This window comes from uncultured Acinetobacter sp., from assembly GCF_947626835.1.
Lineage (GTDB): Bacteria > Pseudomonadota > Gammaproteobacteria > Pseudomonadales > Moraxellaceae > Acinetobacter.
This window is the reverse complement of record NZ_CANQTS010000011.1, coordinates 1-57,671: the sequence shown is the minus strand read 5'-3', so window position 1 is coordinate 57,671 and position 57,671 is coordinate 1. Positions and strand designations below refer to the sequence as shown.

Genomic DNA, 57,671 nt, shown 5'->3' with positions numbered 1-57,671 from the left:
ACCGCAACTGCGTACAGTGGCCGGTGTGGGATCGGTCAATTTATTAGGCGATGCCCAACGCCAAATTCGTATTGCGGTTGACCCTGTAAAGATGCAGGCCTTTGGGGTGGGTATTGATCAGGTGATGAATACCTTAAAATCTGAAAATATTGATTTACCCGGTGGTAATTTAAAACAAGGCTCGCGTGAATTGGTGGTTGAGATTCAGTCTAAAGTGCTGTATCCACAAGGCTTTGGCGATTTAATTGTGGCCAACAAAAATGGTGCACCCATTTACTTAAAGCAAGTGGCAGACATTAGCGATGGCCAAGCCGAAACCGATTCAGGGGCTTTTTTAAATGGTCAAGCTGCCGTGGCAGTTGATATTTTACGTAGTTCAGACTCCAATATTATTGAAGTGGTGGACAACACCTATAAAGTTCTAGACAAAATTCAAAACCAATTACCGCAAGGCACCACTGCCAAAGTGGTGGTCGATTCCTCAAAAAGTATTCGCGGTAGTATTGATAACGTGGTGCGTACCATCATTGAAGGTGCAATCTTAGCGGTCTTAATTGTCTTACTATTTTTAGGCTCATGGCGTTCGACCTTGATTACCGGTTTGACCTTACCGATTGCTTTATTGGGCACACTGACCTTTGTATGGATGTTTGGTTTTACCATCAATATGATGACCCTACTGGCTTTGTCATTAAGTATTGGTCTGTTGATTGATGATGCCATTGTAGTGCGTGAAAATATTGTGCGCCATGCCGACATGGGCAAAGACCATGTCACCGCCGCACTTGATGGCACGCAAGAAATTGGTTTGGCTGTACTTGCCACCACCTTAACCATTGTGGCGGTGTTTTTGCCAGTTGCCTTTATGGGCGGTATTATTGGGCGCTTCTTTTACCAATTTGGCGTCACGGTGAGTATTGCGGTACTCATTTCTATGTTTGTCAGTTTTACCCTTGACCCAATGCTCTCGGCGCACTGGGCTGAAAAACCTAAAACTCAGCAACACCCCAATGTCATACAACATTTTTTAGATGCAATTTCCAAACGTTTGGATGATTTAAGTTTAGTCTATGAAAAGCTGCTTAAACTTGCCTTACAGTTTCGTCTAATGACCGTGGTAGTTGCGATCGCCTCTTTATTTGGGGCTTTGGCACTGTCTAACATGATTGGTTCAGAATTTGTGCCAGTACCTGATAAAGGCGAAATTCGGATTAAATTTGAAACACCGGTGGATGCAGCGATTGAATATTCAGAAGCTAAACTTAAACAAGTGGATGCCATTATTCGTGCACATCCTCAAGTGCTTAGCACCTACGGCGTGATCAATAGCGTAACCGATCGTGGTAAAAACCATGTCAGCTTGCGGGTACGTGTCACACCACGCCAAGAGCGCAGCCAAAGTTTGACCGACTTAACCAACGAGTTCCGTCAGCGTTTGCAATCTGTGGCAGGGATTACCGTCACTTCTGTGGCCTCTGCCGATGAAACCGTGTCGGGTGGGCAAAAACCTGTCATGATTTCAATTCAAGGCCCTGAATTGGATGAATTACAAAAAATTTCTGATCGTTTTATGGCACAAATTGCACAAGTTGAAGGCATTGTTGACTTAGAGTCTTCCTTAAAAGAACCTAAACCGACTTTAAGCGTGCATATTCATCGTGTGCTTGCCAGTGATTTAGGTTTATCGGTCAATCAAATTGGTCATGCCTTACGTCCATTATTGGCCGGTGATAACGTCACCACATGGGAAGATGCCCAAGGCGAAACCTATGATGTCAATGTGCGTTTAGCCGACAGCGAACGTCGTTTGCCGCAAGATTTGCAAAACTTGTATCTCGGCTCCACCAAAACTGATGCCAATGGGCAGCCGATCTTAATTCCACTGGCAACCGTGGCCAGCATGCAAAAAGATTTGGGTGCCTCGCAAATTAACCGACGTTATTTATCACGTGAAGTCTTGGTTGAAGCCAATACCTCAGGGCGTCCTGCGGGTGATATTGGTGCGGATATTCAAGCCATTCAAGATCAATTTGATTTACCAAGCGGTTATAGCTTTGTCACTCAAGGCTCCAATGCCGATATGGCAGAATCGGCAGGCTACGCAGTCACGGCAATTGTGCTGTCGATTGTGTTTATTTATATTGTGTTAGGGTCACAGTTTAATAGTTTTATTCATCCGGCTGCGATTATGGCTTCCTTGCCATTGTCGTTAATTGGGGTGTTTTTAGCGCTGTATTTGCTTAATTCCACCCTAAATTTATTCTCGATTATTGGCATTATTATGCTGATGGGCTTGGTCACTAAAAATGCCATTTTACTGATCGACTTTATTAAAAAAGCTATGGATCGCGGCGTGGATCGTTACACTGCGATTGTAGATGCTGGTAAAACCCGTTTACGCCCTATTTTAATGACCACCTGTGCCATGGTCATGGGTATGGTACCTTTAGCTTTAGGTTTAGGTGAAGGTGGCGAACAAAGTGCACCAATGGCACATGCTGTGATTGGTGGCTTAATTACCTCGACTTTACTGACCCTTGTGGTGGTGCCGGTCATCTTTACGTATTTAGATGATTTTAAAAATTTGATGCAGCGTTTGAGCAGAAAAATTTTCTCCTAATACAAAAGCGCCGACATTCAACATGCCGGCGCTGTTTTTATTGTATAATTTTGTACTTATTATCCATCTTTGCTTAGGACATTTTCCATGCGCGCCAGTCGCTTTTTATTTGCAACGTTAAGAGAAACCCCAAATGATGCAGAAGTGATCTCGCATCAGTTAATGCTTCGTGCTGGTATGATCCGTAAATTGGCTTCTGGTTTATACAGCTGGTTACCTATGGGTGTTCGCGTCTTAAATAAAGTAGAAGCGATTGTCCGTGAAGAGATGGATCGTGCCGGTTCTCTTCAAGTGCTGATGCCTGTGACTCAACCAGCAGCTTTATGGGAAGAATCAGGTCGTTATGTACAATACGGTCCAGAGTTGTTACGTTTTAAAGACCGTCACAACAATGACTTTGTGCTTGGTCCAACGCATGAAGAAGTGATTACAGATCTTGCGCGCAATGAGCTCAAAAGTTACAAGCAATTGCCAGCCAATTTCTACCAAGTACAAACCAAATTCCGTGATGAAATTCGTCCACGTTTTGGCGTAATGCGTTCGCGTGAATTTATCATGAAAGATGCCTATTCTTTCCATGCCGACCAAGCATCATTACAAGAAACTTACGACATTATGTATGACGCATACTGCCGTATCTTTACCCGTTTAGGCTTAGATTTCCGTCCGGTACAAGCCGACACAGGTTCAATTGGTGGTTCAGGTTCACACGAATTCCACGTCTTGGCCTCTAGTGGTGAAGACGATATCGCATTTTCTACCGAATCTGATTATGCTGCGAACGTGGAAATGGCCGAAGCAATTTTAGTGGGCGAACGTGCTGCACCCACCCAACAACTTGAATTGGTCGATACCCCAAATCAAAAAACCATCGCTGATGTATCCAACTTCTTAGGCACTGAGCCTAAAAATTCAGTTAAAGCATTATTGGTACAAGGGGTCGCGAATGAAGCAGGTGAAACACCTGTGGTGGCTTTATTCTTACGTGGTGACCACGAACTCAATGAAATTAAAGCCGAAAAACATCCTTTAATTGCCGCGCCAATTACTTTTGCAACAGAAGAGCAAATTGCAGCACTCGGTTTAACAGCAGGTTTTGTCGGTCCGCAAGGTTTAGTTGAAAAAGGCTTAACTGTAATTGTTGACCGTGCTGCGTCGGTATTGTCTGACTTTGTCGCAGGCGCGAACATTGCTGAGCAACATGCCACTGGTGTGAACTGGGAACGTGATGCACAATTTACTGAAGTCTATGACTTACGTAATGTGGTAGAAGGCGATCCATCTCCAGATGGTAAAGGCACAATTCAAATCAAACGTGGTATTGAAGTCGGTCATATCTTCCAATTGGGTCAAAAATACTCAGAAGCCTTAGGCTGTAAAGTCTTAGGTAAAGACGGTAAGCCATTTGTCGTGACCATGGGTTGCTACGGTATTGGTGTGACCCGTGTAGTGGCTTCTGCCATTGAGCAAAATTTTGACGAAAAAGGCATTATTTGGCCAGCGGCAATTGCGCCATTTGATGTTGCAATTGTGCCAATGAACGCGCATAAATCACCACGTACTTTGCAAGCAGCCGAAAGCCTATATGCTGAATTACAAGCGGCTGGTTTTGATGTGTTGTTAGATGACCGTGATGAACGTCCGGGGGTTAAATTCTCTGACTTAGAAATTAATGGTATTCCTCACCGTATTGTGATTGGTGAAAAAGGTTTAGATGCTGGTACTTTTGAATATAAAGGTCGCCGTGATGCTGAATCGGTAAACTTAAGCAAAGAAGAATTATTGGCTAAAATTGCCAAATAATTTTTAAGCTTGAGATTAAAAAATCCTGTGCTGGTCGCAGGATTTTTTTCTACATTAGGCTATAAAAAAGCCCAAAGTTAGCTTTGGGCTTTTTTTATGACTTAAAAAATACGATTTTGGTTTTTCTCAGCTTTTGGCAATGCTTGAGCAATTTTTTCAGCAATTGCGATATAGCTTGCTGCTGCGGCATCTTCTGCCAAGACAGAAGGTTTACCGGCATCGGCATTTTCACGAATTTGTACATTGAGCGGTAAACGACCTAACAATGGAATATCATATTGTTCAGAGAGTTTATCACCACCACCTGTACCAAAAATTTGTTCTTCATAACCGCAATTTGAGCAAACATGCGTCGACATATTTTCAATCACGCCCATAATTGGAATCTGTACGCGGTTAAACAATTCAATCCCTTTGGTGGCATCCATAAGTGCTACGTTTTGTGGTGTGGTGACAATCACCGCACTTGTTACCGGAATGCGCTGCGCAAGGGTCAATTGAATGTCGCCTGTACCCGGTGGCATATCAATCATCAATACATCTAAATCTGGCCACAAGGTTTGATTAAACAGTTGCATCAGTGCACCTGTGGCTTTTGGACCACGCCATGCCACAGGAGTATTATGATCCCCAGTTAAATGACCAATTGAGAGTACTGCCATACCATAAGCATCAATCGGTACAAACTGCTCTGCTTCAATCATGGGCGTACGACCCGCATTGCCCAACATAGTTGGAATACTTGGACCATAAATATCGGCATCTAACACGCCTACTTTTAAACCTAATTTTTGTAAAGCTAAAGCCAGATTCACTGTAGTGGTCGATTTACCGACCCCACCTTTGCCTGAAGACACCAAGATCACATGTTGAATACGTGGATGTTTAGGCACATCGCGTTGTTGTGGCGCGGCTTTTTGAATCGGTGCTTCAGTTTGCTGCGGCTGATAGTTGGCATTGGCTTGAGCCACTACATCGGGTGCTGAGGCATCCACTACAGGCGGTAAAGTGCTTTTTGCTACTTCAGGCTTTTTGCTTGAACAGCTCTCGCCATCACTATGCTTATGCCCACAACCACCTTGGGTGTGACCTGTTTTTTGCTGCACCACATGCATATTTAATTCTTTAATGCCACATTTTTCTAAAGCATCTGCTAATTCATCATGAATTTGTTGCAATTGCTCAGCTTCATTTACAAAAGTATTGATGCTGATTTGTAGCACTTGGCCTTGCACATTAATTTGAGTAATACGGTCTTTTAAAGCGTGATTCGAGTTAGGTAACACATAACTTTGTAACACGCGTTGGACTTCTTCTTCCTTCACCTCTAAAGCGGGTGAAAATACTGATTTAAGCGAAGAAAGCCACGACATATATCTACTCCAAAATGCATTTCTCGATCGAATGGCGTAGTTTAGCGGTTATTTAAGCAGAGGTTAAGCCGCTTTAATTTAATTGCGCACTTTTGTTTGCGATAATAAAAAAAGATTGCCAATTGGCAATCTTTTTTGGCTTTAACGCTGCGATTTCTCGTCATCCTTTTGCGATGTGTTTTTGTCATGCTTGACATCATGTAGCTTATGTTCAGCTTTGAGCTTGGCATCTTGAGCTTTATGCTTTAAATCATCGGCCAACTGTTCACCTTTAACTAAGGCTTCTTTGGCTTTGAGTTTTAAACCATCGGCCAATTCATGTGCTTTATGTTTAAGATCGTCAATTTTACTCATTTTTACACCTTTTTATACGTGGGCTTTAAATAAGTTATAACGCTTTTTTTAGATGCTCCATATCAAAAACTGCAATTTGCAACACAGCCCATACATAAAACAGCATGTTATTTGCTGATTTATTATGTTCTGCATCATGGCTTAGGTTTTAGCATAACCAAGACTGCCTGAAATGACGTGCTTGTGTATTTTTAAAAAAATTCAGCATTTAAATTAAGCTTAAATGCTGAAAGATATTTAGCGAATACTGCGCATAAAACTGGTCACACTAAACAACCATAATAACAAGATAAAGCTACGTGCTTGGGTGAAATGTGCTACATCTGTGCCATGTAAAATATTATGACGGGTCATGGTCACGTTCGAGCTTGAATCCATTTTATAAGCGGCAAGCTCGCTAAAATAAGCATTCATTTCTGTAGCAATTTTAGCTTTATGCCACAAGCTTTTAATTTCGTTACCTTTTAAGCCCGGTACAATTTTATACACATCTAAAAATTTGGTATCTTTTTGGGTTAAAAAGCCTTGCGCCAATAACACATCGGTCAGTAGACCTTCTAACTGTGCATATAACAGCGGCACGCAACCTGCATAAAAACCGAGTTTGTACATCTCTAAGGCTTGTTCAATCACCGCACGGCGTGCCTGGCTATTGGCATTTTGACTTAAATCATCAAAGGCTTTAAATAACTCATCTTTAAAAAATTGGTCATTCACCACATCTAATAAATTAAAGTCATTTACATCTTTAGCTTGATTAATTAACTGCCAAAAATGCACTAAATTTAAAGCATCATTGGCAATTTTGGCATCTGCAGCTTGATTGAGCTCATCTGCCAACACTTGGAAATAGGCATCTTGCTGCGCTAATTTCATTAAATGCTGCTGTAAAAATTCATGTTCTTTTTTAGACATGCTGGCCAAGTAATCTTGTGCGTCGGTTAAAATCTGTTTACCGGCAAGGAGTTGCACGCTGTGATTGGCGGCAATTTTGGTCACAGGACCGTCAAAATCAAAATCGTCATCATGCATGACTTGAACACTCAAGGTATCTATATAAAGACTATTATCACGTTTATCTGACGAAACAGATAGCTTTTATCTTGCTTTAAAGCCTGAGTATTTACACATTCCTTTACCACAAACATAGCTAGTTTTAAGCAGCTTAAGAAATGCCTTGTTTTCGCAACAATTGCGCGAAAGCTTTATGCAAGTTTGCCTTAACTCAGGTAAAATCACGTCCATTGCATATAAATACGAATGAGAGAGTTAATCCGTGCGTAATATTTTAGTCACCAATGCCCTTCCATACGCCAATGGTCCAATCCATATGGGTCACTTACTTGGCTATATCCAAGCTGATATTTGGGTTCGTGCGATGCGTGCAATGGGTCATCACGTGACTTATGTATGTGCAGACGACGCTCACGGTACAGCAATTATGCTGCGCGCTGAAGCCAACGGTATTAGCCCAGAACAACAAATTGCCAATGTACAAGCCGAACACGAACGCGATTTTTCCGGCTTTAAAGTAGATTTTGACCACTACGACTCAACCAACAGCGCCGAAAACCAAGCGCGTGCTTCAGAAATTTATATTAAAAACCGTGAAGCAGGCAATATTGCCGTGCGTCCTGTGAAACAATTGTTTGACCCTGAAAAAGGCATGTTCTTATCAGATCGTTTTATTAAAGGTACTTGCCCAAAATGTAAAGCCGAAGATCAATACGGCGACTCATGCGAAGTGTGTGGTACAACGTATAATGCAACCGAACTGCTTGATGCGAAATCAACCTTAAGCGGTGCCACACCGATTGAAAAATCATCCGATCATTACTTCTTTAAACTGCCAAATTTCTCACAATACCTACAAAAATGGACACGTGATGAAGGTCGTTTACCGGTATCGATTGCCAATAAACTCGATGAATGGTTTGAAGCAGGTTTATCCGATTGGGATATTTCACGTGATGCGCCATATTTTGGCTTTGAAATTCCAGATGCACCTAACAAGTACTTTTATGTATGGGTCGATGCGCCAATTGGCTATATGTCGAGTTTTGAAAACTATATTAAAACCAAACGTCCAGATTTAAGCTTTGATGATTATTGGAAAAAAGACTCTGAAAATGAGGTGTATCACTTCATTGGTAAAGACATTGTATATTTCCATGCCTTGTTCTGGCCTGCCATGCTTGAAGGCGCAAACTACCGTACGCCATCAGGTTTATTCGTAAACGGTTTCTTGACTGTAAATGGTCAGAAAATGTCGAAATCTCGTGGTACGTTTATTAAAGCAGAAACGTATTTACAGCATTTAAATCCTGAATATTTACGTTATTACTTCGCATCTAAACTTTCTGACAAAGTTGAAGATTCTGACTTAAATCTTGATGATTTTGTACAAAAAGTAAACTCAGACCTAGTTGGTAAAGTGGTGAATATTGCCAGCCGCTGTGCCAAATTCATTAATACCAAGTTTGATAACAAGTTAAGCGAAACCTGTGCAGAACCAGAATTGGTTCAAAGTTTTATTGATGCAGGTGCGTCTATCGCTGCACAATACGAAGCACGTGAATTCTCGGCTGCGATTCGTGAAATCATGGCACTTGCAGACCGTGCCAACCAATATATTGATGAGAAAAAGCCTTGGGCACTGGCTAAAATTGAAGGTCAAGAACAACAAGTGCATGATGTGTGTTCTGTAGGCATTAACTTATTCCGTCAATTGGCGGTTTACTTAGCACCTGTACTGCCTACATTGGCCGAGCAAGTGCAAGCGTTCTTACAGTTAGATGCCTTTGACTTTGCTTCGCGTGAAACCATTCTTGTGGGTCATGAAATTGCATTATTCCAACCACTTATGCAACGTGTAGACCCAAAAGCTGTGGCTGCCATGGTCGATGCGTCTAAAGACTCTTTAGCAGCTCCTACTGAAGCACCAAAAGCGGAAAAGAAAAAAGACAAGAAGGTTGAAAAGAAACCTGAGCCTAAAGTCGGTGAAGCTGAAATTATTGGCATCGAAGACTTTATGAGAGTTGATTTGCGTGTAGCGGAAGTCGTCGACGCAGCTACGGTTGAGGGTTCAGACAAACTTCTTCAATTGACATTAAATGTCGGTGAAGCTGAGCCACGTAACGTATTTAGCGGTATCCGTGAGTTTTACCAACCTGAAGATTTAAAAGGCAAATTGGTGGTAATGGTTGCAAACCTTGCACCACGTAAAATGCGTTTTGGTATTTCTAACGGTATGGTACTTGCGGCTGGTAATGGCGACGGTGTTTGGGTGATTTCACCTGAAACGGGTGCTAAACCGGGTGATAAAGTGTCTTAAGATTTAGACACTTATAAGAAGCCCTGCTATCAACACTTTGCACAATATGCAAAAGAGGGTCAACTCATTGCGGCGCCGCATTTGCCATTTCCGGGTTTAGGTTATATTTATAAAAATGGCCCGAGCTATCAATGGATCCCGATTCATTTTAAAGATTAAGAGCAGTAAAAAACCCTCTGTATAAGAGGGTTTTTATTATTTCATACCAAATAATAATTTTAAGCCCAACACCGTCATTACCATGCCAGCACCACGGTCAAATAACGCTTTAAAGCGTAAGTAAATACGGCGTGGTTTATCTGCCGATAATGCCACTGCAACTAAAGAACACCAACCTGCATCAATAAAAAAGCACAGCATCGGCAATACAACATAGTAGTAAGTTGGAATATCTTTAGGTAAAAGTGCAGTAAAAATACTGGCTAAAACAATGGCAATTTTAGGATTGCTCATTTGAGTGATTAAACCTGATAGATAAGCACGGCGATAACTCATCATATGTGCCGTGCCGTCCACACTGGCAACTGGTTCTTTGGCATGTTTAATAATTTTATACGCCAACCATAGTAAATACAGACCACCGCAAATTTTTAGCATTAAATATGCCGATGGCACCGCCAATAACAATGCCTGTAAGCCTAAGACTGCCAATAAACCAAAGATGGCCGCACCGGTACCTGTACCTAAAGCAGTAAATAAACCATGTTTACGCGAAATCGCAATTGAGTTTTTAGCCACATAAATAAATGTTGGCCCGGGGCTCATGGCACCTAACATCAATGCTAAGGCAATTGAGCCTAAAATCATTAAGGATTCCATTGCGATTCCTAAAAGGTTTGGGAGAAAAAATAAGGCGTAATTTTACGCTGTTCGAGTTCTTTTTACTGCCTGTTTTTTAACTATTTGGTAAAAAAAATATTTAAACAGCCCGGTCGGCTCACGTTTATAATAGGAGTATTGCAAAAAAAATTACCAATGCTTTTGCATGAGCGCATGCTTTACCAATAAAATTTGCCGCTTTATAACGACCTATTTACAGCAATTTTTTGGCTCAAGTAATTGAAACATTGATGCTGCAATCAAGCGTATGATCGCGCACATACGCTAGCCCTTTAATGCTTTATAAAACTCACTTCCAAATGCAAAAAACTATAATCAACCTATTTTTTAACAGGTTGGGTGTCTTTTGGTAGTAGATAATCACGCTCAGCCACAGGCACGCCACCAATAATCATAGTACGCGCTGGCTCAGGTATTGGGGTCGGCTCGCAACCCAGTAAAATCCAACACAGCGTTAAATACACAGAATAGCATCTCATGGTGCCTCCCATTTTATTGTTGTTTTCGCTTTTATCATGATATAAGAAATTGCCTTTTAAATCTTTAGCAGCATTGTCATGAGCCCATCTGTTTTTACTGATCTTGCACAGAACGCCCCCACCCAAGTGATTGATTATTTAGGGGTAAGTATCAGTATTAAGCGGCTAGATTTAATTCATCCTCATATTTCTGGCAATAAGTTTTTTAAACTTAAATATAATATTGAATATGCGATGCAGCATGGTGATCAGCAGATTCTCACTTTTGGTGGAGCATATTCCAATCATATTGCTGCAACAGCCTTTGCAGCGCATGAGTTTGGTTTAAACAGCGTGGGGATAATTCGGGGATTAGAACTTCAATCTAAACCGCTTAATCCGACCTTACAAACCGCACACAATTTTGGGATGCAATTTGAGTTTATTTCACGCGAGCAATATCGTCATAAAGAGGATATTGAGTATTTAAATGAATTAAAACAACGCTATCTGCAGGCTTATATCGTGCCTGAAGGCGGTACAAATGCACTTGCCATTCAGGGTTGTAGTGAAATCTTAACTCCACAAGATCAAGATTTTGATCTCATTTGCTGTGCTGTGGGTACCGGTGGCACCATCACAGGTTTAATTGAAGCCAGCCATAGTCAGCAACATATTTTGGGCTTTTCTGCCTTAAAAGGTGATTTTTTAAAGCGTGATGTGGCACGACTTACCCTCAAGCACAATTGGTCAATCACCGATGAATTTTGTTGTGGTGGTTATGCCAAAACTACACCTGAGTTACTTGATTTTATGCAAAATTTTGAAGCGAAGTATTTTATTCCATTAGAGCAGGTCTATACCGCAAAAATGTTGTATGGCCTCTTTAAGATGATTGAGCGTGGCGAGATTAACACTCAGCAAAAATTGTTGGTGATTCATAGTGGTGGTTTACAAGGCAGGATCTGATTCTGAAAAATGCTTAAAAATTGGCTATAATGCACGCCTTTGTTTTTGGCTGTTGGTAAATTACCGTGTCTTCTCCTGTATTTGATGTAATTGTGATTGGTGCTGGTGCATCGGGTTTAATGCTGGCAGCCATGGCAGCCGCGCGCGGTCGTCGTGTATTGGTACTTGAAAAAGCCAACAAAGTCGGTAAAAAAATTCTGATGTCAGGCGGTGGTAAATGTAACTTTACCAATTTGTATGTCGAGCCGGAAAATTACGTGTCGCATAACCCACATTTTGTGATTTCGGCGTTAAGTCGTTATAGCAATTGGGATTTTATTGGTCTGGTCTGCGAGCATGGCATTGAATATGAAGAACGCAAACATGGGCAACTGTTTACTCTAAACGGCGCCAAAGACATTTTAGCCATGCTGTTAAAAGAGTGTGAAAAAACCGGCTTAGTCACTATTAAAACCAGTGCTGAAGTTAAAGAAGTGAATACGGTAGATGGGCAAGGTTTCCAATTGGCCACAACTTTAGGTTTTTTTGAAGCTGAATCAGTGGTGGTGGCAAGTGGGGGGTTATCTATTCCAACCTTAGGCGGTTCGGGCATTGGCTATGACATTGCCAAACAATTTGGGCATCATGTTTATCCAACACGTGCCGGTTTAGTGCCTTTTACTTTCTCAGATCATTTTAAAGAAGTCACCACCCGTTTAAGCGGTAATGCTGTTGAAGCGACTTTATCTAATCCATTCAATAGTTTTACTGAAGCTTTGTTATTTACCCATCGTGGTTTAAGCGGGCCAAGTTCATTGCAACTCTCTAATTATTGGCACAGTGGTCAAGCATTTCAGATCGATTTTTTACCCAGTTTAGATCTACATGCATTTTTTAAGACCAAGAAAACTGCACAACCCAAAGTCTTGTTGCGTACCTTACTCAATGAATATTTGCCAAAAAGTGTTGTCCTTGAATTACAAAACTTAATTTGGTTAGAACATGCCGATACAGCCATTGGCAATTTAAGTGATGATAAACTAGAAGCGATTGCTACCCAATTACATGGCTTTGAAGTCAAGCCATCAGGCACTGAAGGTTATCGTACTGCGGAAGTGACCTTAGGTGGGGTGAATACCGAAGAAGTCTCCTCTAAAACCATGGAAAGTAAAAAGCAAAAAGGCTTGTACTTTGTGGGTGAAGTATTGGATGTATCTGGACATTTAGGCGGTTACAACTTCCAGTGGGCATGGGCTTCAGCACATGCTGCTGCCCAATACGTTTAAGATCTTGCTTTATTTGGGCTGTTGATCTGCTTCAGCAGCCTGCTTTTGCTCTGCTTTTTTATCTTCGTGTTGCTGCTCTTCTTGAACTAATTGTTTTTCCTCTTTAACTGCTTGATCTCGGTCTTTTTGGTTTTCATACTCTTGCTGCGCTTTTTCATGATCTTGTTGGTCTTGACGCTCAAGTTTCGGCTTTTTATTGGCAAAAACAAATTTATAACCTGCAACCAGTAAGCCAATGGTTACTCCTGCAATCACAGCAGGTGCGATACGATTATTGGGTTTTGTAGATCTCATTCTATCTTCCTTAAAATAAAAACGATGGATAGTCACACCCATCGTTTCTAACTACTTACTTTTTATCTTCAGGTGAAATATCAGTATCGGTTTCTGATTCACCAGTTGAGCCATACGGGTTATTTAATGGCTTGTTATCAGGGTCAATCACCAAACGATCAGGTACCACAGTCGATGTAGATTGATCAAAGACGTCTACAGGAGCCACCACAGGTGCTTGATGAGGCTGTGTGGTTGCAGTTTTGCTAGACGATGCATCCATAACATCATCTGCCATCGACTTCACTTCTTGCGCTTGTGCTTTGGCTTGATCAATCAAGTCGGTCAAAACGCGCTCTGCTGGTCGGCGACCACCTAAACCAAAGGCCAAAGCGAAAGCCACGGCGACCGCACCTAAAGTTAAACCAAAGGCTAAATTCACAATCGAATCAGCAATACCCATGGCACGTAAGCCCATGGCCAAGACTAAGCCCATAATTAAAACGCGTACCAAATTGGCTAACCAACGTGAACTTTTGTATTCACCGCGTTGCACCACATTGGCCACAATATTTGCCAGCCAAAAACCAATCACTAAAATGACCGCACCCAACAGGATATTGGCACCAAAGTAAATAAACATCGCGATTAAATCGCTAATTTGATCAAAGCCTAACCGGTTTGCAGCTTCAGACACCGCAAACAGCATGGTAAAGAACACAATTAAGTAACCCACCACACATGAAATTTTGGTAGTGCCTAAAAAGCGCTGTACCCCGACTTTTTCAGGAATAGCATCTACACCTGTTCCTGCTAAAACTTCAACCACCAATTTCGCCACAAAACGTGATACCACATAAGCTACAATTAAGATTAAGCCTGCGGCAATAATATGTGGGATGGCATTCATAATTTCATGCAACATAGCGGTTGCAGGTTGTGAAATAGCCTCAACACCGAGCGCTTCAAATGCCACAATGAGGGCCGTGATCATCACCACCGCAAATAAAAACGAACCCAATAAACGCGGTAAGTTTGCACCTTTAAATAAGCCGATTTTTTCAGCTTGCTGTTGCAGATTTAAACTGTTGCCAAGACCTTCGACAATGCCACGTACAATCTTTGCCAAGATATAACCTGCAAAGACAATAATGCCAGCAATAAATAAGTTGGGTAAAAAACCAACCGCTTGATTAACCATGTTCTGTACAGGATGCAACAGACCTGTTAACCCTAAAATCGAAAGTACAATCGGCAAAAACAGCAATAAAATCAGCCAATAGACAATTTCACTGATGTTTTGACTTACAGGGCTCACGCCGACATCAGCACTGAGTTTTTCATCCAATTGCGTGCGATCAAGTAACTTTTGCAAACCCACTTTGGCCACATTCGCCACTAACCAACCAATAAAACCCACAGCAATTGCGGCCAGTAATTGTGGTACAAACAATAAGAACTGCTGCACCATCGTGCTAAACGGACCACTTACGCTATTGAGATTTAAAGCATTGAGCGCACCAATCACGGCGATAATCATCACCACCCAAAACACCACTTTGGAGACAATCGATTCGATATTGGCACGGTGACCGGTGGCGCTACTCAATTTTTGATCGGTGCCGAGTTTTTGTAATAGCTTTTTAATACCCGATGCCACGACCAGTGCAATGATCCAACCCACAATTAAAATGGCTATCGCAGCCAAAATGGGATGGAATTGCTCCCAATAATACATGGCATTGATGCCATTTCGACTGCGCTCAAAATAATCATTCATATTTTTATCCTCTTATTTTTTCATTATGTCTTTGGGTCAAGCCCAGCCTGTTATATCTGTATCACCTTAAATTTTGTATATTTTTTATTCAAGTTATTCTATGCAAACTACACCAAAACGCCACAAAAAAAGCCCTAGAATGGCTAGAGCTTATATGAGGAAGATTTTATGGTGCGGTGGCGGTTGCCTCATCACTGGCTGTTGCTGTAGTGCTTGGGCTACTTACATTGGCTGTTGGATTTGGATGCCCTGGCGGTGCTTCACTTGGTTTGGGTTTACCATCGGCCATCATATAAAAAATGAGTGCGGCTAAAAACACCCCAACAATCAGCAGAATATAAATCGGTAAGCGCTTTTTTTGTTGGGTTTCTGAAGCACTGGCGGCATGATGCGAATTATTTTCATTGTGTGGCATACTGCGTCCCACCTTGAGTTGTTTGATTTTTATACTAACAACTCTATGTGTTGCATTGTGTGAAGAAGCATAGCAACATGGTGAACGAATAGTCGGTTGCTTGCCAAATTTTAAGCTATAATAAGCGACCTTTTTTTTGCTTCGTTGTTACTTTATGGCGTATCGTCAACAGAGTGTAACGCTTGATTTAGACACGGATGTCACGCATCAATGTACTTTACACTACACGCGTGATCAAAATTTGATTGGCATTATTGGCTTTAATAAAGCAAGCTATCAACTCAAGTGGGGCGATTTAGAATACTTTCGTCGTCGTACTGAAGAATTTTCAGTGATGCCTTTTCCTGAATGCATCAATGCCATGGTGATTGATATTCGCAATGTGGCGGCTTTTTTAGACAATGAAGTGCCAATTATTCCATGGCGTTTGATTGAAGAAGAATGTCCAATACGTTTGGTTGTGCCACAAGATCGCTTAGATCATTATGCCGGTTTATTTGAACCGACTTGGCTATCCACCGATGTAGACACTGCCATTCAAGAAATCCGTGAGTTTATGGACATGTTTGTACATTAAATTTTAAAAACCTCCCAACTAGGAGGTTTTTTATAGCATGAAATTACCAGTAATTTTCCACGGCAATATTACCCTCACCACGGCGATTCATAGTCAGACCACGGGCTTTTAACGCGTCTTTAGTATCATCTACCATCTGTGGGTTACCACACAGCATCACATGGCTTGTTTGTGGATTGAGTGGCATACCTGCGGCTTTTTCAAGCTCACCATTGGCAATTAAGACCGGTAAGCGCTCATGCAAAGCGGCATTTGGGTCTCGGGTAATAATCGGGATAAACTTAAAGCCTGTATGCCCCTCACCAAAGGTGGCAGCAATCTGTACAATACGCTCGCTATAAGCCAATTCAGCTTGGGTACGCACGCTATAGACTAAATTGATGTTTTGATATTTTGACCACGTGTCAAAATCTTGCAGCATAGATAAAAATGGTGCTAACCCTGTACCGGTTCCCAATAACCATAAATCTTGTGGCAGTGGCAGCTGATACCGTGCAAGGGTTAAAAAGCCATAGGGAATCTTCTCTAAATACAGTGCATCACCGACTTTTAAATGCTGTAAATTTGAGGTGAATGCGCCATCGGGTACCACAATTGAGAAAAACTCTAAGGTTTCATCAAACGGCGATGACACCACCGAATAGGCACGTACCACCAACTCATCACCGACTTTGAGTCCAATACGAGCAAATTGCCCTGCTGTAAACTTAAAATGCGCAGGACGGGTTAAGGTAAAGCTAAACAAGGTATTGGTCCAACGATGTACAGATAAAACCTTTTCTTGTGTAAATTTCTCAATTGACATAATTTCAACGTGGCATCAAAGACTGTGCTCATGGTAGCATGACACGATAATTTATGAATATTTTTTCAATCTTAAGGCTATATTCATGCGCATGACATTACGTCAGCTGGCTGTTTTTGTAGCAGTCGCTCAAGAGGGTACCGTCACCAAAGCCAGTGATGCAGTCAAGCTTACGCAAAGCGCGGCGAGCATGGCACTGGCTGATCTTGAAGATGGTTTAGGTGCTCCACTGTTCGATCGTTTAGGCAAGCGATTACAACTCAATGACTTAGGGCGTTTTTTACTGCCTCAAGCGCTCGAGATTTTAGGTCGTTGCGAAGCGTTTGAACAAGCGGCAAAAGGTGAATTACAAAGTATTGATCTACGTTTAGGGGCAACCTTAACCATTAGTGATTACTTAATGCCTGATTTAATGGCAGATTTTTTACAGGTTCAACCCCAAGCACATTTACAATTACAAGTGGGCAATACTCGCCAAATGATTGAGGCGGTTAATCAATTTCAGCTTGATTTGGCTTTAATTGAAGGTTCATGTCATTTACCCCAATTACAATGTATTCATTGGCGTGATGATGAGTTAGCCGTATGTTGTGCACCGACTCATCCGATTGCACAAATTCAACGTGCGCTCACGCCTTTAGATTTTGTGGATGCTGAGTGGATTTTACGTGAAGAAGGCTCAGGCACACGCGAAGTGTTTGATAACGCCATTTTACAAGATGTACCAGATGCCAATATTCGCCTGACCTTGGGTCATAATGAAGCAATTTTAAAAATCGTGGCTGGTGGTATTGGCTTGTCTTGTATTTCAAAACTTGCCATTGAACCTTTACTTGAAAAAGGTCAGTTGGTGATTTTAAAAACTCCCTTTTGGCAATTGGCTCGCCCACTGTTTATGTTGGTGCATCGTCAAAAATACCAAGGACCGGGACTTAAAGCCTTTATGCGATTTTGTGAAAAATAATTCAAGCACCTTCGGGTGCTTTTTTAAGGCCCCAGACATGCTTTCTCAACACAATAAAAACGCCCTGCACAGTAATACGACTGGCGTGGCTGAATTTTAAACTCAGAATGACGTACCATGCCTTGTCTTTTATAATCTAATAATTGTTTTTGCTGTGAATCGACCAATTTCACCATCATGGATGCGCGTTGATTAGAGATGTGTATATAACCTAAACCAACCAACAACAGCACGATCATTAAACCCATGAACCATTTAGGCTGTCGCAATATACTCAATTTTTTCATTATCATCACTTTAATGGTGTATCAACAAGTGGTTGGCTGTCTTACGCAGCTTTATTCCCCTTTCCATGTAGGTGATATTGTAAACAAAAAAATTGAGCATTGTGCACTATTGTTAAGTTTTTATGCAAAATGTTTAAATACCGCGTTTGAACTGTTGTTCACATGGAATACCATCTTGATCACCATCCATTTTAGTATTAGGGCAATATTGATTAAAAAACGCAGCTTCTTCATAAGAGCGCATTTGTGAACAATGCTCTCGCCCATCACACTTAAACTCTTTACGTGCGCTCAGCGGCTGTGTTTGAATAGGTGTACGCTCGACTAAAGCTTGACGCTCAGTGGGTTGCACTTTAATTTCATCGGGTAAATTGCCATGTACTGCACGCTGGGCCAGAACAATCTGTTGTTGCTGTGCCATGAGTTGCTGTACATGTTGCTGTTGCATGTGTTGATGGGCTTGATACTTTTGATAACCCCAATACACCCCAAATAATGCAGCTAAACTTAACAATATCACTAAACCAATAACGACTGAACCTTGTTGTTTTTGCATCATAACCCCCATTTATTTTTTAATGTTTTAAATATACAAAAAGAGGTCTAATGACCTCTTTTTGAGCATGGTTTGATTAACCACGTAAATTTGATAAGAGCGCCGATGTAATCGATTTATTATGTTTTGCGACTTTTGATTTGACCGCCTTTTTAGAGGTATCTTCAACACGCTCAATTTTTACTGCTTTAAATTTTTCGCCATTACGCTGTGCGACAAATTTAACCCGTTCATTACGCTTAGGTTCAACCCCATCTTGTGGGAAATCTGAAATATGGAAAAAGATATCACCGTCTACATAACCAATAAAACCAAAGCCTTTAGTTGCATCGTACTGCTTGATCTTGCCTTGTAATAATTCATCTTTCATTGCGCTGCCCTATCTTGTAAGTTACTTCAATAGATTATATAAAAAAGAGGCTACACTAGCCTCTTTTTATGCTCTGTAAACATCAATCTTTTTGCACAGAACCAAAGATTTTATCGCCTGCGTCCCCTAGACCTGGCACGATATAACCATTTTCGTTTAAACCATCATCAATTGAGGCAGTAAACATGATCACATCAGGATGGGCAGCTTCAACACGTTGAATGCCTTCTGGAGCCGCTACAAGAACCATCACACGAATATCTTTACAGCCACTTGCCTTTAATACATCAATTGCAGCCACCAAAGATGAACCTGTAGCTAGCATTGGGTCAATGATCATCGCAAGGCGATTTTGTACATCAGGGACTAATTTTTTGTAGTAAGTGCGTGCTTCTAGGGTTTCTTCGTCACGCTCTAAACCCAAAACCGATACTTTGGCACTTGGAATAAGGTTTAAAAAGCCATCTAACATGCCAATACCAGCACGTAAAATCGGTACTACGGTAATTTTTTTGCCTGCAATACGATCTACAGTCACTGTGCCGTTCCAGCCGTCAATTTCCTGTTCAACCATCGGTAAATCTTTGGTTGCTTCGTAGGTAAGAAGCATAGTGACTTCTTGCGCTAACTCGCGGAAGTTCTTGGTACTAATGTCAGCACGGCGTAAAAGACCGAGTTTATGTCGAATAAGTGGATGTCGAATTTCATGAATAGCCACGGGAGAGCACCTAAAAGGTTAAAGATAAAATTTGTTCTATTATAGAGCTTTTTGCCAGATGGGATAAATAAAAAAAGCCCTCAAACTGAGGGCTTTTTTGTTAAGTTAGAATAATTTTAAATTATTGCTGGCTTAACATAAAATGAAGCGGAGATAAAATCTCTGTTTCAAGTGCAAGTTGGATAATTGGATCTGGATAAACACCGATCAACAATACAGCAGCAGTCACGATTAACACCATGATACCACCCACTTTTTGACCCCATTCTTTTTCGGCATCAATACGTGGTGTTTCTGGCGGTGTCATATACATCACTACCATCACACGCAGGTAGTAGTACAAACCAATACCAGAACCGACAATGATCATTGCCGCTAAGAACCAATGCTGAGTGGTGACCGCAGCCATGATCACTAAGAACTTACCAATGAAGCCTGCAGTTAACGGAATACCCGCTAAAGACAACATCATCACTGTCAGCACTGCAGTTAATACTGGACGACGCCAGAATAAACCACGGTAATCAGCTAAGCTTTCAGCTTCATCAAGGTTGTTGTATGGGCTAGACATCAACGCAATCGCACCAAAGGCACCGATAGTAGTTAATACATAAGTGATCACATACACACTGACGTTGCCTAAGCTTGCATAGGTCATGCTGATTAAACCAATCAACAAGTAACCAAAATGTGCAATTGATGAGTACGCTAAGATACGCTTTAAGTTCACCTGTTTAACTGCTAACAAGTTACCTACAACAATCGATAACACTGCAAGAATGGTTAAAATCGTCACAATCGAATCAATTAAGATTGCGCCTGAGGTTAATAAATAACGTACAAACAAACCAATGGTTGCGACTTTGGCAGCTGTTGCTAAGAACGTGGCCATTGGTGCTGGTGCACCTGCGTATACATCTGGCGTCCACTTGTGGAATGGCGCTAAAGATAATTTAAACGCCACAGCAAAGATGATTAAGCCTAAACCTAAAATCACCATGGGCTGAGAGATGTTTTCAATTAACGCTTGTACAGAATCATAGAATGACAATGAACCTGTGTAAGCATAAATGTACGCCATACCCATCAGCAACATTGCAGATGCAGTCGCTGATAGAACTAAGTATTTAACACCTGCTTCGAGTGACTTAGTACGCTGATGCGTATAGGCCAACATACCGTATACAGGAATTGACATTAACTCTAAGCTAATAAAGAACGATGCATAGTGCGAGCTTGCCACCATGAGCATAGCACCCGCCACAGAGAACAGCATCAACAGATACAGCTCTTCGCGGTGGTCTTTATAGCCTTCAATATAGGCATGTGACAGTGTGCAGCAAGCCAGTGCTGCAACCACTGCGATCAATTGATATAGCACTGTAAATTGGTCAACCATAAACATGCCCATCACATTGGATGGAGCAAAGCTTGAACCAAATAACATTACTAAAAGGTAAATTGCAGACAGGTTTAAACCCATCACCGCTGCAGTTGCAACAAGGTTATGGTTACGTTTAATCGCTGTCAGTAGCATCGCCACGATTGCGGTCAAACCGACAATCATGACAGGTGCTAATGGCATAAGTTCAGAAAATGACATTGTGAAGTTCATGACTTATTGGATCTCCACATTTTCGAGTTGAACTGAAGCTTCTTGAGCAACTTCAACGACTTCTTGCACTGGAATGTAGCTGTTTGCTAACCACGCCATGCTTGAATTTGAAATATCAAGGAAGCTTTGTGGGTACAGACCAAGCCATAACAGACCAACGGCACAGATTAAAAGTACAATCACTTCACGCGCATTTAAATCTTTTAAAGACGCATAATGTTCACGCTGCTCTTCGTTTGGCACGCCAAACAATGCTTTGTGAATTAAGATTAAACCGTAAAGACCGGCAAAAACCAAGCTGATGGTGGCAAGGATCGTGAACAATGGGAATTTTGCATATGAACCCATCAGGATCAAGAATTCACCAATAAAGTTACCTAAACCTGGAATACCAACCAATGCTGCAACAAAGAACATTAAGAAGAATGCAAGGTATGGGAACTGACCACGAATACCGCCCATTAAGCGTAAATCACGTGTATGTAAACGCTCGTAGACTTGACCACACATAATGAACAACGCAGCAGACGACAAACCGTGTGCCAACATCATGATCATTAAACCTTGGAAGGTTAAGATGTTACCTGCGTAAATCGCAAGTAAGATAAAGCCCATGTGTGAAATCGACGTGTACGCCAATAAACGTTTCATATCGGTTTGTTGGAAAGCACACCAAGCGCCGTAGAAAATACCAATTAAACCGAAGATGATGGCAATATCTGCAAATTGTGCAGATGCAGCTGGGAAGAACGGAATCACAAAACGCAATAAACCGTACGCTGCTGTTTTAATTAAGATACCCGCTAAGTCAACAGAACCTGCTGTTGGTGCTTGCGCGTGGGCATCTGGTAACCAGCCATGTAATGGGAAAACTGGAAGTTTTACCGCAAAACCAATAAACATACAGATCATAAATGCATACGCCAATGAAGGCACTTGTGCATCTAAAGTATTGGCCACACCCAACAAGAAGTTGTAGTTAAAGCTAATGTTACCCGTCATCATGTAACCATAGATCACCATACCTAGGATACCGATGAGCATGATTAAACCTGCAACTTGGGTATAGATAAAGAATTTATTGGCCGCATATACGCGTGACTTGCCCGCATCACCTTTATGACCCCAAAGTGCGATCAAGAAGTAAATTGGAACCAGCATCATCTCCCAGAAGAAGAAGAACAAGAACAAGTCAATCGCTAAGAACACACCAATCACACCACCTAATGACCATAAAAGGTTTAAGTGGAAGAAACCAACGTGTTTTTGAATCTCACCCCATGAACAACCGACTGCTAAAATACCCAGCAATGCAGTTAAGCCCACCATAAGAAGTGATAAACCATCCACCGCTAAGTGAATGTTAATGCCTAAAGATGAAATCCAAGGCACTAAGAATTCAGCCGACCAAGTCGGAACTTGAGCGCCTAATTCATAGTTATACGTACCTGTTTGCCATAACACTAAGGTTAAACCCAGTGTGACCAGCATACCCACAAGCGCAATATAGCGCGGCAGTTGTTGGTCGAGTTTATCGACCAACCAACATGCGAAACCTGCAATGAACGGTACAAGGATCAGCGCGGGTAAAAGAAAATTGTTTGTGATTTCCATCTTATTTCCCCACGACCTGAATCACGATCAATAGCATCAGAAGTACAATAATACCCAATGCCATGCTCGCAGCATAATCGCGTAATGAACCCGTTTGACGTGAACTTGTGAAGCTATGACCACCGCGAACAATCGCAGGAAGCATGAGCCACAAACCATCGATTGGATCACGACCTAACATTTTAGCAATCAACAAGTAAGGTTTAACAAAAACGATGTCATACAGCGCATCAAAACCAAGTGCGTTACGGCAAATGTTGGCTAAACCTGCACCCACTGAAGTATTGGCAAAGCCTTTGACAGTATTGTAAGCAAAAGCAAATAACACCACACCGACAGCCAAACCTGACAACGCCACCGCAATTGCGATGTATTCGGCGCCATGTGCACCTGCCACTAAGTTTTCAGGAATAATGAAAGCAGGAATGTTCGCAGCATCAAGGATGCTCATCACTGGTGCTTTAAGCACAATCGCAAGACCTGTTGATAACACTGCAAGAATTGCAAGTGGCATCCAGTAGCTTACGCCTTTAATTTCATGGTAAGGCGTGTTTTCTTTGCCAAAGAATACCACCCAAATTAAACGGAATGTATAAATTGACGTTAAGAACGCACCTGCAACACCTACCCAGTAAAGCGTGTTGTAAACTGGTAAGCCTGCTAAATGACTTTGTGTCCAAACAGCCGCTAAGATTGCATCTTTTGAGAAGAAGCCAATGGTTAAGAATGGAATTGCAGCTAAGGCACCACCACCAATTGCGAAACATGCAAACAAGAATTTGTTCTTGTAGAACAAGCCGCCCATTTTGAAAATGTTTTGTTCGTGATGGAACGCTAAAATCACAGCACCTGAAGACAAGAATAATAATGCCTTAAAGAATGCGTGGGTGAGCATGTGGAACAGACCTGCTTGGTATGCTTCAGCACCCACTGCCATAAACATATAACCCAATTGACTCATGGTTGAGTACGCAAGGATACGTTTAATGTCAGTTTGAACCAGCGCTGCAAAACCAGCCACAAGTAATGTCACTGCACCTGTGATTGAGATAAACATCATCACTTCTGGCGCAAGTTCAAATACAGAGAACAAACGGCAGCACAGGTAAACACCTGCTGTGACCATGGTTGCCGCGTGAATTAACGCAGATACAGGTGTAGGACCTGCCATTGCGTCTGCTAACCATGTTTGTAGCGGAATCTGTGCTGATTTACCTGCTGCACCTAAGAACAACATCAACGCAGTCCACAAGGTAATTGACGAACTTTGTGTCATTACAGTTGCAGCATTTTCTACGATATATTGTGTGTTCAAGGTACCAAATTGTTGGTAAAGCAAGAACAACGCAATCAGTAAGAATACGTCACCTACGCGCGTTACGGTAAAGGCTTTAATGGCCGCTAAACCGTTTGATGGCGTTTGGTAGTAATAACCAATCAGTAGGTAAGAACATAGACCTACGCCTTCCCAACCTAAGAATAACAACGCTAAGTTGTCACCCAATACAAGCAATAACATGCTTGCAACGAACAGGTTAAAGTAAGAGAAGAAACGTGCAAAATCATGTTCACCACGCATGTACCATGATGCAAAGATATGAATTAAGAAACCCACACCTGTGATCATGCCCAGCATGAGCAATGATAAACCGTCAAGTTGTAAGCTAATGCCTGGGGCAAAACCGCCTACGTTAAACCACGTCCAAAGATGTTGTACATACAACTCTTTGCCGTTGTTGACAAAATCAATACCTGCAATTAAAGCAAATAATGCAGATAGACCAACCGCGCCTACACCAATAATGGCAGCAACCGTTTCAGGCAGCTTGTGGCGACCCGCTGCTAATAGTACAAAACCAATGAGCGGGAATAAAATTGTTAAATATAAATAACTCATCCGCGCATCTCACTAGCCGCATCTACATCCAAGTGATGGAAGCGATGGTAGAACTGAAGAACGATCGCAAGACCGATACACGCCTCTGCTGCTGCAAGCGTTAAGATCAAGATGAACATGATTTGGCCATCTGGCTGTGCCCAAGCACTGCCTGCCAATACAAACGCTAAGGCAGCAGCGTTCATCATGACTTCAAGGCTCATTAAGATAAAAAGAAGGTTGCGTCGTACCATCACACCGTAAAAACCAAGTGCGAAAAGAATTGTTGCAACAATCAAACCATGCTCTAAAGGAATGTTGCCCATTATTGTGTGTCCTCTTCTGCACCTGGTTCACGTTTACCAATGTGGAATGCAGCGACAAGCGCAGCAAGCAATAACATGGCAGCGATTTCAACCAAGAGTAAGTATTCAGTAAAGAGTGCAATACCCACAGCCTTCGGACCAACAATTTCAGTGCCCATGAGTGGACCTGCAACGTTGTATTCAGAACTGAGCGTCCATACCAGGGTTAAACCCATGAGGAAACACATCAGCGCAGGATATGCCCATGCTGATGAAGTTAACCATTTACGCTCTTGTTCTACAGTCGCTTGACCTAGGTTTAGCATCATCACGACGAAAACGAATAACACCATGATCGCGCCTGCATACACGATGATTTCAAGTGCACCTGCAAATGGCGCACCCACAATCATAAACATACCGGCAACAGCAAGTAATGACACGATCAAGCTTAATAAAGCATGAACGGGATTGGCGTTGGTCACAACGCGAATGGTAGAGACGATGGCCACGAGTGCCATCAAATAAAACGGCCACATCATGGTAATAGACTCCGTACATCAACAGGCTTGCTTTCGCGCTGTGCTTGACCTTTATCTTTACCGTTTACAGCCATACCTGTGACACGGTAGAAGTTATAGTCAGGATATTTACCAGGACCTGAAATGAGTAAGTTTTCTTTCTCATAGACTAAGTCTTGACGTACATATTCACCCAATTCAAAGTCAGGTGTCATTTGAATGGCAGTCGTAGGACATGCTTCTTCACACATACCGCAGAAAATACAACGTGAGAAGTTGATACGGAAAAATTCCGGATACCAACGACCATCTTCTTTTTCTGCTTTTTGTAGTGAAATACAGCCAACAGGACACGCAACCGCACACAGGTTACACGCAACACAGCGCTCTTCACCATCAGGGTCACGGGTTAATACAATACGACCACGGAAACGTGGTGGTACGATGTCCTCAGCTTTCACTTCTGGATACATAATGGTGTCACGTTTGCGCGTTACATGGCTAAACACCATAAATAACGAACGAACGATTGACCCGACCCCAGCTAGAAATTTAAACATTTTGTTCTCCCTGCCCTTACCACAACACTACAGCAGCAGTAACTAGCAAGTTAACTAGCGTTAATGGCAAACAAATTTTCCAACCGAAGTTCATGACTTGGTCATAACGTGGACGCATTAGCGATGCACGTGCCAATACAAACATCATTACAAAGAATGCTGTTTTAATCACAAACCAAAATAGTGGTGGAAGGAAATCTAGACCGAATGGAGCTAACCAGCCACCGAAGAATAATGTCACGATCAATGCTGAGATCAACACCACGTTTACATATTCGGCAACGAAGAACATACCCCATTTCATACCACCGTACTCGACGTGGTAACCCTCTGCCAATTCTTGCTCTGCTTCTGGTTGGTCAAATGGGTGACGATGCGTTACCGCAACACCTGCCACCACAAAGATTAAGAAGCCTAAGAATTGTGGAATGACAAACCATACGCCTTGTTGAGCTTCTACGATCTCACGTAAGTTAAATGAGCCGGCAATGACCACCACACCCATTAACGAGATCCCTAAGAACACTTCATACGAAATGGTTTGCGCTGCAGAACGTAGACCACCGAGTAATGCGTATTTGTTGTTTGATGACCAACCACCAAATAATACCGCATACACAGCAATACCTGCCATTGCCATAAAGAACAATAGGCCAATGCTCATGTCTGCAACACCTAAATATGGTGTTACAGGAATGATCATGAACGATAACACCGCAGTTGCCATTGCAACTGCTGGTGCCATACGGAAAGTTAATTTGTCTACGAATTTAGGTGTCCAGTCTTCTTTGAACATGATTTTAAGCATGTCAGCAACGATCTGGAAAATACCACCTGGACCGACACGGTTAGGACCGTAACGGTCTTGCCAAAGACCTAAAAGACGACGTTCAATAAAAGACATCAACGCAGCAATTAAAACAACCACAAGTAAAATTGCAATCGCTTGAACCACTGAGTACGCAATCGGCCAGCTTTCAGCCCACAGCGGCGTTTGACGCATTAATTCTTGTTCCATGAATTACACTCCAGCCTTGACTGAAACAGGCTCTGCAAGAGATACCGTAGGTGCAAGACCAACTGGGTAACCGATGTAACCTGTAGGTAAATATTCAATCACTTGAACAGGAAGCACAACTTCTGTATCACCCGCTTTCACTGTGATTTTTTGGCCGTCTTGAACATTCAAGCGTGCAGCATCTTGCTCACCTACCGCAAACATTGCCTCAGGAATACGTGATTCCATCGCAGGTGTTTTCACCGTAAATTCACCTGATGCAAAAATGTGGTGCATTGGCACAAGACGGAAGCTGTCAGCATTCACAAGCACTGGTGTTGGCGCAACAAAGCTACGTGCTGGACGTTTTGCTAAACGATCGAATAAACGAACGCCTGAATCACCACCTTTTAATGAACCGCCCACGTTTTCTTGGAATTTGTTCCAAGCTTGTGGTGAGTTCCAACCTGCAGACCATGCAAACGGCACCAATGCTGATGGCGTTTGATTCCCCACATAACCTTCCATTGAGAATGTTAATGCAGAATCTTTGTCTGTGGGTTGTTTTGGTTCGTGAATCGACAATGGCGCACGCATTGCAGTACGACCTGAGTAACGACGTGGTTCACGCGCAACTTTTAAGCCATGTACACGGAAACCGGCATCCGGGGCTACATCTTGAATTGCTTCTAAAGCTGGAACGTTTTTCGCAACAGACCCAATCACATCGTCAAGTACAGTCCAAGAAATCGCTTTACCTTTCACGCCTGTTTCAATGGCATGTAACCAGCGCCAAGATTCTTTAATGGCAAGTTCTGGTTTGTAATAGCTTGGGTCATACACTTGGTAGAAACGTTGTGCACGGCCTTCTTGTGAAACAACGGTACCGTCACCTTCAGCAAATGAAGCAGCAGAAAGTACAATATTGGCTTTCTTCACTGTCTCAGTTTCTGAGTGATCAAGCACAATCACGTTTTTGGCTTTGGCTAAGGCAGCATCAACTTGTTTTGCAGGTAAACGACGGTAAAGGTCATTTTCTACAATCACAACAGTGTCGTAATCTTGTGCAAAGGCTTGTTCTAAGCTGTTGCCACCAAAGATGGCCAAGCCCATTGAGTTCACTTCAGGCACAGTTAAAGTTAAGCCTGCATTACCCAGATTCTGTGCAACTTGTGCAGCAGCTTCCATGATGGCAGCATCTTGTAAACTTGTACCAGAGATGATCAATGGCTTTTTCGCAGCTTTTAAAGTATCTGCAATGGTTTGAGCAAATGCTTTGGCATCATCATCAAGACCAAGAATTGCATCACCTTTAACCGCAGCAGCAACTGCAAAACCTAAACGCGCAATGTCGTTTGGAGAAGCAACCACTTCGCCTTCCGCAACGTCAGCTAAACGTGTTTGTGTAGCCGCTAAAATGTAAATCGGAGATTTAGCATCTTGCGCAATACGTTGCACAGGTTCAGCCAACCAATCTTGGGTACGGCGCTCTGCCGCCATTTCTTTGCCTTTATTTTTCGCAGCTTGGCGAACAGATAAGGCCATACGTGGCGCAGTTTGGGTTAAGTCTTCACCTAAGATTAACACCGCATCGTAGCTTTCAATTTCACGCATGTTCGGGTTGTAAACACCCTCGGTTTGCATGATTGACGCTGCAAGCTCAACTAGGTTTTGTTCTTTTTGTGACAAACCTGTTGAGAAGTTGTCTTGACCGACTAACTCACGTAGCGCGAAGTTCGATTCAAGCGATGCACGTGGCGAACCAATACCTAAGACTTTTTGACCTTGGATATTTGCAATCACGGTATCAAGCGCTTGGTCTACAGAAACTGTAGTGACGTTTGCACCTGAGCGGAATTGTGGTTGACGCGGACGATCAGCGTTGTTGACATAACCTGTACCAAAACGACCTTTATCGCAGAGGAAGTATTGGTTGACTTCACCGTTGAAACGGTTTTCTACACGACGTAATTCGCCATAACGCTCACCCGGAGAGATGTTACAACCTGAAGAACAGCCTTGGCATACGCTTGGCGCATACTGCATGTCCCATTTACGGTTGTAGCGTTCTGAGTGAGTTTTATCGGTAAATACACCCGTTGGACAGACTTCAGTTAAGTTACCTGAGAATTCAGATTCTAAAGTACCTGATTCAGGACGACCGAAGTAGACACGTGATGCGTTGGCATACACGCCAAAGTCTGTACCACCTGCGTAGTCTTTATAGTAACGAACACAACGGTAGCATGCGATACAACGGTTCATTTCATGTGAAATGAATGAGCCAAGCTCTTGGTTGTAGTGCGTACGTTTGGTGAAACGATAACGACGACGATCGTGTTGCGTCATGACTGTCATATCTTGTAAATGACAGTGACCACCTTCTTCACACACTGGACAGTCGTGTGGATGGTTGGTCATTAAGAACTCAACAATAGAAGCACGGAAATCTTTGGCTTCTTTGTCTTCGATCGAAATATAGGTATTGTCAGCAGCCGGTGTCATACATGACATCACTAGGCGACCACGCGTATCTTCAGGATTCGCGTATTGGGTCACCGCACATTGACGGCAAGAACCGACAGAACCTAAGGATGGATGCCAACAAAAGTACGGGATATCCAGACCCAAAGACAAACATGCTTGTAGCAAGTTCTCTGAACCGTCGACTTCGTACGATTTGCCATCGACATGAATTGTAGCCATAGTCGAATTCCTTAAGCTGGTTTTACATCAGAAGTTTTAGCGGCCGCATCAACGACTTTCGCTTCAAACTCATGACGGAAATATTTAAGTGCGCCCATAAGCGGCTCCATTGCACCAGGAGCATGTGCACAGAAAGTCTTACCAATCCAAAGCTTACGTGTAAGCTCTTGTAAATGATCGATGTCTTCTTTCTTACCTGTACCATCTTCAAGTGCTTTAAGCGCTTTAACCGCCCAAGGTAAACCATCACGGCATGGCGTACAGAAACCACATGATTCACGCGCAAAGAATTCTTCTAAGTTACGCGTTGCAGAGACCATACATTGAGTTTCGTCCACCACCATGAGCAAGCACGTACCTAAACGAGAACCTGCTTTCATGATGCTTTCGGCATCCATTGGTAAATCGATATGCTCAGCTGCCAAGAAGTCAGTTGATGCACCGCCCGGTAACCATGCTTTAAGCGTTAAGCCATCTTTCATGCCGCCAGCGTGATCTTCAATTACTTCACGTGCTGTGGTACCAAATGGTAATTCCCAAAGACCTGGGAATTTTACTTTGCCTGACGCGCCGTAAATTTTAGTGCCTGGATCTTTTGATTTACCTTGTGATAAACCAACGTACCATTCTGGGCCACGTAACATAATGGCTGGTAAGTTGTTGTAGGTTTCTACGTTGTTGACAATCGTAGGACGACCCCAAGCACCTGCAACTTGCGGGAATGGTGGTTTAGTACGTGGATTCGCACGGCGACCTTCGAGTGAGTTAATCAATGCAGTTTCTTCACCACAGATATAACGACCCGCACCGGTATGCACGTGTAACTCAAAGTTCCAACCTGTACCTAAGATGTTGTCACCTAAATAACCTTTAGCACGAATTTGTTCTAAAGCTTCATTTAAGTATTTTGCAGCTTCGATGTACTCACCACGGATAAAGATATAACCGTGAGTCGCTTCTAGTGTATAGCCTGCAATCAACATGCCTTCGATCAATTGATGAGGAAGTTTTTCCATCAACAAACGGTCTTTAAAGGTACCCGGTTCCATTTCATCGGCGTTACAGATTAAGTAACGTGGACCTGAGTTATCATTTGGCGCCATCAAAGACCATTTGATCCCTGCTGGGAAGCCTGCACCACCACGACCTTTTACCGTTGCAGCTTTAACCACATCCAAGACTTCTTTAGGCTGCATAGACAGTGCTTTTTTAAAGCCTGCATAGCCGTCTAGCGCTTCGTAGTCATCGGCACTACGCACTGCATCTTGTTTGCTTAAACGCCAAGTCAAAGGATGTGTTTCTGGGTTACCGTCGCCATAAATCGGTTTTGGTTCAGTATTCATACATACTTCTCCAATAACTGTTTCACTGAAGAAACATCCACTAAACCGTGAGTGTCTTCGTTAATCATCAACGTTGGACCTTTGTCACAGTTACCTAAACAACAAATAGGTAAAATCGTGAAACGACCATCTGCTGTGGTTTGACCAAACTGGATGCCAAGCTCACGTTGGAATGCTTCTGCAAGTGTTTCAGCACCCATCAAGAAGCAAGCAATTGAGTCACAAAGTAAAATCACATTGCGGCCTACAGGTTGACGGTAAATACGGTTATAGAACGTTGCAACACCTTCTAAATCCGCGACGCTCATTGAAAGCATTTGTGCAATGGCATTCATTTGCGCATCATCTACCCAACCATTACGGCGTTGTACACACTTAAGCGCATCAAGGCACGCTGCACGTGGGTACGGGTAGTGACCAATGTGATGTTCAATTTCGTGGATTTCGTCAGCTGTCAAAATCCCTTCAACGTTCACACGTGGTTTTTTATCAGTCAAAATCATCATAATGCGTTTACCCCTTAGCGATCCACGTCAGCCATTACGACGTCAATGGTCGCTAAATAAATGATTAAGTCAGACATTAAGCTGCCGTTAATCACAGAAGGCATTTGCTGCAAATGCGTGAAGGTTGGTGTACGAATACGGGTACGGTAACTCATGGTTGACTTATCAGAAGTCAAGTAGTAGTTCGATGCACCTTTCACCACTTCAGCCATCACAGACGCTTCGCCTGCTGGCATTACAGGACCCCAAGATACGCTTAAGAAGTGCGTAATCAAGGTTTCAATATCTTGTAATGTCTTGTCTTTTGGCGGTGGAACAGCCAATGGATGGTCGGCTTTGTACGCGCCAGATGGCATGTTATCAAGACATTGCTTGATAATTTTCAGTGATTCTTCGATTTCGCGATAGTGAACCATCACACGCGCGTAAGCATCACCTTCGTACTCAACTGGTACATCGAAGTCGTAGTTTTCGTAACCGCTATACGGACGATATTTACGTACGTCAAAGTCGATACCTGTGGCACGTAAACCTGTACCTGTTACACCCCAAGCCAATGCAGATTTTGCATCGTATTGTGCAACATTACGGGTACGACCAATAAACACTGAGTTTTTCAGTGCCGCAGTGTGGTATTCCTTCAAACGTTTTGGCATCCAATCCAAGATTTCACGGATTAAATGTTGCCAGTTATTTGGAAGGTCATGTGCTGTACCACCAATACGGAACCATGCTGGGTGCATACGGTAACCGGTGATCGCTTCAATGGCATCATAGATTTTTTGACGATCGGCGAACATGTAGAACACTGGCGTCATACCGCCGGCATCTTGAATTGCAGTACCAATAAACAATAAGTGGTTATTAATACGGAACAATTCAGACATCATCACACGGATACATTGTGCACGATCAGGCACAGTAATGCCTGCCATTTGCTCCACACCTAACACGTAAGGCATGTTTTGCGCACAACCACCTAAGTAGTCAACACGGTCTGTATAAGGAATGAATGAATGCCATGTTTGACGTTCAGCCATCTTTTCCACACCACGGTGGTGATAACCGATATCAGGCACACAGTCTTTCACTTCTTCACCGTCTAACTGCAACACAATACGGAATGCACCGTGGGCAGATGGATGGTTAGGACCTAAGTTTAAGAACATGAAGTCTTCATCAGCGTTACCGCGTTTTAGACCCCAGTCTTCAGGCACAAAACGAAGATGTTCTTGTTCGTAATCTTGCTTGGCTTGGTTTTGCATATACGGCGTATATTCAGTGGCACGCGCTGAATATTCTTTACGTAATGGATGACCTTCCCAATAGGTTGGTAACAAAATACGACGCAGCATTGGATGCCCTTCGAAATTGATACCAAACATATCGTAAGCTTCACGCTCGTACCAGTTGGCATTTGGCCAAATGTTGGTTGCTGTAGGAATGTTAATATCATTCTCATTTAAAGCAACTTTGATACGAATATCGGTGTTACGCTCAAGCGATAACAAGTGATAGAACACAGTAAAGTCAGACGCAGGTAAACCGTCGCGGTGAGTACGTAAACGCTCATCTACCGCAGACAAGTCAAACAGCATCACGTAAGGACGTGACACCATACGCAAGAACATTAAAACTTCTTGTACGCGCGCGCGCTCAACCCAGACTGTTGGGAAATCCTCAAAAGTCGTTTGCACGTAGAAGTTCTCACCAAATTTGGCTTTGAGCTCTTCTACAATTGCAAATGCTGGGCGTGGATCAATTGGTGTTGATCCTGGCATAGCAATGTCTTCAGCCATTGGCTTGGCTTCCTATTTAATACAAATTCATTCAAACCTAAACGACAACAACACCCAAATGGGTGTGGAAAGGACTTAAGTCGTTTAAATTATTTAATTTCATCCATAGAGCGCAAGTTTTTCACAGCCATACGCTGTTCATTCTTACGATCACGTTCTGGCATCATCTTTGGCTTATAAATCGGCTTAAGATCATCACCAATGACCGCAGAAAGCGGACGGCGCTCTAGTTGAATTTGGTCTTGTAGCAACATTAATGCTTGAATTAATGCTTCAGGACGTGGTGGGCAACCTGGAATGTAAACATCCACAGGGATAATTTTATCCACACCTTGTACAACCGAATAAATGTCGTACATACCACCTGAATTGGCACAAGCACCCATTGAAATGACCCATTTTGGTTCAAGCATTTGTTCGTACAAACGTTGAATAACAGGTGCCATTTTCATAAAGCAGGTACCGGCAACAATCATTAAGTCGGCCTGACGTGGTGAAGCACGAATAACCTCGGCACCAAAACGTGACAAGTCATGCACGCCAGTTAACGTGGTGGCATACTCAACGTAGCAGCACGACGTACCAAAGTTAAATGGCCAAACTGAGTTCTTACGACCCCAGTTTACTGCTGTATGTGCTACGTCCTCTAAACGAGTCATAAACACATTTTTATTCACTTCTTCTTGTAAAAGCGGATCTTCTACAAGGATTCGCTCTTGAAGTGGATATTGATCAGCATCCGGATTCGCACGGGTTAAGGTATATTTCATCCCGTATTACTCCTTGTCAGATGAGATAGCCGGTGTTTTAGATTTCACACGACCAGAGGATTGCGCTGGAATTTGACCTGTAGGGTCAGTCACCAATTCTTCAATTGAGTTAAAGCGTGTAATTTCTGCAAGGTCCATATTTGGTGAACCGATTTTAGCTTTAATGCCTGCTGCTTTACGTTTATCAGACGGCGCCCAGTTAAGTGCACCTGTAGAAACTTCGTATAACAAACCAACCAATAAAACTAAAATAAATACCGCAGCTGCAGCAAAGCCCACCCAACCTACCTCACGGACCGAAACGGACCATGCGTAGAGGTACAATGCTTCTAAGTCGAATACGACAAAAGAAATAGCAACCAAATAGAATTTTGCAGACAAGCGGATACGTGCACCACCTGCACCTACAACACCTGACTCAAACTGCTCATGCTTGGCACGACCCCATGATTTACCCCCGAAGAGTAATGGGACAGTGAGCATAAAGACGCAAAGAAATGTAACGCCGATCACGAAGGCAATAATTGCCCATTCGTATGGAGTAATGGCACTCATGCGGGGATAACTCCTGGCAGGCCTAATTTATTAACAAAGAATGTATGTATTGGCCTTCAAATACACCAAACACAAAATTAATCCCGCCAATTGTACCTGAATGATGACCTTCGTTGCTAGCGTATCGACCTTAGTCTTTCGGATGATTTTTTAATCACTTAAGCGTTTTTTTCGGCTTAACTGCCCTGCAATCGGCATTAATCGGTTTATTAAATAAAAAGCTTAAATTTGATTATTTTTTTCAAGAGGGATTCAACATATCATATCTTAAAAAATACTGCCCTTTTTAAAGATTTGATAAAAAACAAAAGCTAAGCGAAAAAACATAGATCTTAATGCAGCTGTAAGGCTTTTAGATTGTCTATACAACAACATGGCTTAAAGGTTTATCTGACATCGTTTACCCTTAAGCCGATCAAAGGGTGTGCATACATGAAAGGTTTTTAACATGTCCCAATGCTGGTGTGATCAACAGATTATTTTTTAATGCAATTGCTATTGGCTAGCTTTAAGCTTTTGTGTTGTTTTTGCAAAATTTACTGCTTTTTATCACACTGCATGCTATGTATTAAAGCCTTACAACAACAACGACATCACAATAAGGAGCAATAATATGAGCTTATCCTTTACCCATAAACCTGATTATTTCTTATTTGCTCAATTGATTGTGCGACATATTCAAAATTATGTGCAAAAACACAGTGATACCAATCAAGTTTCTTTTGAGCTACGCGACCTTTATGCCTTGTTCCGTGAAGATAAAGCCTCTGCCACCATTAATTTAGATGGCATTATGAATATTGCGGATGAATATAAAGTTGAAACGCTAGAGGGCGACCAAAAACTGATTCGTCATTATGAGATTTTTGCCAAAGAGGACAAAATTGTGATTGATTTTGAGCCAGCTGCTGTGACTGCACTACGCAATGGTCGAGATATTATTCCACCTGATGCCACGTTGAGTGAGTAAAAAAAGCAGGCATAATGCCTGCTTTTTTTGTAGCGCTTAATGTTTGCGATGCAATAAAAATTCAGAAATAGCATATAGTTGTTCGCTATTTTCACTAAAATGACTTAAAGCATTAAAAGCTTGGTCATGTAATTGCTGAGCATAGGCTTGTGCCGCTTGTAAACCCATTAATGCCGGATAAGTCGATTTTTCGACTTGTTGATCTTTACCTGCGGTTTTACCCAATTGTTGGGTGTCTGCCACAATATCTAAAATATCATCTTGTACTTGAAACGCTAAGCCAATCGCTTGCGCGTATTCACGTAATTTTGGAATCGCCACATCTGTGCCTTTAAATACCGTGACTGCCGCCAGCATAATGGCTGCTGAAATTAAAGCACCGGTTTTATTTTGATGGATTTTTTCTAAAGTGGCTTGATCGACCTGTTTACCCTCAGATTGCAAATCTAAGACTTGCCCACACACCATTTTTGAAGATGCTGTGGCCAAAATTTGCATTTGTTTAAGCACAATTCCTTGATCGACTGCTTGAGCTTGATCAAACAAACGACTACCTAAGACTTCAAAAGCCATAGATTGCAAAATATCACCTGCCAATAAAGCAGTATCTTCGCCAAAAGCGGCATGACAGGTCGGCTGACCGCGGCGCAATAAGTCATTATCCATACATGGCAAATCATCATGTGCTAAGGAATAGCAATGAATCAATTCAATTGCCACTGCCGCACGGCGTACCGCTGCAAAATTTTGATTAGGGTTGAGCGCAGCCGTTGCATAGCATAATGCTGGACGCACCCGTTTTCCACCTAACATCACCGCATGATGCACCGCTGCCTGTAGAGGTTCTGGCAAGGCAAAGGCCTGTAAAGTGGTATTTAAATCTTGCTGAATCTGTTGTTGTGCAGATGTAAGTGCATTGTGGTGCGAAATTGACACTTGCGCCTCGAATCAATAGGTTGGAATTGCGCTCAACATCATACGGTTTTCTGGCTGAAAATGCATCCTACACATAAGGATAAAACTGCTGCCGTTGATAATAATACACTGCATTTTTACCCTGTGCTTTGGCTTGATACATGGCTCGATCGGCATGATCTAATGCTTGCACAACCGTAAGCGAATGACGTACTGCCGCCACGCCACACGACACTGAAATGGTCGCCTCAGGCACAGCAAATGCACCATTTAATGCCAAGACCGCCTGCCGAACCTGATTTACAATTGCGCATGCACCACTTAAAGTGTGTTGCTCAAACAACATCACAAACTCTTCACCACCAACACGATAAATGGTTGGCCAATGATATTGTGCGCTTAAGTGCTTTAAGTGTTTACCAAATTCGACTAAAACACGATCGGCAAACACATGACCGTAATCGTCGTTCAACATTTTAAAGTCATCAAGATCCAACAAGGCCACCACCAAAGCATTTTGCTGTTTTAGTTTGCGTTGAAAAGCATGCCGACTGGCAAGACCCGTTAACTCATCAAAGTCTAATTTTTGTTGTAAATGCTGATTATATTGGGCCAGCAAATGCTGACGTGCGGTTAAATCACTCACATCGACTGCACAAAGCAAGACCGCATGTAGTTGCTGATCAGTATTATAATAGGCTTGAAAATTTAAACGATGCTCGCGTCCGGCAAATTTGTGCTCAAAAGGCAATATTTTTTGACCTGCATTTAAGATACGCAAATCATTGCAAAAGGAGTGATAGCAATCTATATCTAGGTCTTTGAGATGCATACCCACTATGGCATCGGCATCCTTGGTAAAAAAATCCGCATAGGCTTGGTTAGCAAGCAAAATTTTAGCATCAGGTGCCAACAACACAGCGGCAATTGGCAAGATCTGGATCAGATCCTGCCATTTTGCTAAAGGATATTGTTGAAAATCCGCAACCAACATAGCACCACACAAACCGCCTACTCATTACATGCTAACAGAGTTTGGTCGCAGCCTGAATGACGCTTGTCTGTTTTTCAAGCTAGAATATCTTGTGGGATACGTACCCACCCCTCCATGAGCACGCGCGCACTACGGCTCATCACCGCTTTTTTAACCACCCATTGTCCATTTTCTTGAATGGCTTGTGCACCTACGCGCAATGTACCCGATGGATGACCAAAACGCACTGCTTCACGTGCCCCGCCACCGGCTGCTAAATTGACTAAGGTACCTGGGATGGCTGCAGCAGTACCAATAGCAACCGCAGCAGTGCCCATCATGGCATGATGCAATTTACCCATAGATAAAGCACGTACCAGTAAATCACAATCTTCTGGGTTTAAGGCTTTACCACTTGAGGTTGTATAGGGTTTAGGCTTGGCTACAAAAGCCAGTTTAGGTGTATGTTGACGCTGTGCTGCTTCACTGACTTCCTGAATTAAGCCCATGTACTTAGCACCATAGGCACGAATGGTTTCTAACCGCGCTAAGGTTGCTGTATTACCATTAATCGCATCTTGTAATTCAGTGCCTGCAAAGCCTAAATCTTCAGCATTAATAAAAATGGTTGGAATACCAGCATTAATAAAGGTGGCTTGAAATGTGCCAATCTCTGGTACATCAAACTGATCCACTAAATTGCCTGTAGGGAACATGGCACCGCCATCCTCACCATCATCGGCTGGATCTAAAAATTCAATTTGTACTTCTGCGGCAGGAAATGTGACGCCATCAAGTTCAAAATCACCCGTTTCTTGGACTTGACCTTGGGTGATTGGGACATGTGCCACAATGGTTTTGCCAATATTTTTTTGCCAAATCTTGACTGTGCATATCCCATTTTCGGGAATTTTACTTGCATCCACTAAACCTTGGCTAATGGCAAATGCACCGACCGCTGCGGTTAAGTTGCCGCAGTTGCCGCTCCAATCAACAAAAGCTTGATCAATAGCAACTTGACCAAACAAATAGTCCACATCATGGCCGGCTTGCTCGCTTTTGGCCACAATAACAGTTTTACTGGTACTTGATGTTGCCCCACCCATGCCATCAATTTGCTTGCCATAAGGGTCTGGACTACCAATGACACGTCGTAAAATTTGATCACGAATACGTCCCGGTACTTGTGCCGCTTGTGGTAAATCTTCAAGCTTAAAAAATACCCCTTTGCTGGTTCCACCACGCATATAAGTGGCAGCAATCTTGATTTGTGGTGCAAATGTCATTGTTGTCTCATCCTTATCATCATTGTTGTTCAGCACTTTAGGCTTAGCCTTAAGCATACTGGCTTTTATTTAAAATAATATTGGCTTATGACTTAAGTATAAAAAATCAACACTTAGTATTTGGCAGCAAAATAGCAGAATGGGGTAAAAGGATATTCAATAAAATTAATATATTGATTCAACTGTCTTTTATGACAAACCTAAATCCAATATTTTTTTATACAATGTATAATAAAAATTCATTATTTGTATCGTACTAGGCGAATCTTACACGATCTATTACAATCAAATGACTTATCCATTGTCGGGCTGAATACTTTGAATAACGAGTCTTCGCAACTTCAGCGTGGCTTAAAGAACCGTCATATCCAACTCATCGCCATGGGCGGCGCAATTGGTACTGGCTTATTTTTAGGTTCCGCACAGGTCATCCAATCTGCAGGTCCGTCCATTATTTTGGGCTATGCCATCGGTGGCTTTATTGCATTCTTAATTATGCGCCAATTGGGCGAGATGATTGTTCATGAGCCTGTGGCAGGTTCATTTAGTCATTTTGCTTATAAATATTGGGGCAAATTTCCAGGCTTTTTAGCTGGTTGGAACTACTGGATGTTATACATTCTAGTGGCCATGACTGAGCTGACCGCCGTTGCTAAGTATATTAACTATTGGTGGCCACATATTCCGGCATGGGCATCGGTTTTATTCTTTTTCATTGTCATTACTATTATTAATTTAGGTAATGTGAAGTTTTACGGTGAATCAGAGTTTTGGCTCTCCATCATTAAAGTCACAGCCGTGATTTCAATGATTGTCTTTGGGGTGTATTTACTGCTCACCGCAGATGCCAACTCAACTGCATCCTTTAGTAACCTTTGGACTGCAGGCGGCTTCTTCCCCAATGGTTTTGAAGGCTTATTTTATATGTTGGCCTTTTTAATGTTTGCCTTTGGTGGTATTGAATTGATTGGTATGGCTGCCGCTGAAGCCAAAGACCCTAAAACCACGATTCCTAAAGCCATTAATCAGGTAGTGTTTCGTATTTTGGTGTTCTACGTGGGTGCTTTAACCATTTTACTCTCACTGGTGCCATGGAATCAGCTTGAACTTGGTGGTTTGGATAAAAGCCCATTTGTGATGATCTTTAGCCAACTGGGCATTGATTGGGCTGCACATTTGCTCAACTTTATTATTCTAACTGCGGCTTTGTCTGTGTATAACAGTGGTATGTATGCCAACAGTCGTATGTTGTTTGGTTTGGCCCAACAAGGCAATGCACCTAAACTATTTAGCAAAGTCAATAAACAAGGTGTACCAGTGCCTGCTGTGTTGTTTTCAGCGGCATTAATCTTTGGCTGTGTGCTACTTAACTATTTTGTACCAGAAGATGCTTTAAGTCATTTAATTTATATTGTGGTCGGTGCGTTGGTATTAAACTGGGCCATGATTAGCTTAACCCACTTTAAGTTTATTCAAGCCATGAAAAAAGCGGGTGAAAAAACCTCATTCCCAGCGCTTTTCTCACCACTGGGTAATGCTTTAGTTTTAGGCTTTATTGGTTTAATTTTATATATTATGTGGACACAAGGCTTTAAAGAGTCGGTGTTGATGCTACCGATTTGGATTATTGGTATGCTGATTTTGTTTAAATTACTCAAAACTCAGCCTAAAGCCTAATATTTTAAAAAGTTATTGTTTCGGCAATAACTTTTTTTTTGCTTAAAATTCACGTAGATTGAGCATGCGCGCCTTTAGCTTAATTGGATAGAGCAGTTGCCTCCTAAGTGACCGGCGTGGGTTCGACTCCCGCAAGGCGCACCATTTTTAGATATAAGACTTAAAGCCAATGTCGATTGCATGTTCCTGAGCAGATTTTATGCTAACCTTGTCGCAGTTTTTAATTAAAATAAGATTGCGTACAAGGAAAAATTCCCATGATTCAGGATTATATTCCCTATGAATTAAGATCAGTGGTCACGCAAATTGACCCTCATTTGGATATCTACTGGCAAAATAACTTAAATCATGTGTTTAGCCAAATTGATGCTGAACAACGCGATCGCATCTACCGACAAATTTTGATACGCAAGAATATTAAATGGGATGCCAATAAAAATAGTTTTAGTTGTCCTGCCTTGCCACACTTTGAACATGTGGTTGACGGTATCGTGCATCCCGGCATGAAAAATTTAGCGCAAAAGATTTTAAAATCCTTAGATGAATTGGAAAAATATCAAGATGCTATTCAAATTGCCAATTATCTAGAAAGTGTTTTAGCACAGCTCAATAAAATTAACGTAGAAGAAAACATTAACTTACAGCAACTTAAAATTAAGCTACGTGAAAGTTTTATCTATACTGCAGCTCATGTGATTCGTGCTAAAAATGAGATTGAATTACCTGCTAATCATCGTCATTTAAGCACAGATATTTTTAAATGCTTTGTGTGTGAAGTGTTTTTAAAACAACAATTACTCACTTTTTACTTTAAGACCCTGCGTGGGCGTCAACTAAAGCAACAGCCACACCCACTGCTACAAGTCTTCTTACAAGAGCAACAAAAATTACGTCAGCTCGAAGTGATTAAAACATCGCGTTATATTTTTGCTTTGGCACAAAGTGATGATCAAGACATCAATCCCTTTTCGATTCGACGTTTTTTAACTGAAGATCGCTTGGCTTTAAGTGACAATATTTATTTACACGGTGCAGTGCTCGATTTAGCACATTTGACTCAAACACAACAACAAGAAACTTTCCAATGGCAAGTGACGCGTATTGTGACCGTAGAAAAACAAATTGGTCAGCATATCATTGAGTTTGTTAATCAACTCGAGCAAATCAACAGTGAACGCTTATTGCCGTTATTGCTCAAACCCTTAGATGCTTCGGGCTTAGTGATTGAGAAAGTGGTACAAAAACGCTTGCTTGCCTTTGAAAAAGAACTGGCGATTTTAATTTTAGAACCAATGCAACAGGCCTTACGTCATAAAGCCACTCATATTGACGAAATGGATTATCTGTATATGAGCACGCGCCAAATCATTGGCGATATCTTGGGTTATTTCTATGATTTCCAATCCCAAGCCGCAGTGATGTTTGACAGTCAGGCTGATCAATTTGCAGCGCGTTTAAAATCCTATTTAGCATTACATGAAAAACGCCGCAACCAAGTATTTGCCCTATTGTCACAAGACGATTGGCAGCATTATCATGAAGCGATGCTTAAACCATTAGAAAGCCTAAATCTCACGGTACGTAACGCACTGCATAACTATCGTGAACATTATCGCCAACTCAAAGACTTACAGCGTAGTTTAGATAAAGACAGTCGATCTTTCTTGGGCAAAATGTTTAATACAACCAAAAAGACCGAAGAACAGATTCAAGAACTTAAACATAAAGCCTTCAATGCCCGCCAAAATGCCTATTTAGATATTGTGCGTATTCCCAAGCAGTATCCAAACTTAACTGTTTACTTAGAGTTTGAGTCTTTAATTTCTATTAATGATAAAGAACGTCACTATGCTTTCCCTGTGGGCGACAATGGCGTGACCCATTTGCCTTTATTGGTACAGCTGCCTGAAGATCGTGGCTCAATTAATTTACAAGAAATTCATCAGCACTTAGATTTTGACTTAAAATTAGCCAGTCAAAAATGGTCAGACTACGAACTCGATGATATTGCTTAACTTGCAGCAGAACTGAACAGTTATTTTTTAGCATTTACTCTATTTGGTTCTGTGTTAAGTTTAAAACTAACCACTTCATCATGAAGTTAAGCTTCAATAACAACAACGACAGTCTCAGACTGCAGAACAAGGAATGAATATATGCTGTTAAAAAAATTAAGCGTTGCACTATGTTTAGTTGGTTTGCCTTTGACAAGCTTTGCTGCGGCTTTAGACCGCTCTGGTCAATCGATTGCCGGTTTTTTACAACCGAATAATTATTTTGAAGCAGGCATCAGTGTTTTAGATCCCAATGTGTCAGGTCAAGATGTCGCAGGCAACCCAACTGGTGATATGGCAGGAGATTATTATTTCCCGCATGCTGTACTCAAATTACAAGCAACTGAGCAGCTATCCATTGGTTTAATTTACGATCAACCCTTTGGTGCAGATGCAGAGTATCGAGGACGTAACAATTTTGTCAGTACCACATCAGATACCATTCTACCTGCTACAGGCTTAACCAATAATTTACCTGTGGTCACAGGTCAACCCAATGCACTCGCTCCTGATGGCGTCACGCCGCTACAGGTGGATAGCAATGGACGCCCTATAGCAATTGCCTTAGACAATGCAACCACGGGTGGTACATCTGTTGAAGTCAAAACCCAAAATTTAAACCTGTTGGTTGGTTATCAACCCAATCCAAATTGGAACTTCTATGGTGGTTTGGTCTATCAAACTCTAGAAGCTGATGTCAATTTACGTGGTAATTCCTATAGCTTGTTTAATGGCTATGCATTAGATGTGCCCGAGGACAGCGCTTTAGGTTGGTTGGCAGGGTTTGCTTATCAGATTCCTGAAATTGCCTTAAAGGCCTCATTAACGTATCGCTCTGAAATTGAACATGAGTTTACTGCACGCGAAGATTTACCACTGGTGGGTAATGTGGGGCAACTGCTGATTGCCCAAAAAGTGCTGGATGCAAATACACTCAATCAATTAAATGCGCCGGGTAAAAGTAAAGTCACCACACCACAATCGGTTAATTTAGACTTACAAACAGGCATCATGGCTGACACGGTCGCCTTTGCCAATGTACGTTGGGTCAATTGGGAGGACTTTTATATGCGTCCTCACCAGTTTGGAAAACTCTCTGAACTTGCCGGTGGTTTGTTGCCATCCCTTGGTAAACCTGATGGTTTTAACTTAGTCGACTATGCTAAAGATCAATGGTCTGCCAACGTCGGTGTAGGTCGAAAAATGAATGACAAATGGGCAGGTAATGTCTCTGTAGGTTGGGATTCAGGTGCAGGTAATCCTGTTACCACATTAGGGCCAACCGAAGGTTTTTGGAATTTAGGCTTAGGCGTACAATATAGTCCAACACCAAGCTCCTTTATTGCAGGTGGAGTAAAATATTTATGGTTAGGCGATGCCAAAGCTCAAACAGGCGCGCACTCTGCTGCAGGCAATTTTACTGACAATGATGCAATGGCCTATGGTTTACGAATCGGTCAGCGTTTTTAAGTTTTTTCATTCAGATTTTTATGTACCGGATTAATCAAATGCTTAATCCGGTATTTTTATACACTTATAAATTAATTGCTTAAAATTAGTACAGTTAAGTTTGCAAGACTTTGATTATCTAAAAAATTCCACCTTGTTTATTTTTATTGTTCAAAATCATATAAATATAAATTTAAAAATAGATATTTTGCTCTAAATTTAAGCTCTATTTCCAAACCACCATCAAAGTGTGTAGTTTTTAAAGTATTTACTCTTTTTTTAATTGTGGTAGTTTTCACCCAAAATGAATTACCGCTTTTATCAAGGATTAAAGCTATGAAGCTTCGTGCATTGTCAATGGCCGTATTTATGGCTGCTTTACCGCTCAGCACTATGGCAGCCGGATTAGACCGTTCAGGTCAATCAATTGCAGCATTTTTACAACCGGGCAATTATGCAGAAGCTGGACTTTCAGTTCTTGATCCAAGCGTACGTGGTGTAGGTCTTGATCAACGCCCTGTCAGTGATATGGCAGATGACTATTACTTCCCGACTGCCGCGGTCAAAGTACAAGTGAGTGACCATATGTCTTTAGGTCTACTTTATGATCAACCTTATGGTGGAGATGCCACCTATGCCGCTGACAGTTTTATGTTTGGTAATGGGGTTGAAGGCACCACAGTTGAAGTACGTACCAATAATTTAACTGCTTTGATGGGCTACCAACCCAATGAAAATTGGAATGTGTATGCAGGCCCTGTTTGGCAAACGGTAGAAGCCGATATTCAATTGCGCGGTGCAGCTTATGGTGGCGTGGGCAAACTTGGCACTTATGGTATTAAAGTCGATCAAGAACCAGCTTTTGGTTGGGTGGCAGGTCTTGCTTACCAAATTCCTGACATTGCTTTAAAAGCGGCCATCACCTATCGTTCAGAAATCGAACATAAAGCAACAGCAAAAGAAACCACTGCCCTACCTGTCCCAAGTTTAAGTACACTAACATCAGGTGTAGAAGCAACCACACCGCAATCGGTTAATCTTGATTTTCAAACAGGTATTGCAGCAGATACTTTAGCCTTTGCCAATGTGCGTTGGGTACACTGGAGTCAATTTGCGGTAAAACCCAAGTTATTGGGCAATATTAGCCAATTGGGTGCACCTTATGTTCGTCAAAACCTGATTGATTATGCAGAAGATCAATGGTCTGCCAATGTGGGTGTGGGTCGTAAATTTAATGCTAAATGGTCAGGCACAGCCGCTCTTGGCTATGACTCAGGTGCAGGTAATCCTATTACCACATTGGGTCCAACAGAAGGCTACTGGAATGTCGGTTTAGGTGCGCAATATAGCCCTGCTGAACATTACTTTATTCAAGGCGGTGTAAAGTATTTTTGGCTCGGCGATGCCACAGCGCAAACGGGTGGTAAACCGGTAGGGGAATTCTCTGACAACCATGCTTTAGGTTATGGCATGAAAATTGGTTATCGATTCTAAAAAAAAGGGCGCATCAAGCGCCCTGTTTTTTGGTATTCCTTATGCTGGAATATCACGTACCGAGGCGTTACGAATCGCTTCTTTTAATGCTGCATAACCACGAATGGCTGGGAATTGTGGAAATTCTGCAATCACGTTGTCTGGTGCATCAAATAAGAAACCTGCATCAGCTTCACCGAGCATTGTAGTATCGTTATATGAGTCGCCTGCCGCAATCACACGGAAATTTAAACCATGTAAGGCTTTAACTGCTTGGCGTTTTTGATCTGGTTGACGTAATTTATAGTTGCTGATCATACCATTTTCATCTGTCTCTAATTTATGACAGAAAATCGTAGGCCAACCCAATTGCTGCATTAATGGATGCGCAAATTCATAGAATGTGTCTGATAAAATGATCAATTGGAAATGTGTGCTTACCCATTCCACAAATTCTTTTGCACCTTCAAACGGCCCCATGTCGGCAATGACAGCTTGAATGTCATTTAAACCTAAACCGTGTTGTTTTAAGATATTTAAACGCTGTGTCATTAACACATCATAGTCAGGGATATCACGTGTGGTCGCTTCAAGTTCTTTAATACCAGTTTTTTTGGCAAAGTTAATCCAAATTTCCGGTACCAATACCCCTTCTAAATCCAAACAAACGATTTCCATGGTTTCTCCCAAATAGCCATATAAAAAAAGCTCCTTATCATAGCGTAATGCTTAAATAACGGTAGGTTTTTTTTAAATCTATTTTCTTCATAAGCATTTAATTTTTACTGCTAAGCAGATAAATTCAATTGCATTAAAATATTTGATTCATTCAGTTATATAGGTTTTGAAGTCTCCAAGCCTATTTGCCAGGAACGCTCATGACAACCATCCCGACCATTGATCTCGTAGATGCCCTTGCGGCAGAGTATGCAGAAAAGTCTCCGCTTGAGATTATGGCTTTGGCCTTATCCCAGCAAGGCGACATTGCCATTTCCTTCTCAGGTGCAGAAGATGTGGTATTGATTGATCTGGCTGCCAATTTAGGTAAACCGTTTCGTGTCTTTAGCCTAGATACCGGTCGTTTGCATCCTGAAACTTATCAGTTTATTGATACAGTACGCCAACATTATAAAATTGATATTGAAATTTGCTTCCCTGAAAGTGAAGCTGTACAACAACTTGTCACCCAAAAGGGCATGTTTAGCTTCTTTAATGACGGTCATCAAGAGTGCTGTGGCGTACGTAAAGTCGCGCCATTACGTAAAAAACTCGCCACGTTAGATGGTTGGATTACCGGTCAGCGTAAAGATCAAAGTCCAGGCACACGCAACGATATTCCTGTGGTGCAAGCCGATGTTGGTTTTTCAGGGATCGGTAAACAACTGATCAAATATAATCCGCTTGCCAATTGGTCAAGTAGTGATGTATGGAATTACATTCGTTTAATGGAAATTCCATATAATCCACTGCATGCACGTGGTTTTACCTCAATTGGTTGTGAACCGTGTACTCGCGCCGTACTCCCTAACCAACATGAACGTGAAGGTCGTTGGTGGTGGGAAGAAGCCACCCATAAAGAATGTGGCTTACATGCCGGTAATTTAAAATAAAATTAAAGCCATTGCATGCAATGGCTTTTTTTTAATAATTTAAGCCTCAAGTATTTTTTACAATTACAAACACTTATATACTTAGTCACAGACATTGTCATAATTCTAACAATTAATTTAAAACGATATGCAGGTAGCCTAATGATGAGAGCTTTACACCCCTTGGATTTTTTGTTTTTGTCTTTAGAAAAGCGTCAGCAACCGATGCACGTGGGTGGATTGTTTTTATTTCAAATTCCAAAAGATGCGGCTAAAACTTTTATTCAAGATTTAGTGGCAGATATTCGTTTAAGCAAAAGCATTCCTGTGCCACCCTTTAACAATAAGCTCAATGGCTTGTTTTGGGACAACGACCCAGAATTTGATCTTGAGCATCATTTTCGTCACATTGCCCTACCGCATCCGGGACGTATTCGCGAATTACTCACCTATATCTCACAAGAACATAGTAGTTTACTTGATCGTGCCAAGCCTTTATGGACGTGTCATTTAATTGAAGGAATCGAAGGCAACCGCTTTGCCATGTACTTTAAAATCCATCATTCTATGATTGATGGTGTAGCGGGCATGCGCTTATTGGAAAAATCTTTTTCGCAAGATCCACAGCATCAGGGTATTACCGCCCCGTGGTGTGTAGCCAATAAAAGAACCAAACGCTTGACCGATCCTGAAGCACCCATTAGCAAGTTTAAAAAATTTACCAACACCTTACAGAGCCAACTTAAAGCCACACCGACTGTGCTTGCAGAATTGGGCTGTGCTTTAAAAGACAAGAAAAACCACCATCCTGATTATGTATCGAGCTTTCAAGCCCCAAGCAGTATTTTAAATCAACGCGTCAGTGCCTCACGCCGTTTTGCAGCGCAATCCTTTGAATTGGCGCGTTTACGTAGCATTGCCCAACATTTTAACGTGACCATTAATGATGTGGTCTTAGCAATCTGCTCAGGTGCTTTACGTGAATATCTGCTCAGTCAAAATGCCCTACCTAAAAAACCCATGATTGCAATGGTGCCCACTTCGGTACGTCAAGATGATTCAGATGTGTCTAATCGAATCACCATGATCTTGGCCAATTTAGGTACGCATTTAGCGGATCCTTTGGCGCGTTTAAGCACCATTCGTCGTAGTGTGATTAATGCCAAACAACGCTTTCAACGTATGAGCAGCGATCAGATCTTAAGTTATAGTGCCTGTGTGTATAGCCCGGCTGGCTTTAATATTGTATCGGGGTTGATGCCAAAACGTCAGGCCTTTAATTTAGTGATCTCAAACTTACCCGGCCCTAAAGAAAGCCTATATTGGAATGGGGCGCGTTTAGATGCGATTTATCCAGCATCGATTGTGCTTGATGGTCAAGCCTTAAATATTACCATGACCAGTTATGCCGGTAAGTTGGAGGTGGGTTTAACAGCCTGTCGTAATGCAGTGCCTAAAATGCAAAACTTATTGGGGCATTTAGAAGATGAAATTGTATGTTTTGAGCAATTAATGACAACCTGTAATCAAGACAGTATCAATACAATGCAGCATACTCAACCAAGTTAAATCGCATGGTAGAAAATGCCAATATTTTGGTAAAATTAAGGGGCTTCGTTTAGCCCCTTAATGTTTAATCATACGACATTGTTGCAATAATTGATGACACACCGAACGCACCATCGCAGTGGTAATCTGCACTTCTTTGCCTTGTTCATCGACCATATAAGCATGGTGGGTGGTTTTTTGTGCGCTTGGCTGATGTTGAACACTTGCTGACATCATGATTTTGGTGACTCCCATAACTTTACCTCGTTTGCTTGACCTTTATTGTGATTATTCGGTCTTGGCTACCTTGTTCCCCTATATTGAGTAAAAAGCGCCACAAAGTAAAATCCTAGATGTAACAAGTGTTTAACGACATCCTGTTACAATTTTAATTTAAGATGATATCGTATTGCTCTTGCGTATATAAATTTTCCACTTGGAATTTAATTACTCGATCAATAAAGTGTTCTAAATCCGCCACTGCCGCCGCTTCAATGGTTAACAAGCGATCAATCACCAAAGGATGTGCCACCACGGTAAAGCCACTTTTTGAGCTAAAAGCGCGGGTATAACGCAAGATTTCTCGAAAGATTTCGTAACATACCGATTCGGCAGTTTTTACATAACCGTGTCCTTGACAGGTTGGACATGATTCACATAATAAATGTTCTAAAGATTCACGCGTGCGCTTACGGGTCATTTCCACCAAGCCCAGTTCTGAGACTTGGGTAATTTTGGTTTTGGCATGATCACGTTCAAGCATGTGTTCAAATTGCTGTAACACTTCAGCGCGATGCTCGGCTTCTTGCATGTCAATAAAATCAATAATGATGATGCCACCTAAGTTACGCAAGCGTAACTGTCGCGCAATCACTTGCGTGGCTTCCATATTGGTTTTAAATACGGTGTCTTCCAAAGTACGACCACCGACATAAGAACCAGTGTTGACATCAATGGTAGTCATGGCTTCGGTTTGATCAATCATCAAATAACCACCCGATTTAAGCGCTACACGGGTTTGTAGGGCTTTTTGAATATCATCTTCAACATTGTATAAATCAAAGATTGGACATTCACCCGGATAATGCAATAAACGATCTTGCATGGTGGGCACAAATTCAGCCACAAATTCTTGTAGTTTGCCGTGCACTTCACGCGAGTCCACATAAATTTTGGCGGTTTTTTCGTTGGCTAAATCACGAATAATGCGTTGTGGCAACGGTAATTCTTCAAAAATTAAGGTCGGTACTGCAATGCTTTTTTGTTTACGTTGAATATATTCCCAAAGACGCGCCAAGTATGCCATATCTTGGGCGATGTCTTGTTCTGCCACACCTTCGGCTGCGGTACGTACAATCACTGAACCCGGTAATTGATGCTCGGCTTGAATATTTTCAATAATACTGCGTAAACGGTTACGTTCTTCTTCTGATTCAATACGTTGTGACACACCGGTATGACTGCCATACGGCATGAGCACCAAATATCGTGAAGGAATAGAAAGATCGGTCGATAAACGCGCGCCTTTGCTGCCCAGCATGTCTTTCATAACTTGTACAGTGAGAATTTGACCCGGTTGCAACAATTCAAACACATTGGGGGTGGGTTTTTGCCGCGACCACACCATATCATTAATATGTAAAAAAGCCGTGCGTGATAAGCCAATATCAACAAAAGCCGCTTGCATACCCGGCAAGACGCGTACCACTTTACCTTTGTATATATTGCCCACCAAACCACGTTTGGCAGTACGTTCAACAAATAATTCGTTGACTGTACCATTTTCAATTAACGCGACCCGGCATTCCATCGGGGTGACGTTAATCAATAATTCGTCAGACATAATAAAACTCAAAACATTATAAACATTCTTTTTTTCAGCGTTTAATTTAGTGCCTTAAATGCTGTTAATAACTGTACCGTTTCATATAAAGGTAAACCCACTACATTGCTATAACTGCCATGTATCTTGGGAATATAACGTGCTGCAATGCCTTGGATGGCATAACCACCGGCTTTACCCAAAGGTTCACCTGTTGCCCAATAATCTTCCATATCTTGGGTGCTCAAGGCTTGAAATTGAACTTCGGTGCGTACCACTATACTGGAAATTTGTTGTTTTGTACGCACACAAACACCTGAAAATACATCATGTTGACGATTAGAAATCATCTGCCACATGGCAAAGGCATGCGCTTTAGATTCAGGTTTTCCTAAAATTTGACCATCGACACCCAGTGAGGTATCTGCGGCAATCACTAAAGCATCGGGAAATTTTGCAATGACTGCGGCGGCTTTATCTTGCGCCAAACGCTGCACATAATGGGCGACATTTTCACCTGAATGTACCGATTCATCAATATCGGGACTATAGACGTCAAAACTAAAACCCAACTGAGTCAGTAACTCACGGCGTCTAGGTGAACTTGAAGCTAAAATTAAATGCGCCATCGTTTTAACACATAATAAACCAGTGGAAAGACTGCAATAGTGGTGGGTAAGGGTTGCCAGTGGCGCGCCAAGGCAAAATCAATACCGCCCATGACTTGCATCAGCCATTGCAGCAATAAATGTGCCAGTGTTGCAAGACTAACAATCACCCAAATATGCACAAAGGTTAAAATGCGTTTTTCACGAATGAAAAAGCGTGCCACAAAGCTGACAATCACAAAACTCAAAGCATTTAAACCTAAAGGTGAACCCACCAATAAATCCACAAACATGCCCATGGCAAAGGCAAACCATACCCCACACCATGTGGGTTGGCATAATACCCAAAACATCACCAGCAACAGCATATATTCAGGTCGCCATGCCGATAAGCCATACGACAACGGATAGACAATCAACACCGATGCCACAATGACCGAAACAATAATGGCAAATAATGGATCTTGATGACTTTTACTTTTTAACCTAGCGAGTGGCATGCGGTTGCTCCATAGCCAATGACTCAGAGAACAGCACCACGACATGCTGACCACCACCCAGTTGCGCTGCTGGTTGAATATCAATTTGGGCAAATTCACCGCTATTGTGACGACTGACCTTTTGCACGGTTCCCACTAAATAACCGGCAGGAAAATGTGCGCCTAAACCTGAGCTATAGACTTTTTCCCCAACCTTAACATCGGCACTGGTTGGCACATATTGCATTTTAAGTTGGGTAAGATCGCCTTTACCACTAACAATGGCACGAATGCCACTACGCTCTAAACGTACCGATAAAGAATGCTCTTTATCCGACAACAGCATGACACGACTACTGTGTGGATAGACCGCAATCACCTGCCCCATAATACCTTTGTCATCAAGCACCGTTTGTCCGACTTTAATATCACTGGTTGCGCCACGATTAATCACAATAATATGCCGTAATGGATCGGCATCGGTGCCTATCACTTCAGCAATTTGCATGCGTCCATCAATAATTAACGGGGTGTCAATTAAACCGCGCAAGCGCGTATTTTCAGCAGACAATTCAGAAATTTTTTGTAAGCGCACTTGTGCCTGTAACAGCTCGGCTTGCATCGCAGTATTTTCACGACGCAATTGTGCTTCAGATTTAGTTTGTTGAGTGAGCCACTCTCGCGATAACACAGGATAGCTTGCAAGGGCATAAATAGGATTATATGCCGCATACAAGACATCTCTTGCAGGTTGAATCACATGGGGAATGCGCCAGTTTAAAAATAGCACCACCAAACATGTGATCACTGCAATGATAAATGAGCGAAAAGATGGCGGCTGTCTGGAAAACAGATTTGCTTGCACCGCCTAAGTCCTTTTAGCCAACGAATAACATATCGTGATTTGGGTTGTCGAAAAATTCAAGTACTTTACCACCACCGCGTGTTACACACGTTAATGGATCTTCAGCCACCATTACAGGTAAGCCAGTTTCTTGCGCCAACATTTTATCTAAATTGCGTAACAATGCACCGCCACCGGTTAACACAATACCGCGCTCAGCAATATCAGATGACAACTCTGGTGGCGTTTGCTCAAGTGCTGATTTTACCGCAGACACAATATTTTGTAATGGGTCAGCAATCGCTTGCGTCACTTCAGTTGAGGTCACGGTAATCGCACGTGGTACACCCTCGGCTAAATTACGACCGCGCACTTCAATTTCAAGTGGTTTCGCACCTTCATCAGGTAGTGCCATACCGACTTCTTTTTTAATAATCTCTGCTGTGGTTTCACCAATCACGCAGCCATGGGCCTTACGCACATAGTTAATGATTTGCTCATCAAATACATCGCCACCAATACGCAGCGAATCTGCATACACACAGCCTTGTAATGAGATAATCGCGATTTCTGTAGTACCACCACCCACATCAACCACCATGGAACCACAAGCTTGCTCAACTGGCATACCTGCGCCAATCGCTGCTGCCATTGGCTCTTCAATTAAACGTACATCACGTGCACCTGCATTAAACACCGCCTCACGAATGGCACGGCGTTCCACCAATGTCGATTTACACGGTACACACACCACAACACGCGGTGCAGGTGGGAACAGACGTTTTTCATGCACTTTACCAATAAATTGGTTGAGCATGGTCTCGGTTACTTCAAAATCAGCAATCACACCGTCTTTCATTGGGCGGATGGCTGAGATGTTTGCAGGAGTACGACCAAGCATTTGTTTCGCATCAAGACCTACGGCGGCAACAATTTTTTGTGAACCACTGTGACGAATCGCCACCACGGTTGGTTCATTTAAGATAATGCCGCGTCCTGGTGCATAAATAAGGGTATTCGCTGTACCTAAGTCAATGGCCAGATCAGGCGAAAACAAGCCAATTAGTCGTTTTAGAATCACGGGGACGTTCTCAATTAAACTTTATGTGGACGCAAGTGGGCAACTTTAACTAAATGTGATGCTTTGAACAAGTCAATCGCTTATTATAACGCAGGATATTTGAAAATTTTTAATACTGATGAGGTGATGTTATGTCGACATCGGATGCTCAGCATTCTGCAGATTTAAATGCACAAACAGTTTCAGCAATTGCCCATCTTGCAAGATTATCGCTTAATGATACGCAATCTGCTGAATATGCTCAAAGTTTAAATAAAATTTTAGGCATGATGGAATCACTCAAAGAGATCAATACCGACGGTGTTGAGCCACTAAAAAGCCCATTTGACAACCCACAACCTTTACGTGAAGACGTGGTGTGTGAAAGCAACCATCGCGAGCAATATCAAGCGGTTGCACCTGCAGTTGAAGCGGGTCTATACCTTGTACCACGCGTAATTGAATAATATTTATTCATCTAAAGCTTTTTCTTACATTTTAGTGAAGATTTTTCTCTCATGACTGATTTACATCGTTTATCGATTCGTGAACTGAGCCAAGGTTTAGCTGATGCTCAATTTTCATCACGTGAAATTACCCAACATTATTTAAAACGCATTGAAAAAATCGATGCCCAAGTAAAATCTTATGTCACGGTCACCGCTGAACAAGCGTTAGCTCAAGCTGATGCGGCCGATGCTTCGATCAAAGCAGGGACTGCATCGGTTTTAACCGGTATTCCTGTTGCGCATAAAGACATTTTTTGTACCCAAGGCATTAAAACCACTGCGGGTTCTAAAATGCTAGATAACTTTATCTCGCCTTATGATGCAACTGTGGTGGCTCAAGGTAAAGCAGCCGGCCTTGTGACTTTAGGTAAACTCAACATGGACGAGTTTGCCATGGGTTCAACTTCCGAGAACTCATACTATGGCGCAACAGCCAACCCATGGAACTTAAATCATGTTCCGGGTGGTTCATCAGGTGGTTCTGCTGCGGCTGTCGCGGCTGATTTAGCCCCATTTGCCACAGGTACCGACACTGGTGGTTCAATCCGTCAACCGGCATCGTTTTGTGGTTTAACAGGTCTTAAACCAACCTATGGTCGTGTTTCTCGCTTTGGTATGATTGCCTATGCATCATCACTCGATCAAGGTGGTCCAATGGCACGCTCGGCTGAAGACTGTGCTTACCTGATGAATGTAATGGCAGGTCACGACGCGAAAGATTCAACGTCTGTTGAAAAAGAAGTCGATGATTACGTGGCTAACCTAAACGGCACATCTGTAAAAGGCTTACGCATTGGTATTCCTAAACAGTACTTTAACGTACAAGGTTTAGACGCCGAGGTTAAAGCACGTGTTGAAGAATCACTGAAAAAGCTAGAAGACATGGGCGCGATCTTGGTTGAGATTGATCTGACCATGACAGAAAGCTATGTACCAACCTACTACCTGATTGCCCCTGCTGAAGCATCGTCTAACTTACAACGTTTTGACGGTGTACGTTATGGCTACCGCTGTGAAAATCCTGCCGATTTAATGGATTTATACAAACGTTCGCGCTCAGAAGGTTTTGGTAAAGAAGTTCAGCAACGTATTTTAATTGGTACTTATGCATTATCGGCAGGTTACTACGATGCCTACTACGTAAAAGCACAAAAAGTACGTCGTTTAATCCAACAAGATTTCTTAAAAGCCTTTGAGTCTGTAGATGTCATCGCGGCGCCTTCTGCACCAACCACAGCGTACAAAATTGGTGCCAACTTGTCGCCAGTAGAAATGTACTTAGGTGACATTTACACCATTGCGGTGAACTTAGCAGGCTTACCTGCCATTAACGCGCCTGTTGGTTTTGATTCAAATAACTTACCGGTTGGTTTACAGCTCATTGGTAACTATTGGTCAGAATCGCAATTGTTGTCTGTGGTACACCAGTATCAACAAGCAACAGATTGGCACACCAAACGCGCTGCAATTGCTGAGGAGAACGCATAATGGCGAAGAACAACGCTAAACCAAAATCTAACCTGATTGACGGTTGGGAAGTGGTGATTGGTATCGAGATTCACACGCAACTTGCCACCAATACTAAAATTTTCTCAGGTTCATCGACTGTGTTTGGCAATGACCCAAACACACAAGCCAGCCTTGTTGATTTAGCCATGCCGGGTGTATTGCCCGTACTCAACAAAGAAGTGGTTGATCTTGCCATCCGTTTTGGTTTGGGTATTGATGCCTACATCGACCAAGCATCTGTGTTTGCGCGTAAAAACTATTTCTACCCTGACTCGCCAAAAGGCTACCAAATCAGCCAAATGGACAACCCGATTGTGGGCTTGGGTCATATCGATATCCAACTTGAAGATGGCACAGTTAAACGCATTGGCGTGACACGTGCGCACCTTGAGGAAGATGCAGGTAAATCAATCCATGACCAATTTGAAGGTATGTCAGGCATTGACTTAAACCGTGCCGGTACACCACTTTTAGAGATTGTCTCTGAACCTGATATGCGCTCGGTTGAAGAAGCTGTTGCTTATATTAAAGCGATTCATACCCTTGTGCGTTGGTTAGGGATCTCTGACGGTAACATGGCGGAAGGTTCATTCCGTTGTGACTGTAACGTGTCTTTACGCCGTCCGGGTCAACCATTTGGTACACGTTGTGAATTGAAAAACCTCAACTCATTCCGTTTCATTGAACAAGCGGTCAATGTTGAAATTGAGCGTCAAATGGAAATCTTGGAATGGGATGGTACCATCGACCAAGAAACACGTTTGTTTGATCCTGTGAAGATGGAAACGCGTTCTATGCGTTCTAAAGAAGAAGCGAACGATTACCGCTACTTCCCTGACCCTGACTTATTGCCTGTGATTATTGCAGATGCGCAAATTGAAGCCATTAAAGCCACCATGCCTGAGCTTCCTGTGGCACGTCGTGCACGTTTTGTAGCAGACTTTGGTGTGACTGAATACGATGCGCACGTTTTAACGCTGACGCGTGAAATGTCAGAGTTTTATGAAGACGTGGTAAAAGCTGCTGGCGGTGCTACGCAAGGTAAAGTTGCTGCAAATTGGGTGATGGGTGAATTCTCAGGTGCTTTAAACAAAGCAGGCTTAGAATTAGCAGATTCTCCTGTAACGGCTGAAAAATTGGGCGGTATGATTGCACGTATTGTGGACAACACCATTAACGGTAAGATTGCAAAACAAGTATTTGGCTTTATGTGGGAAGAAGGCAAAACTGCGGATGAAATTATTGCGGAAAAAGGCTTGAAACAGGAAACTGATACAGGCGCAATTGAAGCGATTATTAAAGACGTGCTTGCTGCCAACGAGAAGATGGTTGAAGAGTTTAAATCTGGTAAAGAGAAAGCCTTTAACGGTCTTGTTGGTCAAGTGATGAAAGCAGCGAAAGGTAAAGCTAACCCTGCCCAAGTCAATGAATTGATGAAGAAATTGATTGGTTGATTCTGATTAGTTTTGAAAAGAAAACCCGCTTTAGAGCGGGTTTTTATTTCATATTAAATCTAAAAAACTTTGATCTTCTTGATTATCAATTTCAAATTCACATTCTTGAAGTTGTTTCTCAAATTTTTTATAAAGATTTTCAATTAAGCCACTATTCTCGTTACGAAAAAATCTTGAAACTTTATTTGTTTCGATTTCATGTTTTAAAATTGGCATAATCTGCATAAATCTATTTACACCATAATTACGAAGACTATCAAAAATTGCGTCTGATGCTTCGCCACATGAAATTAAGTGATGGTGTAATAGGTGATATAAATAATTACTATGCTTATCATCTAAAGTTTCAGTGGTATCTACCATTGAAATTGTTGCTTCCACATATTTTGCAGATTCACCTAAACTATCCAAATCCGCTTCCAAATGATAATTATCATAGCCTTGCACGGCTTTGTTGCACAAACCTATCTGTAAAGGGTTTTTCAGCGATATAATTTCCAAATGAAGAAGCCTACACACAAAAT

Annotated in this window: 53 protein-coding genes, 1 tRNA gene and 2 pseudogenes (1 of these 56 running past the window's edge); 19 read left to right on the top strand and 37 right to left on the bottom strand. The window is 42.2% G+C overall.

Going from position 1 to position 57,671, the window contains the following annotated elements; genetic code table 11:
* Together Q0Z55_RS06635 and Q0Z55_RS06630 are read left to right on the top strand one after the other, a co-directional pair.
* Window positions 1-2,620 carry the 3' portion of an efflux RND transporter permease subunit gene (locus Q0Z55_RS06635; RefSeq protein WP_297425993.1) on the top strand. Its footprint begins 485 nt before the window's first position, so the window shows 2,620 of its 3,105 coding nt (coding positions 486-3,105); the start codon falls outside the window, past its left edge; its stop codon occupies window positions 2,618-2,620.
* An 87-nt stretch (window positions 2,621-2,707) separates the two neighbouring features.
* Window positions 2,708-4,423 (top strand): proline--tRNA ligase, encoded by a 1,716-nt coding sequence (locus tag Q0Z55_RS06630; RefSeq protein ID WP_297425989.1) that lies wholly within the window; start codon window positions 2,708-2,710, stop codon window positions 4,421-4,423.
* Window positions 4,424-4,524: 101 nt separating this feature from the next.
* Here the strand turns inward: Q0Z55_RS06630 and apbC are convergent, their stop codons facing one another.
* The 3 genes from apbC to Q0Z55_RS06615 form a co-directional block, all read right to left on the bottom strand.
* The gene (apbC, locus tag Q0Z55_RS06625; protein ID WP_297425986.1) at window positions 4,525-5,796 is read right to left on the bottom strand and encodes an iron-sulfur cluster carrier protein ApbC; all 1,272 of its coding nucleotides are present in this window, start codon (window positions 5,794-5,796) and stop codon (window positions 4,525-4,527) included.
* Between the two features lie 141 nt (window positions 5,797-5,937).
* The gene (locus Q0Z55_RS06620) at window positions 5,938-6,150 is read right to left on the bottom strand and encodes a hypothetical protein (protein WP_297425983.1); all 213 of its coding nucleotides are present in this window, start codon (window positions 6,148-6,150) and stop codon (window positions 5,938-5,940) included.
* Between the two features lie 237 nt (window positions 6,151-6,387).
* On the bottom strand, window positions 6,388-7,182 hold the full coding sequence (locus Q0Z55_RS06615) for a hypothetical protein (RefSeq protein WP_297425980.1): 795 nt from the start codon (window positions 7,180-7,182) through the stop codon (window positions 6,388-6,390).
* A gap of 244 nt (window positions 7,183-7,426) precedes the next feature.
* On the opposite strand from Q0Z55_RS06615, the gene metG reads away from it, so the two are divergent.
* The gene (gene metG, locus Q0Z55_RS06610) at window positions 7,427-9,484 is read left to right on the top strand and encodes a methionine--tRNA ligase (protein ID WP_297425977.1); all 2,058 of its coding nucleotides are present in this window, start codon (window positions 7,427-7,429) and stop codon (window positions 9,482-9,484) included.
* A 30-nt stretch (window positions 9,485-9,514) separates the two neighbouring features.
* Window positions 9,515-9,643 (top strand): annotated as a pseudogene (locus Q0Z55_RS06605) (MBL fold metallo-hydrolase); the annotation flags it as partial.
* Window positions 9,644-9,679: 36 nt separating this feature from the next.
* Here Q0Z55_RS06605 and Q0Z55_RS06600 read toward each other — a convergent pair.
* Together Q0Z55_RS06600 and Q0Z55_RS06595 are read right to left on the bottom strand one after the other, a co-directional pair.
* Entirely contained in the window at window positions 9,680-10,303 is a 624-nt protein-coding gene (locus tag Q0Z55_RS06600; protein ID WP_297425974.1) for a LysE family translocator, read from the bottom strand.
* A gap of 341 nt (window positions 10,304-10,644) precedes the next feature.
* Window positions 10,645-10,803, bottom strand: coding sequence for an NF038215 family lipoprotein (locus Q0Z55_RS06595; RefSeq protein ID WP_297425971.1), 159 nt, complete (start codon window positions 10,801-10,803; stop codon window positions 10,645-10,647).
* 78 nt (window positions 10,804-10,881) lie between these two features.
* On the opposite strand from Q0Z55_RS06595, the gene Q0Z55_RS06590 reads away from it, so the two are divergent.
* Window positions 10,882-11,751 carry a pyridoxal-phosphate dependent enzyme gene (locus tag Q0Z55_RS06590; RefSeq protein ID WP_297425969.1) on the top strand — a complete coding sequence of 290 codons (870 nt, stop codon included), beginning with the start codon at window positions 10,882-10,884 and terminating at the stop codon, window positions 11,749-11,751.
* A gap of 65 nt (window positions 11,752-11,816) precedes the next feature.
* Complete coding sequence (locus tag Q0Z55_RS06585; RefSeq protein WP_297425966.1) at window positions 11,817-13,016, top strand: NAD(P)/FAD-dependent oxidoreductase; 1,200 nt, start codon at window positions 11,817-11,819, stop codon at window positions 13,014-13,016.
* Between the two features lie 9 nt (window positions 13,017-13,025).
* Here the strand turns inward: Q0Z55_RS06585 and Q0Z55_RS06580 are convergent, their stop codons facing one another.
* The 3 genes from Q0Z55_RS06580 to Q0Z55_RS06570 all read right to left on the bottom strand — a co-directional run bounded on the left by Q0Z55_RS06580 (window position 13,026) and on the right by Q0Z55_RS06570 (window position 15,484).
* Entirely contained in the window at window positions 13,026-13,310 is a 285-nt protein-coding gene (locus Q0Z55_RS06580; protein WP_297425963.1) for a hypothetical protein, read from the bottom strand.
* A 55-nt stretch (window positions 13,311-13,365) separates the two neighbouring features.
* A complete protein-coding gene (locus Q0Z55_RS06575) occupies window positions 13,366-15,069 on the bottom strand; it encodes a mechanosensitive ion channel (RefSeq protein WP_297425960.1) in 1,704 nt (567 codons plus the stop codon).
* 166 nt (window positions 15,070-15,235) lie between these two features.
* Entirely contained in the window at window positions 15,236-15,484 is a 249-nt protein-coding gene (locus Q0Z55_RS06570) for a hypothetical protein (protein ID WP_297425958.1), read from the bottom strand.
* Between the two features lie 154 nt (window positions 15,485-15,638).
* On the opposite strand from Q0Z55_RS06570, the gene Q0Z55_RS06565 reads away from it, so the two are divergent.
* Window positions 15,639-16,061, top strand: a complete 423-nt coding sequence (locus Q0Z55_RS06565) for a hypothetical protein (RefSeq protein WP_297425955.1) — start codon at window positions 15,639-15,641, stop codon at window positions 16,059-16,061.
* Between the two features lie 43 nt (window positions 16,062-16,104).
* Here the strand turns inward: Q0Z55_RS06565 and Q0Z55_RS06560 are convergent, their stop codons facing one another.
* Entirely contained in the window at window positions 16,105-16,866 is a 762-nt protein-coding gene (locus Q0Z55_RS06560) for a ferredoxin--NADP reductase (protein WP_297425952.1), read from the bottom strand.
* 85 nt (window positions 16,867-16,951) lie between these two features.
* Between Q0Z55_RS06560 and gigC the strand changes: the two genes are divergently transcribed.
* Window positions 16,952-17,830 carry a LysR family transcriptional regulator GigC gene (gigC, locus tag Q0Z55_RS06555; protein WP_297425950.1) on the top strand — a complete coding sequence of 293 codons (879 nt, stop codon included), beginning with the start codon at window positions 16,952-16,954 and terminating at the stop codon, window positions 17,828-17,830.
* A gap of 23 nt (window positions 17,831-17,853) precedes the next feature.
* On the opposite strand, the gene Q0Z55_RS06550 is transcribed toward gigC, so the two are convergent.
* The 17 genes from Q0Z55_RS06550 to ndhC form a co-directional block, all read right to left on the bottom strand.
* Window positions 17,854-18,117: a hypothetical protein gene (locus Q0Z55_RS06550; RefSeq protein WP_297425946.1), complete on the bottom strand. Its 264-nt coding sequence runs from the start codon at window positions 18,115-18,117 to the stop codon at window positions 17,854-17,856.
* A 133-nt stretch (window positions 18,118-18,250) separates the two neighbouring features.
* Window positions 18,251-18,673, bottom strand: a complete 423-nt coding sequence (locus tag Q0Z55_RS06545) for an excalibur calcium-binding domain-containing protein (protein ID WP_297425943.1) — start codon at window positions 18,671-18,673, stop codon at window positions 18,251-18,253.
* A gap of 76 nt (window positions 18,674-18,749) precedes the next feature.
* Complete coding sequence (locus Q0Z55_RS06540; protein WP_297425941.1) at window positions 18,750-19,043, bottom strand: cold shock domain-containing protein; 294 nt, start codon at window positions 19,041-19,043, stop codon at window positions 18,750-18,752.
* Window positions 19,044-19,125: 82 nt separating this feature from the next.
* Window positions 19,126-19,761 carry a uracil phosphoribosyltransferase gene (gene upp / locus Q0Z55_RS06535; RefSeq protein ID WP_297425938.1) on the bottom strand — a complete coding sequence of 212 codons (636 nt, stop codon included), beginning with the start codon at window positions 19,759-19,761 and terminating at the stop codon, window positions 19,126-19,128.
* Window positions 19,762-19,882: 121 nt separating this feature from the next.
* Complete coding sequence (gene nuoN, locus Q0Z55_RS06530; protein WP_297425935.1) at window positions 19,883-21,376, bottom strand: NADH-quinone oxidoreductase subunit NuoN; 1,494 nt, start codon at window positions 21,374-21,376, stop codon at window positions 19,883-19,885.
* A 3-nt stretch (window positions 21,377-21,379) separates the two neighbouring features.
* Window positions 21,380-22,984, bottom strand: coding sequence for an NADH-quinone oxidoreductase subunit M (nuoM, locus tag Q0Z55_RS06525; RefSeq protein ID WP_297426019.1), 1,605 nt, complete (start codon window positions 22,982-22,984; stop codon window positions 21,380-21,382).
* Window positions 22,985-22,991: 7 nt separating this feature from the next.
* Window positions 22,992-24,887, bottom strand: a complete 1,896-nt coding sequence (gene nuoL, locus Q0Z55_RS06520; RefSeq protein WP_297425932.1) for an NADH-quinone oxidoreductase subunit L — start codon at window positions 24,885-24,887, stop codon at window positions 22,992-22,994.
* Window positions 24,884-25,192: an NADH-quinone oxidoreductase subunit NuoK gene (gene nuoK, locus Q0Z55_RS06515; RefSeq protein ID WP_297425929.1), complete on the bottom strand. Its 309-nt coding sequence runs from the start codon at window positions 25,190-25,192 to the stop codon at window positions 24,884-24,886. Before nuoK ends, nuoL begins: the two co-directional genes overlap by 4 nt.
* The gene (gene nuoJ, locus Q0Z55_RS06510; RefSeq protein WP_297426016.1) at window positions 25,192-25,710 is read right to left on the bottom strand and encodes an NADH-quinone oxidoreductase subunit J; all 519 of its coding nucleotides are present in this window, start codon (window positions 25,708-25,710) and stop codon (window positions 25,192-25,194) included. The genes nuoK and nuoJ overlap by 1 nt, the downstream gene beginning before the upstream one ends.
* Window positions 25,710-26,252 (bottom strand): NADH-quinone oxidoreductase subunit NuoI, encoded by a 543-nt coding sequence (gene nuoI, locus Q0Z55_RS06505; protein ID WP_297425926.1) that lies wholly within the window; start codon window positions 26,250-26,252, stop codon window positions 25,710-25,712. The genes nuoJ and nuoI overlap by 1 nt, the downstream gene beginning before the upstream one ends.
* 16 nt (window positions 26,253-26,268) lie before the next feature.
* The gene (nuoH, locus tag Q0Z55_RS06500) at window positions 26,269-27,270 is read right to left on the bottom strand and encodes an NADH-quinone oxidoreductase subunit NuoH (protein ID WP_297425923.1); all 1,002 of its coding nucleotides are present in this window, start codon (window positions 27,268-27,270) and stop codon (window positions 26,269-26,271) included.
* 3 nt (window positions 27,271-27,273) lie between these two features.
* Window positions 27,274-29,955: an NADH-quinone oxidoreductase subunit NuoG gene (gene nuoG, locus Q0Z55_RS06495; RefSeq protein ID WP_297425920.1), complete on the bottom strand. Its 2,682-nt coding sequence runs from the start codon at window positions 29,953-29,955 to the stop codon at window positions 27,274-27,276.
* Window positions 29,956-29,966: 11 nt separating this feature from the next.
* Window positions 29,967-31,298: an NADH-quinone oxidoreductase subunit NuoF gene (nuoF, locus tag Q0Z55_RS06490; RefSeq protein WP_297425919.1), complete on the bottom strand. Its 1,332-nt coding sequence runs from the start codon at window positions 31,296-31,298 to the stop codon at window positions 29,967-29,969.
* Complete coding sequence (nuoE, locus tag Q0Z55_RS06485) at window positions 31,295-31,804, bottom strand: NADH-quinone oxidoreductase subunit NuoE (RefSeq protein WP_122899213.1); 510 nt, start codon at window positions 31,802-31,804, stop codon at window positions 31,295-31,297. Before nuoE ends, nuoF begins: the two co-directional genes overlap by 4 nt.
* Before the next feature lie 14 nt (window positions 31,805-31,818).
* Window positions 31,819-33,603 carry an NADH-quinone oxidoreductase subunit C/D gene (nuoC, locus tag Q0Z55_RS06480; RefSeq protein ID WP_297425912.1) on the bottom strand — a complete coding sequence of 595 codons (1,785 nt, stop codon included), beginning with the start codon at window positions 33,601-33,603 and terminating at the stop codon, window positions 31,819-31,821.
* An 89-nt stretch (window positions 33,604-33,692) separates the two neighbouring features.
* Window positions 33,693-34,373, bottom strand: coding sequence for an NADH-quinone oxidoreductase subunit B family protein (locus tag Q0Z55_RS06475; protein WP_297425909.1), 681 nt, complete (start codon window positions 34,371-34,373; stop codon window positions 33,693-33,695).
* Window positions 34,374-34,379: 6 nt separating this feature from the next.
* Complete coding sequence (gene ndhC, locus Q0Z55_RS06470; protein ID WP_297425906.1) at window positions 34,380-34,928, bottom strand: NADH-quinone oxidoreductase subunit A; 549 nt, start codon at window positions 34,926-34,928, stop codon at window positions 34,380-34,382.
* Between the two features lie 613 nt (window positions 34,929-35,541).
* Here ndhC and Q0Z55_RS06465 point away from each other — a divergent pair.
* Complete coding sequence (locus Q0Z55_RS06465) at window positions 35,542-35,898, top strand: hypothetical protein (RefSeq protein ID WP_297425903.1); 357 nt, start codon at window positions 35,542-35,544, stop codon at window positions 35,896-35,898.
* Between the two features lie 36 nt (window positions 35,899-35,934).
* On the opposite strand, the gene Q0Z55_RS06460 is transcribed toward Q0Z55_RS06465, so the two are convergent.
* The 3 genes from Q0Z55_RS06460 to prpF all read right to left on the bottom strand — a co-directional run bounded on the left by Q0Z55_RS06460 (window position 35,935) and on the right by prpF (window position 39,072).
* Complete coding sequence (locus tag Q0Z55_RS06460) at window positions 35,935-36,834, bottom strand: farnesyl diphosphate synthase (protein WP_297425901.1); 900 nt, start codon at window positions 36,832-36,834, stop codon at window positions 35,935-35,937.
* Window positions 36,835-36,901: 67 nt separating this feature from the next.
* Window positions 36,902-37,807: a sensor domain-containing diguanylate cyclase gene (locus Q0Z55_RS06455; protein WP_297425897.1), complete on the bottom strand. Its 906-nt coding sequence runs from the start codon at window positions 37,805-37,807 to the stop codon at window positions 36,902-36,904.
* A gap of 74 nt (window positions 37,808-37,881) precedes the next feature.
* On the bottom strand, window positions 37,882-39,072 hold the full coding sequence (gene prpF, locus Q0Z55_RS06450) for a 2-methylaconitate cis-trans isomerase PrpF (protein ID WP_297425894.1): 1,191 nt from the start codon (window positions 39,070-39,072) through the stop codon (window positions 37,882-37,884).
* Between the two features lie 318 nt (window positions 39,073-39,390).
* Here prpF and Q0Z55_RS06445 point away from each other — a divergent pair, with 318 nt between their 5' ends.
* The 5 genes from Q0Z55_RS06445 (at window position 39,391) to Q0Z55_RS06425 (ending at window position 45,746) form a co-directional block, all read left to right on the top strand.
* Window positions 39,391-40,749, top strand: a complete 1,359-nt coding sequence (locus Q0Z55_RS06445) for an amino acid permease (protein ID WP_297425891.1) — start codon at window positions 39,391-39,393, stop codon at window positions 40,747-40,749.
* A gap of 68 nt (window positions 40,750-40,817) precedes the next feature.
* A tRNA-Arg gene (locus Q0Z55_RS06440) sits at window positions 40,818-40,893 on the top strand.
* 113 nt (window positions 40,894-41,006) lie between these two features.
* Window positions 41,007-42,764, top strand: coding sequence for a hypothetical protein (locus Q0Z55_RS06435; protein WP_297425888.1), 1,758 nt, complete (start codon window positions 41,007-41,009; stop codon window positions 42,762-42,764).
* A 141-nt stretch (window positions 42,765-42,905) separates the two neighbouring features.
* Window positions 42,906-44,273, top strand: a complete 1,368-nt coding sequence (locus Q0Z55_RS06430; protein WP_297425885.1) for an outer membrane protein transport protein — start codon at window positions 42,906-42,908, stop codon at window positions 44,271-44,273.
* A gap of 315 nt (window positions 44,274-44,588) precedes the next feature.
* The gene (locus Q0Z55_RS06425; protein ID WP_297425883.1) at window positions 44,589-45,746 is read left to right on the top strand and encodes a transporter; all 1,158 of its coding nucleotides are present in this window, start codon (window positions 44,589-44,591) and stop codon (window positions 45,744-45,746) included.
* Window positions 45,747-45,785: 39 nt separating this feature from the next.
* Here the strand turns inward: Q0Z55_RS06425 and thrH are convergent, their stop codons facing one another.
* Window positions 45,786-46,403 carry a bifunctional phosphoserine phosphatase/homoserine phosphotransferase ThrH gene (thrH, locus tag Q0Z55_RS06420; protein WP_297425880.1) on the bottom strand — a complete coding sequence of 206 codons (618 nt, stop codon included), beginning with the start codon at window positions 46,401-46,403 and terminating at the stop codon, window positions 45,786-45,788.
* Between the two features lie 200 nt (window positions 46,404-46,603).
* Between thrH and Q0Z55_RS06415 the strand changes: the two genes are divergently transcribed.
* Complete coding sequence (locus Q0Z55_RS06415) at window positions 46,604-47,335, top strand: phosphoadenylyl-sulfate reductase (protein WP_297425876.1); 732 nt, start codon at window positions 46,604-46,606, stop codon at window positions 47,333-47,335.
* A gap of 144 nt (window positions 47,336-47,479) precedes the next feature.
* A complete protein-coding gene (locus Q0Z55_RS06410; RefSeq protein ID WP_297425873.1) occupies window positions 47,480-48,883 on the top strand; it encodes a wax ester/triacylglycerol synthase family O-acyltransferase in 1,404 nt (467 codons plus the stop codon).
* Window positions 48,884-48,940: 57 nt separating this feature from the next.
* Here Q0Z55_RS06410 and Q0Z55_RS06405 read toward each other — a convergent pair whose 3' ends face one another.
* The 6 genes from Q0Z55_RS06405 to Q0Z55_RS06380 form a co-directional block, all read right to left on the bottom strand.
* Window positions 48,941-49,117, bottom strand: coding sequence for a PA1571 family protein (locus tag Q0Z55_RS06405; protein WP_366806832.1), 177 nt, complete (start codon window positions 49,115-49,117; stop codon window positions 48,941-48,943).
* A gap of 133 nt (window positions 49,118-49,250) precedes the next feature.
* The gene (gene rng / locus Q0Z55_RS06400) at window positions 49,251-50,705 is read right to left on the bottom strand and encodes a ribonuclease G (RefSeq protein ID WP_297425871.1); all 1,455 of its coding nucleotides are present in this window, start codon (window positions 50,703-50,705) and stop codon (window positions 49,251-49,253) included.
* A gap of 41 nt (window positions 50,706-50,746) precedes the next feature.
* Window positions 50,747-51,313, bottom strand: coding sequence for a Maf family nucleotide pyrophosphatase (locus Q0Z55_RS06395; RefSeq protein WP_297425867.1), 567 nt, complete (start codon window positions 51,311-51,313; stop codon window positions 50,747-50,749).
* The gene (gene mreD, locus Q0Z55_RS06390) at window positions 51,301-51,792 is read right to left on the bottom strand and encodes a rod shape-determining protein MreD (protein ID WP_297425864.1); all 492 of its coding nucleotides are present in this window, start codon (window positions 51,790-51,792) and stop codon (window positions 51,301-51,303) included. The genes Q0Z55_RS06395 and mreD overlap by 13 nt, the downstream gene beginning before the upstream one ends.
* Window positions 51,779-52,636: a rod shape-determining protein MreC gene (gene mreC / locus Q0Z55_RS06385; RefSeq protein WP_297425862.1), complete on the bottom strand. Its 858-nt coding sequence runs from the start codon at window positions 52,634-52,636 to the stop codon at window positions 51,779-51,781. The genes mreD and mreC overlap by 14 nt, the downstream gene beginning before the upstream one ends.
* 13 nt (window positions 52,637-52,649) lie before the next feature.
* Window positions 52,650-53,696, bottom strand: a complete 1,047-nt coding sequence (locus Q0Z55_RS06380; RefSeq protein WP_297425859.1) for a rod shape-determining protein — start codon at window positions 53,694-53,696, stop codon at window positions 52,650-52,652.
* A gap of 131 nt (window positions 53,697-53,827) precedes the next feature.
* On the opposite strand from Q0Z55_RS06380, the gene gatC reads away from it, so the two are divergent.
* From gatC to gatB, 3 genes are read left to right on the top strand one after another with little or no spacing between them, the layout of a single operon-like run.
* Window positions 53,828-54,142 (top strand): Asp-tRNA(Asn)/Glu-tRNA(Gln) amidotransferase subunit GatC, encoded by a 315-nt coding sequence (gene gatC / locus Q0Z55_RS06375; protein ID WP_297425856.1) that lies wholly within the window; start codon window positions 53,828-53,830, stop codon window positions 54,140-54,142.
* Between the two features lie 51 nt (window positions 54,143-54,193).
* The gene (gatA, locus tag Q0Z55_RS06370) at window positions 54,194-55,672 is read left to right on the top strand and encodes an Asp-tRNA(Asn)/Glu-tRNA(Gln) amidotransferase subunit GatA (protein ID WP_297425853.1); all 1,479 of its coding nucleotides are present in this window, start codon (window positions 54,194-54,196) and stop codon (window positions 55,670-55,672) included.
* The gene (gene gatB, locus Q0Z55_RS06365; protein ID WP_297425850.1) at window positions 55,672-57,147 is read left to right on the top strand and encodes an Asp-tRNA(Asn)/Glu-tRNA(Gln) amidotransferase subunit GatB; all 1,476 of its coding nucleotides are present in this window, start codon (window positions 55,672-55,674) and stop codon (window positions 57,145-57,147) included. Before gatA ends, gatB begins: the two co-directional genes overlap by 1 nt.
* Before the next feature lie 48 nt (window positions 57,148-57,195).
* Here gatB and Q0Z55_RS06360 read toward each other — a convergent pair.
* A pseudogene (locus Q0Z55_RS06360) lies at window positions 57,196-57,671 on the bottom strand (hypothetical protein); the annotation flags it as partial.

What these genes read in the sequence shown, in the direction of transcription:
- Q0Z55_RS06425 (WP_297425883.1), top strand. Translation starts at nt 44,589, where the DNA reads ATGAAGCTTCGTGCATTGTCAATGGCCGTATTTATGGCTGCTTTACCG.
- Q0Z55_RS06595 (WP_297425971.1), bottom strand. Translation starts at nt 10,803, where the DNA reads ATGAGATGCTATTCTGTGTATTTAACGCTGTGTTGGATTTTACTGGGT.
- Q0Z55_RS06615 (WP_297425980.1), bottom strand. Translation starts at nt 7,182, where the DNA reads ATGCATGATGACGATTTTGATTTTGACGGTCCTGTGACCAAAATTGCC.
- nuoI (WP_297425926.1), bottom strand. Translation starts at nt 26,252, where the DNA reads ATGTTTAAATTTCTAGCTGGGGTCGGGTCAATCGTTCGTTCGTTATTT.
- gigC (WP_297425950.1), top strand. Translation starts at nt 16,952, where the DNA reads ATGCGCATGACATTACGTCAGCTGGCTGTTTTTGTAGCAGTCGCTCAA.
- nuoK (WP_297425929.1), bottom strand. Translation starts at nt 25,192, where the DNA reads ATGGGCAACATTCCTTTAGAGCATGGTTTGATTGTTGCAACAATTCTT.
- Q0Z55_RS06455 (WP_297425897.1), bottom strand. Translation starts at nt 37,807, where the DNA reads ATGTTGGTTGCGGATTTTCAACAATATCCTTTAGCAAAATGGCAGGAT.
- nuoF (WP_297425919.1), bottom strand. Translation starts at nt 31,298, where the DNA reads ATGAATACTGAACCAAAACCGATTTATGGCGACGGTAACCCAGAAACA.
- Q0Z55_RS06630 (WP_297425989.1), top strand. Translation starts at nt 2,708, where the DNA reads ATGCGCGCCAGTCGCTTTTTATTTGCAACGTTAAGAGAAACCCCAAAT.
- prpF (WP_297425894.1), bottom strand. Translation starts at nt 39,072, where the DNA reads ATGACATTTGCACCACAAATCAAGATTGCTGCCACTTATATGCGTGGT.
- Q0Z55_RS06580 (WP_297425963.1), bottom strand. Translation starts at nt 13,310, where the DNA reads ATGAGATCTACAAAACCCAATAATCGTATCGCACCTGCTGTGATTGCA.
- nuoC (WP_297425912.1), bottom strand. Translation starts at nt 33,603, where the DNA reads ATGGCTGAAGACATTGCTATGCCAGGATCAACACCAATTGATCCACGC.
- Q0Z55_RS06410 (WP_297425873.1), top strand. Translation starts at nt 47,480, where the DNA reads ATGAGAGCTTTACACCCCTTGGATTTTTTGTTTTTGTCTTTAGAAAAG.
- Q0Z55_RS06600 (WP_297425974.1), bottom strand. Translation starts at nt 10,303, where the DNA reads ATGGAATCCTTAATGATTTTAGGCTCAATTGCCTTAGCATTGATGTTA.
- apbC (WP_297425986.1), bottom strand. Translation starts at nt 5,796, where the DNA reads ATGTCGTGGCTTTCTTCGCTTAAATCAGTATTTTCACCCGCTTTAGAG.
- thrH (WP_297425880.1), bottom strand. Translation starts at nt 46,403, where the DNA reads ATGGAAATCGTTTGTTTGGATTTAGAAGGGGTATTGGTACCGGAAATT.
- Q0Z55_RS06430 (WP_297425885.1), top strand. Translation starts at nt 42,906, where the DNA reads ATGCTGTTAAAAAAATTAAGCGTTGCACTATGTTTAGTTGGTTTGCCT.
- Q0Z55_RS06540 (WP_297425941.1), bottom strand. Translation starts at nt 19,043, where the DNA reads ATGAAAGATGAATTATTACAAGGCAAGATCAAGCAGTACGATGCAACT.
- Q0Z55_RS06435 (WP_297425888.1), top strand. Translation starts at nt 41,007, where the DNA reads ATGATTCAGGATTATATTCCCTATGAATTAAGATCAGTGGTCACGCAA.
- ndhC (WP_297425906.1), bottom strand. Translation starts at nt 34,928, where the DNA reads ATGAGTGCCATTACTCCATACGAATGGGCAATTATTGCCTTCGTGATC.
- nuoG (WP_297425920.1), bottom strand. Translation starts at nt 29,955, where the DNA reads ATGGCTACAATTCATGTCGATGGCAAATCGTACGAAGTCGACGGTTCA.
- Q0Z55_RS06415 (WP_297425876.1), top strand. Translation starts at nt 46,604, where the DNA reads ATGACAACCATCCCGACCATTGATCTCGTAGATGCCCTTGCGGCAGAG.
- Q0Z55_RS06465 (WP_297425903.1), top strand. Translation starts at nt 35,542, where the DNA reads ATGAGCTTATCCTTTACCCATAAACCTGATTATTTCTTATTTGCTCAA.
- gatC (WP_297425856.1), top strand. Translation starts at nt 53,828, where the DNA reads ATGTCGACATCGGATGCTCAGCATTCTGCAGATTTAAATGCACAAACA.
- Q0Z55_RS06570 (WP_297425958.1), bottom strand. Translation starts at nt 15,484, where the DNA reads ATGCCACACAATGAAAATAATTCGCATCATGCCGCCAGTGCTTCAGAA.
- nuoH (WP_297425923.1), bottom strand. Translation starts at nt 27,270, where the DNA reads ATGGAACAAGAATTAATGCGTCAAACGCCGCTGTGGGCTGAAAGCTGG.
- rng (WP_297425871.1), bottom strand. Translation starts at nt 50,705, where the DNA reads ATGTCTGACGAATTATTGATTAACGTCACCCCGATGGAATGCCGGGTC.
- Q0Z55_RS06475 (WP_297425909.1), bottom strand. Translation starts at nt 34,373, where the DNA reads ATGAAATATACCTTAACCCGTGCGAATCCGGATGCTGATCAATATCCA.
- gatB (WP_297425850.1), top strand. Translation starts at nt 55,672, where the DNA reads ATGGCGAAGAACAACGCTAAACCAAAATCTAACCTGATTGACGGTTGG.
- nuoJ (WP_297426016.1), bottom strand. Translation starts at nt 25,710, where the DNA reads ATGTGGCCGTTTTATTTGATGGCACTCGTGGCCATCGTCTCTACCATT.
- Q0Z55_RS06405 (WP_366806832.1), bottom strand. Translation starts at nt 49,117, where the DNA reads ATGGGAGTCACCAAAATCATGATGTCAGCAAGTGTTCAACATCAGCCA.
- mreD (WP_297425864.1), bottom strand. Translation starts at nt 51,792, where the DNA reads ATGCCACTCGCTAGGTTAAAAAGTAAAAGTCATCAAGATCCATTATTT.
- Q0Z55_RS06560 (WP_297425952.1), bottom strand. Translation starts at nt 16,866, where the DNA reads ATGTCAATTGAGAAATTTACACAAGAAAAGGTTTTATCTGTACATCGT.
- Q0Z55_RS06395 (WP_297425867.1), bottom strand. Translation starts at nt 51,313, where the DNA reads ATGGCGCATTTAATTTTAGCTTCAAGTTCACCTAGACGCCGTGAGTTA.
- Q0Z55_RS06545 (WP_297425943.1), bottom strand. Translation starts at nt 18,673, where the DNA reads ATGCAAAAACAACAAGGTTCAGTCGTTATTGGTTTAGTGATATTGTTA.
- Q0Z55_RS06620 (WP_297425983.1), bottom strand. Translation starts at nt 6,150, where the DNA reads ATGAGTAAAATTGACGATCTTAAACATAAAGCACATGAATTGGCCGAT.
- nuoE (WP_122899213.1), bottom strand. Translation starts at nt 31,804, where the DNA reads ATGATGATTTTGACTGATAAAAAACCACGTGTGAACGTTGAAGGGATT.
- Q0Z55_RS06550 (WP_297425946.1), bottom strand. Translation starts at nt 18,117, where the DNA reads ATGAAAAAATTGAGTATATTGCGACAGCCTAAATGGTTCATGGGTTTA.
- Q0Z55_RS06565 (WP_297425955.1), top strand. Translation starts at nt 15,639, where the DNA reads ATGGCGTATCGTCAACAGAGTGTAACGCTTGATTTAGACACGGATGTC.
- nuoL (WP_297425932.1), bottom strand. Translation starts at nt 24,887, where the DNA reads ATGAGTTATTTATATTTAACAATTTTATTCCCGCTCATTGGTTTTGTA.
- Q0Z55_RS06590 (WP_297425969.1), top strand. Translation starts at nt 10,882, where the DNA reads ATGAGCCCATCTGTTTTTACTGATCTTGCACAGAACGCCCCCACCCAA.
- gatA (WP_297425853.1), top strand. Translation starts at nt 54,194, where the DNA reads ATGACTGATTTACATCGTTTATCGATTCGTGAACTGAGCCAAGGTTTA.
- Q0Z55_RS06575 (WP_297425960.1), bottom strand. Translation starts at nt 15,069, where the DNA reads ATGAATGATTATTTTGAGCGCAGTCGAAATGGCATCAATGCCATGTAT.
- nuoN (WP_297425935.1), bottom strand. Translation starts at nt 21,376, where the DNA reads ATGAACTTCACAATGTCATTTTCTGAACTTATGCCATTAGCACCTGTC.